Annotated in this window: 53 protein-coding genes, 1 tRNA gene and 1 riboswitch (3 of these 55 only partly in view); of the genes, 23 read left to right on the top strand and 31 right to left on the bottom strand. The window is 72.1% G+C overall.

Annotation, left to right across the window (positions count from 1 at the left end):
* The 3 genes from groL to PD653B2_RS04250 all read right to left on the bottom strand — a co-directional run.
* A protein-coding gene (gene groL / locus PD653B2_RS04260; protein ID WP_085871089.1) for a chaperonin GroEL crosses the window boundary here: on the bottom strand, window positions 1-981 show its 5' portion. It extends 648 nt beyond the left edge of the window; only the first 981 of its 1,629 coding nucleotides appear in the window; it begins with the start codon at window positions 979-981; the stop codon falls past the left edge of the window.
* Window positions 982-1,276: 295 nt separating this feature from the next.
* Entirely contained in the window at window positions 1,277-2,152 is an 876-nt protein-coding gene (locus tag PD653B2_RS04255) for an ATP-grasp domain-containing protein (RefSeq protein ID WP_123061217.1), read from the bottom strand.
* Between the two features lie 51 nt (window positions 2,153-2,203).
* Complete coding sequence (locus PD653B2_RS04250) at window positions 2,204-3,226, bottom strand: LacI family DNA-binding transcriptional regulator (RefSeq protein ID WP_085871087.1); 1,023 nt, start codon at window positions 3,224-3,226, stop codon at window positions 2,204-2,206.
* Between the two features lie 315 nt (window positions 3,227-3,541).
* Between PD653B2_RS04250 and PD653B2_RS04245 the strand changes: the two genes are divergently transcribed.
* From PD653B2_RS04245 to PD653B2_RS04230, 4 genes are read left to right on the top strand one after another with little or no spacing between them, the layout of a single operon-like run.
* Window positions 3,542-3,907, top strand: a complete 366-nt coding sequence (locus tag PD653B2_RS04245) for a YciI family protein (protein ID WP_085871086.1) — start codon at window positions 3,542-3,544, stop codon at window positions 3,905-3,907.
* Window positions 3,904-4,269: a YciI family protein gene (locus tag PD653B2_RS04240; protein ID WP_085871085.1), complete on the top strand. Its 366-nt coding sequence runs from the start codon at window positions 3,904-3,906 to the stop codon at window positions 4,267-4,269. The genes PD653B2_RS04245 and PD653B2_RS04240 overlap by 4 nt, the downstream gene beginning before the upstream one ends.
* The gene (locus PD653B2_RS04235; protein ID WP_242665130.1) at window positions 4,266-4,610 is read left to right on the top strand and encodes a YciI family protein; all 345 of its coding nucleotides are present in this window, start codon (window positions 4,266-4,268) and stop codon (window positions 4,608-4,610) included. The genes PD653B2_RS04240 and PD653B2_RS04235 overlap by 4 nt, the downstream gene beginning before the upstream one ends.
* 7 nt (window positions 4,611-4,617) lie before the next feature.
* A complete protein-coding gene (locus PD653B2_RS04230; RefSeq protein WP_085871084.1) occupies window positions 4,618-5,835 on the top strand; it encodes an RNA polymerase sigma factor in 1,218 nt (405 codons plus the stop codon).
* A 73-nt stretch (window positions 5,836-5,908) separates the two neighbouring features.
* Here PD653B2_RS04230 and PD653B2_RS04225 read toward each other — a convergent pair whose 3' ends face one another.
* From PD653B2_RS04225 to PD653B2_RS04200, 6 genes are all read right to left on the bottom strand, one after another.
* Entirely contained in the window at window positions 5,909-6,187 is a 279-nt protein-coding gene (locus PD653B2_RS04225; RefSeq protein ID WP_085871083.1) for a MoaD/ThiS family protein, read from the bottom strand.
* Between the two features lie 19 nt (window positions 6,188-6,206).
* Window positions 6,207-7,475 (bottom strand): threonine synthase, encoded by a 1,269-nt coding sequence (gene thrC, locus PD653B2_RS04220; protein ID WP_085871082.1) that lies wholly within the window; start codon window positions 7,473-7,475, stop codon window positions 6,207-6,209.
* Window positions 7,476-7,485: 10 nt separating this feature from the next.
* Window positions 7,486-7,631, bottom strand: a riboswitch (SAM riboswitch).
* A gap of 149 nt (window positions 7,632-7,780) precedes the next feature.
* Complete coding sequence (gene lon, locus PD653B2_RS04215) at window positions 7,781-10,099, bottom strand: endopeptidase La (RefSeq protein ID WP_207559234.1); 2,319 nt, start codon at window positions 10,097-10,099, stop codon at window positions 7,781-7,783.
* Window positions 10,100-10,207: 108 nt separating this feature from the next.
* Complete coding sequence (gene otsB, locus PD653B2_RS04210) at window positions 10,208-11,053, bottom strand: trehalose-phosphatase (protein WP_085871080.1); 846 nt, start codon at window positions 11,051-11,053, stop codon at window positions 10,208-10,210.
* Window positions 11,054-11,141: 88 nt separating this feature from the next.
* Window positions 11,142-11,645 carry a LytR C-terminal domain-containing protein gene (locus PD653B2_RS04205; protein WP_085871079.1) on the bottom strand — a complete coding sequence of 168 codons (504 nt, stop codon included), beginning with the start codon at window positions 11,643-11,645 and terminating at the stop codon, window positions 11,142-11,144.
* Window positions 11,646-11,650: 5 nt separating this feature from the next.
* Entirely contained in the window at window positions 11,651-11,944 is a 294-nt protein-coding gene (locus PD653B2_RS04200) for a DUF3263 domain-containing protein (RefSeq protein WP_085871078.1), read from the bottom strand.
* 109 nt (window positions 11,945-12,053) lie between these two features.
* Between PD653B2_RS04200 and PD653B2_RS04195 the strand changes: the two genes are divergently transcribed.
* Entirely contained in the window at window positions 12,054-13,061 is a 1,008-nt protein-coding gene (locus PD653B2_RS04195) for a Gfo/Idh/MocA family protein (RefSeq protein ID WP_085871077.1), read from the top strand.
* 106 nt (window positions 13,062-13,167) lie between these two features.
* Window positions 13,168-14,607 (top strand): alpha,alpha-trehalose-phosphate synthase (UDP-forming), encoded by a 1,440-nt coding sequence (locus tag PD653B2_RS04190; RefSeq protein ID WP_085871076.1) that lies wholly within the window; start codon window positions 13,168-13,170, stop codon window positions 14,605-14,607.
* A gap of 3 nt (window positions 14,608-14,610) precedes the next feature.
* On the opposite strand, the gene PD653B2_RS04185 is transcribed toward PD653B2_RS04190, so the two are convergent.
* The gene (locus tag PD653B2_RS04185; RefSeq protein WP_165763320.1) at window positions 14,611-15,330 is read right to left on the bottom strand and encodes a class I SAM-dependent methyltransferase; all 720 of its coding nucleotides are present in this window, start codon (window positions 15,328-15,330) and stop codon (window positions 14,611-14,613) included.
* Window positions 15,331-15,370: 40 nt separating this feature from the next.
* Here PD653B2_RS04185 and PD653B2_RS04180 point away from each other — a divergent pair, with 40 nt between their 5' ends.
* Genes PD653B2_RS04180 through PD653B2_RS04170 form a run of 3 tightly spaced genes read left to right on the top strand, consistent with a single transcriptional unit; the run spans window position 15,371 to window position 19,548 of the window.
* Window positions 15,371-16,696, top strand: a complete 1,326-nt coding sequence (locus PD653B2_RS04180; RefSeq protein ID WP_085871074.1) for an alpha/beta fold hydrolase — start codon at window positions 15,371-15,373, stop codon at window positions 16,694-16,696.
* Window positions 16,697-16,730: 34 nt separating this feature from the next.
* Window positions 16,731-18,062 (top strand): MFS transporter, encoded by a 1,332-nt coding sequence (locus tag PD653B2_RS04175; protein WP_085871073.1) that lies wholly within the window; start codon window positions 16,731-16,733, stop codon window positions 18,060-18,062.
* Between the two features lie 49 nt (window positions 18,063-18,111).
* Window positions 18,112-19,548: a pyridoxal phosphate-dependent decarboxylase family protein gene (locus tag PD653B2_RS04170; protein ID WP_085871072.1), complete on the top strand. Its 1,437-nt coding sequence runs from the start codon at window positions 18,112-18,114 to the stop codon at window positions 19,546-19,548.
* Here PD653B2_RS04170 and PD653B2_RS04165 read toward each other — a convergent pair.
* From PD653B2_RS04165 to PD653B2_RS04155, 3 genes are read right to left on the bottom strand one after another with little or no spacing between them, the layout of a single operon-like run.
* On the bottom strand, window positions 19,545-20,456 hold the full coding sequence (locus tag PD653B2_RS04165) for a carbohydrate kinase family protein (protein WP_085871071.1): 912 nt from the start codon (window positions 20,454-20,456) through the stop codon (window positions 19,545-19,547). The genes PD653B2_RS04170 and PD653B2_RS04165 overlap by 4 nt on opposite strands.
* The gene (locus PD653B2_RS04160) at window positions 20,453-21,127 is read right to left on the bottom strand and encodes a class II aldolase/adducin family protein (protein ID WP_085871070.1); all 675 of its coding nucleotides are present in this window, start codon (window positions 21,125-21,127) and stop codon (window positions 20,453-20,455) included. Before PD653B2_RS04160 ends, PD653B2_RS04165 begins: the two co-directional genes overlap by 4 nt.
* The gene (locus PD653B2_RS04155; RefSeq protein WP_133058873.1) at window positions 21,124-21,384 is read right to left on the bottom strand and encodes a hypothetical protein; all 261 of its coding nucleotides are present in this window, start codon (window positions 21,382-21,384) and stop codon (window positions 21,124-21,126) included. The genes PD653B2_RS04160 and PD653B2_RS04155 overlap by 4 nt, the downstream gene beginning before the upstream one ends.
* Window positions 21,385-21,554: 170 nt before the next feature.
* Between PD653B2_RS04155 and PD653B2_RS04150 the strand changes: the two genes are divergently transcribed.
* The 5 genes from PD653B2_RS04150 to PD653B2_RS04130 all read left to right on the top strand — a co-directional run bounded on the left by PD653B2_RS04150 (window position 21,555) and on the right by PD653B2_RS04130 (window position 26,668).
* Window positions 21,555-23,054, top strand: coding sequence for a flavin monoamine oxidase family protein (locus PD653B2_RS04150; protein ID WP_085871068.1), 1,500 nt, complete (start codon window positions 21,555-21,557; stop codon window positions 23,052-23,054).
* On the top strand, window positions 23,051-24,082 hold the full coding sequence (locus PD653B2_RS04145) for a hypothetical protein (RefSeq protein ID WP_085871067.1): 1,032 nt from the start codon (window positions 23,051-23,053) through the stop codon (window positions 24,080-24,082). Before PD653B2_RS04150 ends, PD653B2_RS04145 begins: the two co-directional genes overlap by 4 nt.
* Window positions 24,083-24,098: 16 nt before the next feature.
* Window positions 24,099-24,785 (top strand): uracil-DNA glycosylase, encoded by a 687-nt coding sequence (locus tag PD653B2_RS04140; protein WP_085871066.1) that lies wholly within the window; start codon window positions 24,099-24,101, stop codon window positions 24,783-24,785.
* A 50-nt stretch (window positions 24,786-24,835) separates the two neighbouring features.
* Window positions 24,836-25,828, top strand: coding sequence for a potassium channel family protein (locus PD653B2_RS04135; protein WP_085871065.1), 993 nt, complete (start codon window positions 24,836-24,838; stop codon window positions 25,826-25,828).
* 63 nt (window positions 25,829-25,891) lie between these two features.
* Window positions 25,892-26,668 carry a dioxygenase gene (locus PD653B2_RS04130; RefSeq protein WP_207559233.1) on the top strand — a complete coding sequence of 259 codons (777 nt, stop codon included), beginning with the start codon at window positions 25,892-25,894 and terminating at the stop codon, window positions 26,666-26,668.
* Between the two features lie 112 nt (window positions 26,669-26,780).
* Here PD653B2_RS04130 and PD653B2_RS04125 read toward each other — a convergent pair whose 3' ends face one another.
* Together PD653B2_RS04125 and PD653B2_RS04120 are read right to left on the bottom strand one after the other, a co-directional pair.
* Complete coding sequence (locus tag PD653B2_RS04125) at window positions 26,781-28,355, bottom strand: succinic semialdehyde dehydrogenase (protein WP_085871063.1); 1,575 nt, start codon at window positions 28,353-28,355, stop codon at window positions 26,781-26,783.
* On the bottom strand, window positions 28,352-29,977 hold the full coding sequence (locus PD653B2_RS04120) for a GMC family oxidoreductase (protein ID WP_085871062.1): 1,626 nt from the start codon (window positions 29,975-29,977) through the stop codon (window positions 28,352-28,354). Before PD653B2_RS04120 ends, PD653B2_RS04125 begins: the two co-directional genes overlap by 4 nt.
* A 113-nt stretch (window positions 29,978-30,090) precedes the next feature.
* Between PD653B2_RS04120 and pdxY the strand changes: the two genes are divergently transcribed.
* From pdxY to PD653B2_RS04105, 3 genes are all read left to right on the top strand, one after another.
* Window positions 30,091-30,942: a pyridoxal kinase PdxY gene (gene pdxY, locus PD653B2_RS04115; RefSeq protein WP_085871061.1), complete on the top strand. Its 852-nt coding sequence runs from the start codon at window positions 30,091-30,093 to the stop codon at window positions 30,940-30,942.
* A gap of 48 nt (window positions 30,943-30,990) precedes the next feature.
* Window positions 30,991-31,380 (top strand): DUF6153 family protein, encoded by a 390-nt coding sequence (locus PD653B2_RS04110; RefSeq protein WP_085871060.1) that lies wholly within the window; start codon window positions 30,991-30,993, stop codon window positions 31,378-31,380.
* A gap of 68 nt (window positions 31,381-31,448) precedes the next feature.
* A complete protein-coding gene (locus PD653B2_RS04105) occupies window positions 31,449-32,033 on the top strand; it encodes a DUF305 domain-containing protein (protein WP_085871059.1) in 585 nt (194 codons plus the stop codon).
* A gap of 73 nt (window positions 32,034-32,106) precedes the next feature.
* Here the strand turns inward: PD653B2_RS04105 and PD653B2_RS04100 are convergent.
* Both PD653B2_RS04100 and PD653B2_RS04095 read right to left on the bottom strand, forming a co-directional pair.
* Window positions 32,107-32,179 (bottom strand) — tRNA-Thr (locus PD653B2_RS04100).
* Window positions 32,180-32,230: 51 nt separating this feature from the next.
* Complete coding sequence (locus PD653B2_RS04095) at window positions 32,231-32,947, bottom strand: SDR family NAD(P)-dependent oxidoreductase (RefSeq protein ID WP_165763319.1); 717 nt, start codon at window positions 32,945-32,947, stop codon at window positions 32,231-32,233.
* A gap of 106 nt (window positions 32,948-33,053) precedes the next feature.
* Here PD653B2_RS04095 and soxR point away from each other — a divergent pair, with 106 nt between their 5' ends.
* The 3 genes from soxR (at window position 33,054) to PD653B2_RS04080 (ending at window position 36,623) form a co-directional block, all read left to right on the top strand.
* Window positions 33,054-33,503 (top strand): redox-sensitive transcriptional activator SoxR, encoded by a 450-nt coding sequence (gene soxR, locus PD653B2_RS04090; protein WP_085871057.1) that lies wholly within the window; start codon window positions 33,054-33,056, stop codon window positions 33,501-33,503.
* Entirely contained in the window at window positions 33,500-35,332 is a 1,833-nt protein-coding gene (locus PD653B2_RS04085) for a glycoside hydrolase family 13 protein (RefSeq protein WP_085871056.1), read from the top strand. Before soxR ends, PD653B2_RS04085 begins: the two co-directional genes overlap by 4 nt.
* Before the next feature lie 70 nt (window positions 35,333-35,402).
* On the top strand, window positions 35,403-36,623 hold the full coding sequence (locus tag PD653B2_RS04080) for a DUF4032 domain-containing protein (RefSeq protein WP_085871055.1): 1,221 nt from the start codon (window positions 35,403-35,405) through the stop codon (window positions 36,621-36,623).
* A 40-nt stretch (window positions 36,624-36,663) separates the two neighbouring features.
* On the opposite strand, the gene PD653B2_RS04075 is transcribed toward PD653B2_RS04080, so the two are convergent.
* The 10 genes from PD653B2_RS04075 to cysS all read right to left on the bottom strand — a co-directional run bounded on the left by PD653B2_RS04075 (window position 36,664) and on the right by cysS (window position 50,565).
* Window positions 36,664-38,853 carry an ATP-binding protein gene (locus PD653B2_RS04075; RefSeq protein ID WP_085871054.1) on the bottom strand — a complete coding sequence of 730 codons (2,190 nt, stop codon included), beginning with the start codon at window positions 38,851-38,853 and terminating at the stop codon, window positions 36,664-36,666.
* Between the two features lie 120 nt (window positions 38,854-38,973).
* Window positions 38,974-39,561: a hypothetical protein gene (locus PD653B2_RS04070; protein WP_133058872.1), complete on the bottom strand. Its 588-nt coding sequence runs from the start codon at window positions 39,559-39,561 to the stop codon at window positions 38,974-38,976.
* A gap of 4 nt (window positions 39,562-39,565) precedes the next feature.
* A complete protein-coding gene (locus PD653B2_RS04065) occupies window positions 39,566-41,293 on the bottom strand; it encodes a choice-of-anchor P family protein (RefSeq protein ID WP_085871052.1) in 1,728 nt (575 codons plus the stop codon).
* On the bottom strand, window positions 41,290-41,997 hold the full coding sequence (locus PD653B2_RS04060; RefSeq protein ID WP_085871051.1) for an ABC transporter ATP-binding protein: 708 nt from the start codon (window positions 41,995-41,997) through the stop codon (window positions 41,290-41,292). Before PD653B2_RS04060 ends, PD653B2_RS04065 begins: the two co-directional genes overlap by 4 nt.
* A 76-nt stretch (window positions 41,998-42,073) precedes the next feature.
* The gene (locus PD653B2_RS04055) at window positions 42,074-42,880 is read right to left on the bottom strand and encodes an ABC transporter ATP-binding protein (protein ID WP_085871050.1); all 807 of its coding nucleotides are present in this window, start codon (window positions 42,878-42,880) and stop codon (window positions 42,074-42,076) included.
* Complete coding sequence (locus tag PD653B2_RS04050) at window positions 42,867-44,843, bottom strand: ABC transporter permease subunit (RefSeq protein WP_085871049.1); 1,977 nt, start codon at window positions 44,841-44,843, stop codon at window positions 42,867-42,869. Before PD653B2_RS04050 ends, PD653B2_RS04055 begins: the two co-directional genes overlap by 14 nt.
* A gap of 159 nt (window positions 44,844-45,002) precedes the next feature.
* Window positions 45,003-46,454 (bottom strand): ABC transporter substrate-binding protein, encoded by a 1,452-nt coding sequence (locus tag PD653B2_RS04045; protein WP_085871048.1) that lies wholly within the window; start codon window positions 46,452-46,454, stop codon window positions 45,003-45,005.
* 249 nt (window positions 46,455-46,703) lie between these two features.
* The gene (locus PD653B2_RS04040) at window positions 46,704-48,143 is read right to left on the bottom strand and encodes a metallophosphoesterase (RefSeq protein ID WP_242665129.1); all 1,440 of its coding nucleotides are present in this window, start codon (window positions 48,141-48,143) and stop codon (window positions 46,704-46,706) included.
* A gap of 62 nt (window positions 48,144-48,205) precedes the next feature.
* Window positions 48,206-49,156, bottom strand: coding sequence for a 23S rRNA (guanosine(2251)-2'-O)-methyltransferase RlmB (rlmB, locus tag PD653B2_RS04035; RefSeq protein ID WP_085871047.1), 951 nt, complete (start codon window positions 49,154-49,156; stop codon window positions 48,206-48,208).
* Window positions 49,156-50,565 (bottom strand): cysteine--tRNA ligase, encoded by a 1,410-nt coding sequence (cysS, locus tag PD653B2_RS04030; RefSeq protein ID WP_085871046.1) that lies wholly within the window; start codon window positions 50,563-50,565, stop codon window positions 49,156-49,158. Before cysS ends, rlmB begins: the two co-directional genes overlap by 1 nt.
* Before the next feature lie 22 nt (window positions 50,566-50,587).
* Here cysS and PD653B2_RS04025 point away from each other — a divergent pair, with 22 nt between their 5' ends.
* The gene (locus tag PD653B2_RS04025) at window positions 50,588-51,799 is read left to right on the top strand and encodes a C39 family peptidase (protein WP_085871045.1); all 1,212 of its coding nucleotides are present in this window, start codon (window positions 50,588-50,590) and stop codon (window positions 51,797-51,799) included.
* A gap of 10 nt (window positions 51,800-51,809) precedes the next feature.
* Here PD653B2_RS04025 and PD653B2_RS04020 read toward each other — a convergent pair whose 3' ends face one another.
* On the bottom strand, window positions 51,810-52,589 hold the full coding sequence (locus PD653B2_RS04020; protein WP_085871044.1) for an SDR family NAD(P)-dependent oxidoreductase: 780 nt from the start codon (window positions 52,587-52,589) through the stop codon (window positions 51,810-51,812).
* Complete coding sequence (locus tag PD653B2_RS04015; RefSeq protein ID WP_085871043.1) at window positions 52,582-54,156, bottom strand: molybdopterin-dependent oxidoreductase; 1,575 nt, start codon at window positions 54,154-54,156, stop codon at window positions 52,582-52,584. Before PD653B2_RS04015 ends, PD653B2_RS04020 begins: the two co-directional genes overlap by 8 nt.
* A gap of 31 nt (window positions 54,157-54,187) precedes the next feature.
* On the opposite strand from PD653B2_RS04015, the gene ispF reads away from it, so the two are divergent.
* Window positions 54,188-54,670: a 2-C-methyl-D-erythritol 2,4-cyclodiphosphate synthase gene (ispF, locus tag PD653B2_RS04010; RefSeq protein ID WP_089503881.1), complete on the top strand. Its 483-nt coding sequence runs from the start codon at window positions 54,188-54,190 to the stop codon at window positions 54,668-54,670.
* Here ispF and nirD read toward each other — a convergent pair.
* Complete coding sequence (gene nirD / locus PD653B2_RS04005; protein WP_085871042.1) at window positions 54,667-55,047, bottom strand: nitrite reductase small subunit NirD; 381 nt, start codon at window positions 55,045-55,047, stop codon at window positions 54,667-54,669. The two genes, ispF and nirD, sit on opposite strands and share 4 nt — an antisense overlap.
* A gap of 187 nt (window positions 55,048-55,234) precedes the next feature.
* On the opposite strand from nirD, the gene PD653B2_RS04000 reads away from it, so the two are divergent.
* Window positions 55,235-55,895: the 5' portion of an IspD/TarI family cytidylyltransferase gene (locus PD653B2_RS04000; protein ID WP_085871041.1), read on the top strand. It continues 11 nt past the right edge of the window; only the first 661 of its 672 coding nucleotides appear in the window; it begins with the start codon at window positions 55,235-55,237; its stop codon lies off the right edge, out of view.
* Window positions 55,863-55,895 carry the 3' portion of a 2-C-methyl-D-erythritol 4-phosphate cytidylyltransferase gene (locus tag PD653B2_RS03995; protein ID WP_242665128.1) on the bottom strand. It continues 561 nt past the right edge of the window, so the window shows 33 of its 594 coding nt (coding positions 562-594); its start codon lies off the right edge, out of view; the stop codon is at window positions 55,863-55,865. The genes PD653B2_RS04000 and PD653B2_RS03995 overlap by 44 nt on opposite strands.

Below are 55,895 nucleotides of genomic sequence, written 5' to 3'. Positions count from 1 at the left end.
CTCGTCCTTGGTGATGACGACCTTGCGGGCCTGGCCGAGGAGCTCGATGCCGGTCGACTCGAGCTTGAGGCCGACCTCCTCGGAGATGACCTGGCCACCGGTCAGGATCGCGATGTCCTGCAGCATGGCCTTGCGGCGGTCACCGAAGCCCGGAGCCTTGACGGCGACGGACTTGAAGGTGCCCCGGATCTTGTTCACGACCAGGGTGGACAGCGCCTCGCCGTCGACGTCCTCGGCCAGGATCAGCAGCGGCTTGCCGGACTGCATGACCTTCTCGAGCAGCGGCAGCAGGTCCTTGACCGACGAGATCTTCTGGTTGGCGATCAGGATGTACGGGTCCTCGAGGACCGTCTCCATGCGCTCGGGGTCGGTGACGAAGTACGCCGAGATGTAGCCCTTGTCGAAGCGCATCCCCTCGGTGAGCTCGAGGTCGAGCCCGAAGGTGTTCGACTCCTCGACGGTGATGACGCCTTCCTTGCCGACCTTGTCCATCGCCTCGGCGATGATCTCGCCGACCGTGGTGTCAGCGGCGGAGATCGACGCGGTCGCGGCGATCTGCTCCTTGGTCTCGATGTCGATCGCCATGGCGGAGAGCTGCTCCGACACGGCCTCGACAGCGGCCTCGATGCCGCGCTTGAGGCCCATCGGGTTCGCACCCGCGGCCACGTTGCGCAGACCCTCGCGGACCATCGCCTGGGCGAGGACCGTGGCCGTCGTGGTGCCGTCGCCGGCGACGTCGTCGGTCTTCTTGGCGACCTCCTTGACGAGCTCGGCGCCAATCTTCTCGTAGGGGTCCTCGAGCTCGATCTCCTTGGCGATGCTCACGCCATCGTTGGTGATCGTGGGCGCGCCCCACTTCTTCTCGAGGACGACGTTGCGGCCCTTGGGGCCGAGGGTGACCTTGACGGCGTCGGCGAGCGTGTTCATGCCACGCTCGAGACCGCGCCGGGCCTCCTCATTGAAAGCAATAAGCTTCGCCATAACTCCTGCGATTCCTTCACGCTAGAGAGTTGGGTCCGGTTCGCTGCCCGCGACGGACGACCTGGCCGTACCGGCGGACCCTTCCCGCCGACGCTGCAGACCTCAACTGGCCGGTCCCAATGTCTTGTCACTCTCATGACGAGAGTGCCAGCCTCATGTTTAGCACTCGCCCCCCGAGAGTGCAAGAAATCCTCCGGGCCCGAGCACGTCGGCGAGTCTCGCCCCGACGAGGTCGATCAGCGCCGCGTGGTCGCGGCGACACCCGGGTGGAGTCGTGGCGGGGCAGGTCGCCCCGTCACCACGACCGGGGCGTGGCGCGCGCGGCGATCGCGTCCGCGAACGGCAGCGCGTTGAGCGGGAGCACGTCGAGGTCGAGAGCGGGCTCGGTCAGCTCGACCTCGCTCACCACGAGCTGCCCCTCGTAGCGCATCATGTCCACCCGGCCGTAGACGATCTCGTCGCCGAGGATGTCGACGACCGCCGCGATGGCCTCCGCCGCGAGCAGGGCCGCCTCGGTCGAGAGCGCGACCGGTCGCGACGTACCGCCGAACTCCTCCTGCACCCGGATGTCGGCGGAGCTGGGCAGCCGCTGCACCTGGCTGACCGGGTGGCCGCCGATGACGAAGACCGAGGTCTCGCCCTCGGTGTGGATGGTCTGGACCAGCGGCTGCACGATCCAGGGGCCCTCGTGCCCGTCGGTCGGGAGCCAGATGCGGCCGTCGGTGACGACCTCGAGGCCCTGACCCCGGGCGCCGACCCGCGGCTTCACGACGGCGAGGCCGTAGCGGTCGGCCGCCGCGCGCACCTCGAAGATCGTGTCGGCTGTGATCGTCGGGACCACCGGCAGACCGTAGGTCTGCAGGTCGAGGAGGTACTGCTTGTCGGTGTTCCAGCGGAAGATGTTCACGCCGTTGAGCAGCGTCGGCCCTACGCCGGCTGCCCATCCGAGGAACTCACCCAGCCGCGGACCGTAGTCCCAGGTCGACCGGACCGCCACCACCTCGGCGTGCGCCCAGTCGACCCCGAGGTCGTCCCAGACGACCCAGCGGCTGGCCAGCCCCTGCGACGTGAGGGCAGCATCGAGCGCGCCGTGACCCGGCTCGCCCTCCGCCCATTCCTGGCTGGTGACGAGCAGGACCAGCGGCACCTCGGACTCGCCGCGCTGCTCCACACAAGAAATCTACCCACGCCGGGGCGACTTCGCCCCACGAATGGACCAGCGTCAGCTGCTCGCCCGTACGACGAGGCGCGTGGGGAGCATCCGGCCCGGCCGGTCCTGCTCGGGTGCGGCCATGGTCTCGAGGAGCAGCGCGACCATCTCGCGGCCCATCTGCTCGGGGCTCTGGTGGACGGTCGTGAGGGGCGGGTGCGACGACATCGCGATCGGTGCGTCCTCGAACCCGACGACCGAGACGTCCTCCGGCACCCGGCGTCCGGCCGCGCGCAGCGCACCGAGCGCACCGACGGCCATCAGGTCGTTGGCGCAGAAGACGCCGTCGAGGGAGGGCTCGCGCTCGAGCAGCGTGCGCATCGCGGCAGCCCCGCTCTCCTGGCTGAAGTCCCCGAGCTCGACGAGCCGCTCGTCGAGCTCGCGCCCGGCGGCGGCGAGCGCCGCGACGTAGCCCTCGAAGCGGGAGCTGCCGGCGACCATGTCGGCGGGGCCGCCGATGGTGGCGATCCGCTGCCGGCCGCGCTCGACCAGGTGGGCGACCGCGAGCCCGGCACCCTGCACGTTGTCGACGTCGACGTAGTCGGTCCGGATGCCCTCGTGGGCGCGGCCACCCACGACGACGGGCAGCCCGTGGGCGCGGATCAGGTCGGGCAGCTCGTCGTCGGCGTGCAGGGAGAGCAGCAGGACGCCGTCGACGTGCTGGCGCGTGAGGTAGTGGTCCAGCCCGCCGCGCCGCTGCGAGGCCTGGGCGAGGAGCAGCACCAGCTGGCGGTCCGCCTCGCCGAGGGCCGACCCGATGCCGCGGATGATCCCGGCGAAGAACGGCTCCCCGAAGACCCGCTCCTCCGACTCGGCGATGACGAGGGCGACGGCGTCGGTGCGCTGGGTGACCAGGGCCCGCGCGGCGGCGTTCGGCACGTAGCCGAGCTCCGCGATCGCCTTCTCGACCGCCCCTCGCGCGCGCTCGGAGACCTTCTCGCCGCCGTTGATGACCCGCGACGCGGTGCCTCGGCCGACACCGGCGAGGGCGGCCACCTCTTCGAGGGTCGGCCGGGTGCGGGGCGGGCGGCTCATGGCGTCAGTATGCCGCCGGGGTCGGCCGCGGCGTCGGGCCGCGGGCGACGGGCCCGGGACGTCGAGGCGACCCCGGGTCCGCCGCACGGCTGGGCCCGCCGGGGAACCGCCGTTCCCGGCGCGCACCCCACGTCCGACCGAGGGCCATCGCGCGGTCAACCCCTCGATCCGGACGCCGATGGGAGCGTTCCCACCACGCACTGTGCTGCGCGCACCGCACCGTGTCAAGAGATCTCCTAGCCGGGCTGTCGATTTCACCCGGGCCCGCCCGTCACCCCGGTGACAGACTCATCCACCACGTCGAGAGGAACCACCATGACCCAGTACGTCGTCCTCCTCCCCGGTGACGAGAGCACCTGGGAGTCCGCCTCCGAGGAGCAGCGCGCCGCGATGTACGCCACCCACGGCGAGTTCGCCCGCCTGCTCGCCGAGCGCGGCCACACGGTCACCGGCGGCAACGAGCTGACCCACTCGCGCGACGCCGTGGTCGTGCGCCAGAACGGCTCCGGCATCGCCGTCACCGACGGCCCCTACGCCGAGACCGTCGAGCAGCTGACCGGCTTCTACGTCGTCGAGAGCGACGACCTCGACGACCTGCTCGGGGTGTGCGGCGTGCTCGCCGGCGCCGGGGGCGCGGTCGAGGTGCGCGCAGCCGTCGACCACAGCGGTGACCCGGCATGACGACCTACGTGGTGCTGATCTCGGGCGAGGAGACCTCCTGGGAGGCCCGCAGCGAGGCCGACCGGCAGACGACCATGGCAGCCCACCAGACCTTCGCCCGCAGCCTCGCCGAGCGCGGCCACACGATCACCGCAGGCGAGGAGCTGACCAGGTCCCGCGAGGGCAGGGTCGTCCGGCACGACGGCGCGGGTGTCACGGTCACCGACGGGCCGTACGCCGAGACGGTCGAGCAGCTGGGCGGCTTCTACGTCGTCGAGAGCGACGACCTCGACGACCTGATGCAGGTCGTCGGGGAGCTCGCCCTGACCGAGGGCGCCATCGAGGTGCGCGGGGTCGTCGACCACACGGGAGACCTGGGGTGAAGTTCCTCGTCCTGATGGCCGAGGCGGACCACGTCGACCGGTGGGCCGCCTCGTCCGACGCCGAGCAGCAGGCGGTCTTCGACTGCTTCACGGCGTTCAGCGAGGCGGTGCGCGAGCGCGGCTCGCTGCTCCAGGGCGAGGCGCTCGCCGACCCGGCCGGGTCACGGACCCTGACGGCGGGCGACGTGCACGCCGTCCGGGACGGGCCCTACGCCGAGACCGTCGAGCAGGTGGGCGGGTTCTACCTCGTCGACCTGCCCGACCTGGAGACGGCGGTCGACGTCGCGCGGCTGCTGCCGCCGGCGTACACGGTCGAGGTCCGACCGGTCGTCTCGACGTGACCCGGACGTGACAGCGCTCGAGTCGGCCCTGCGCGACGAGTGGGGCAGGTTGCTGGCCCTGCTCGTCGCGCAGTTCCGTCGGCTCGACCTCGCCGAGGACGGGCTGGCCGACGCGTTCGAGGCCGCAGCCCGGGCCTGGCCCTCGTCGGGCGCGCCGGACAACCCGCCCGCGTGGCTGCTGACCGCGGCCCGGCGCCGGATCCTCGACCGGCTGCGCGCGGAGGCGGTCGCCACGCGGAAGCTGCCGCTCCTCGCGGTGGAGGCGTCGTTGCAGGAGGAGGCCCAGCAGGTGATGGCCGACACCGGCGTGCCGGTGCGCGACGAGCGGCTGCGGCTGGTGCTGCTCTGCGCGCACCCGTCGCTGTCGCCGGGGTCGGCGGCCGCCCTCACGCTGCGGCTGGTGCTCGGTGTGCCGACCGAGGACGTGGCGCGGCTCTTTCTCGTGCCGACCCCGACGATGGCCGCGCGGCTGACCCGCTCGCGCAAGAAGCTGGCGGGAGCATCGTTCTCCGTGCCGGCCGGCCCGGAGCTGGTGTCGCGCGTGGCGGTCGTCGCCGACGTCGCCTACCTGGCCTTCACCACGGGCTACGCACCCGGATCCGGCAACGACGTGCTGCGCGCGGACGTGGCGGGCGAGGCGATCCGGCTCGTGCGGGTGCTGCGGTCGCTGCTGCCGGCGTCCTTCTCCGGCGCCGTCGAGCTCGACGCCCTGCTGGCGCTGATGCTGGTGCAGCACTCCCGGCGCGACGCCCGGGTGACCCCCGACGGGACGCTCGTGCTGCTGCCCGACCAGGACCGCTCGCAGTGGCACGCCGACGAGGTGGCCGAGGCGCTCGCACTGCTGGCGCCGCTGGTGGACGCGCCGGCCTCGCCGTACCTGCTCCAGGCGCTGATCGCCGCCGAGCACGCGATCGCGCCGACCGCCGCCGACACGGACTGGTCGCGGATCGCCGCCCGCTACGCCGAGCTGGAGGAGCTCACGGGATCACCGGTGGTGCGGCTCAACCGCGCGGTCGCGGTGGCGGAGGATGCCGGCCCGGAGGCCGGTCTCGCGCTGCTCGACGGGTTGGTGCTTCCCGGTCACCGGCTGCCGGCCGCCCGGGCCGAGCTCCTCGCCAGGGCCGGTCGCCTCGACGACGCCCGCACGGCGTACGACGAGGCCGTCGGCCGCTGCGCGAACCTCGCCGAGCGGGCGCACCTCATCGAGCGCCGCGCCCAGCTGTAACGCGGCGTTAGACCCACTACGAACCCGTTAGAACGGGGTCACCAGAGGTCCTAACCCCGCGTTACAAGCGAAATCAGCAGCCGCCGGCGACGGCCGGGATGACCGAGATCTGGGTGCCGTCGGGGGTGGGCGTGGCCAGGTTGTCGAGGAAGCGCACGTCGTCGTTGCCGACGTAGACGTTCACGAAGCGGCGCAGGTCGCCGGCGTCGTCGAGGACGCGGCCCTTGATCCCGCTGTAGTTCGCGTCGAGGTCGTCGAGCACCTCGGCGAGCGTGGCGCCGGCCGCGCTCACCTCGGACTCGCCGCCGGTGTAGGTGCGCAGGATGGTCGGGATCCGGACGGAGACGGTCACAGTCCTCTTCTTTCGGTGGTCAGGCGATGCCGGTGGCGGCGAACGCGGCGTACGACGGTTCGATGGTCGCGGCCGGTCCGACGGAGCCGGAGACCGCGTCGAGGGTCTTGAGCCCGTGGCCGGTGTTGATGACGACGGTCTCGAGCGTGGGGTCGAGCTGGCCGGTCTCGACGAGCTTCTTCAGGACGCCGACCGTGGTGCCGCCGGCGGTCTCGGTGAAGATGCCCTCGGTGCGGGCCAGCAGCACGATCGCCTCGCGGACCTGGTCGTCGGTGATGTCCTCGACCGCACCGCCGGTCTCGCGGCAGATGTCGAGCACGTAGATCCCGTCGGCCGGGTTGCCGATGGCGAGGCTCTTGGCGATGGTGTCCGGCTTGACCGGACGGATCGCGTCGACGCCGGCCTTGTAGGCGACCGAGACCGGGGAGCAGCCCTCGGCCTGCGCGCCGTACACCTTGTAGGGCTTGTCCTCGACGAGCCCGAGCTTGACCAGCTCCTGGAAGGCCTTGTGCACCTTGGTGAGCTGCGAGCCGCTCGCGACCGGGATCACGATCTGGTCGGGCAGCCGCCAGCCGAGCTGCTCGGCGATCTCGTAGCCCAGGGTCTTGGAGCCCTCGGCGTAGTAGGGGCGGACGTTGACGTTCACGAACGCCCAGCCGTCCTCCTCGCCCGCGATCTCGGAGGCGAGCCGGTTGACGTCGTCGTAGTTGCCGTCCACGGCGACCAGCGCGTCGGTGTAGACGGCCGAGTTGATCTGCTTGGGCTGCTCGAGGTTGCTCGGGATGAAGACGACCGTCTTGATGCCGGCGCGGGCACCGGCGGCGGCGACCGCGTTGGCGAGGTTGCCGGTCGACGGGCAGGCGAAGACCTTCGAGCCGAACTCGGTGGCGGCGCTCAGCGCGCACGCGACGACCCGGTCCTTGAAGGAGTTGGTGGGGTTGGTGGAGTCGTCCTTCACCCACAGGTTGTCGATGCCCAGGGTGCGGCCGAGGTTGTCGGCCCTGAGCAGCCGGGTGAAACCGGGCTCCATGTTGGGGCTCTGCTCGATGTCGCTCGGCACCGGCAGCAGCGCCTTGTAGCGCCAGATGTTCGCGGGACCGGCCTCGATCTCCTCGCGGGTGATCTGCGGGAAGTCGTAGGCGATCTCCAGCGGGCCGAAGCACTCCGGACACGCGTAGTGGGGGCCCAGCTCGACCAGATGGCCACACTCGCGACACGACAACGAGGTCGCGTTGCCGAACGCGCCCGCGCGCAGGGTCGTGGTCTTTTCGGCGGTGACAGCGCTCATGAAGTCCTCCTCCTCATCTTCTCCGGCTGCGACTCTCGCGCCGGACGGAATTGGCACCGTTTCCGCGAACCGCATCCCACTCTGCTGGGCGGCGGAGGCTCGCGGCGGTTGCCGGGACTTCACAGGGCCGTATCCCTCTGTCCCTCTTGATGAGCTGGGAGAAACACTAACCGGCCGTCTCAGCATGTGCACATCGCGTCCAGATGCTGGATGGCCGCCACATCGGGGGGTAGTCCCTGACGAAATCGGGGTCGAGGAGCCACTCGAACCCCTCGATCGTCAGGGACTACCCCCCCCCCGATCGGTCAGGCGGCGACGGTCGCCGCGGGCGCGTCGGCAGGAGAGAGCGCGCCGCGGACCACGTCCATGACGTCGCCGACCACGTGCACCGTCAGCGTCTCCAGTACGTCGGCGGGCACGTCGTCGAGGTCCGGCTCGTTACGCAGCGGCACGAACACCTCGGTGAGGCCGTTGCGCTGGGCGGCGAGCAGCTTCTGCTTGAGCCCACCGATCGGCAGCACCCGGCCGTTGAGGGTGACCTCGCCGGTCATGCCGACCTCGGAGCGCACCGGGCGACCGGTGGCCAGCGACGTCAGCGCCGTGACCATCGTGATGCCCGCGGACGGGCCGTCCTTGGGCGTCGCGCCGGCCGGCACGTGCACGTGGATCGACTTGTCGAAGAACGCCGGCTCGACGCCGAGCTCGGCAGCGTGGGCGCGGACGAAGGACAGCGCGATCTGCGCCGACTCCTTCATCACGTCGCCGAGCTGACCGGTCAGGGTGAGACCGGCCTTGCCGTCGGACGCCGACGCCTCGATGAAGAGCACGTCACCGCCCAGCCCGGTCACGGCCAGCCCGGTCGCGACGCCCGGCACCGAGGTGCGCTCGTGCGCCTCCGGGGTGAACCGCGGCCGCCCGACCAGGTCCTTGAGGTCGGGCTCGTCGATGTCGACGCGGGTCTCCCCCGTCGCCAGCCTCGTCGCGACCTTGCGCAGCGCCTTGGCGAGCAGCCGCTCCATCTGGCGTACGCCGGCCTCGCGGGTGTAGTTCGCCGCGATCTCGCGCAGCGCCGCGTCGGAGACCGTGACCTCGTCGGCGGTCAGCGCCGCCCGCTCCAGCTGCCGGGGCAGCAGGAAGTCGCGGGCGATGGCGACCTTGTCGTCCTCGGTGTAGCCGTCGAGGGTGACCAGCTCCATCCGGTCCAGCAGCGCCGACGGGATCTGCTCGACCACGTTGGCGGTGGCGATGAACAGCACGTCGGAGAGGTCCAGGTCGAGCTCGAGGTAGTGGTCGCGGAACGTGTGGTTCTGCGCCGGGTCGAGCACCTCGAGCAGCGCCGCGGCCGGGTCGCCGCGGTAGTCGGCGCCGACCTTGTCGACCTCGTCGAGCAGCACGACCGGGTTCATCGAGCCGGACTCCTTGATGGCCCGCACGATGCGGCCCGGGAGCGCACCGACGTACGTGCGCCGGTGGCCGCGGATCTCGGCCTCGTCGCGGACGCCGCCGAGGGCGACGCGGACGAACTTCCGGCCCATGGTGCGCGCGACCGACTCCCCCAGGGAGGTCTTGCCGACTCCGGGCGGGCCGGCGAGCAGGATGACGGCACCCGAGCCACGGCCGCCGACGACCTGGAGCCCGCGCGACGCCCGGCGGTTGCGGACGGCGAGGTACTCGACGATCCGCTCCTTGACCTCGTCGAGGCCGTGGTGGTCGGCGTCGAGCACGGCACGGGCGGCGACGACGTCGGTCGAGTCCTCGGTCGTGACGCCCCACGGCAGCTCGAGCACGGTGTCGAGCCAGGTGCGGATCCAGCCGGACTCGGGGCTCTGGTCGCTGGCGCGCTCGAGCTTGTCGACCTCCTTGAGCGCGGCCTCGCGGACCGCCTCGGGCAGGTCGGCGGCCTCGACCCGGGAGCGGTAGTCGTCCGCACCCTCGGGCTCGCCCTCGCCGAGCTCCTTGCGGATCGCGGCGAGCTGCTGGCGCAGCAGGAACTCGCGCTGGCTCTTCTCCATGCCCTCGCGGACGTCCTCGCCGATCTTGTCGGTGAGCTCGGACTCGGCGAGGTGGTCGCGGGTCCACCCGATCAGGGTCTCGAGCCGCGACTCGACGTCGGGGTTCTCGAGCAGCTCGCGCTTGCGCTCGGTGGAGAGGTACGGCGCGTAGCCGGCGGCGTCGGCGATGGCGCTCGGGTCGCTCATCTGGTGGACCTGGTCGATGATCTGCCAGGCCTCACGGCGCTGGAGCACCGCGATGACGAGCCGCTTGTACTCCTCGGCCAGCTCGCGGGCGTGGTCGGAGACGTGCTCGTCCACGGGCTCGGCCTCGACCCAGAGGGCCGCGCCGGGGCCGGTGACGCCGCTGCCGATGCGGGCGCGCTGCTCGGCCTTGAGCACCGCGGCGGGGCTGCCGCCGCTGAAGCGGCCGACCCGCTCGACGGTCGCGACCACGCCGTACGACGCGTAGCGGTCCTCGAGCCGGGGCGCGACGAGCAGGCGACCGTCGCTGCTGGCCCGGGCGGCGTCGATCGCCGCCTGGGAGGACTCGTCGAGCTCGAGCGGGACGACCATGCCCGGCAGCACGACCAGGTCGGACACGAACAGAACGGGAAGACGGGTGACGGACACGATGTCCTCGCTTTCGGAAAACTTGAGTTGTGTGGACTCAACTTCCGCGGGGGCGAGGGTGTTCCGGAGAACCCCTCCTGTTCGTCGACAGCGAACAGGGGAACGACGTCAGGCCCGGCTGTCCCGGGCGTCGGCGGTGAGCTGGCGCAGCAGGTCGAGCACGCCCTCGGGCCCCTTGACGACCACGTCGGAGAGCGGCACCAGCGCGCTCTGCTCCGACGAGGCGGAGCAGACCAGCAGCGTCGGCAGGCCGCGCTCGCGCAGCGCAGCCACCGCCTCGAACGCCTCGATGTCGCCCAGGTCGTCACCGGCGAAGAAGAACGCGCGGGCGTCCAGCTCGGAGACCAGGGTGTCGACGGCGAGCCCCTTGTGCATGCCGGGCGAGCGCACCTCGAGGACGTGGCGGCCGGGCTCCACGACCAGGCCGTGCCGCTCGGCGAGGTCGCCCAGCGGCCCGAGCAGCCGCTCCAGGGCGCCGTCGGGGTCGGGGAGCCGGCGGGTGTGGACGGCGACCGCGAGCCCCTTCTCCTCCACCCAGGCGTCAGCGGCACCAGCCGCCCGGAGCACCCGGGGCAGGTCCCGCTCGAACGTCGCGATCCCGTGCGGCGGCCGGGGCGAGATCACCCGCCGGTTGGTCGACGACCAGCGCTCGTTGCCGTACTGGCCGAAGACGTAGAGCTCCTTGCCCGCGTCGGCGATCGCGACGCCGACCTCCTCGAGCCCGCCGAGGTCGAGCGCCTGGCGCGCCGGTCGGCCGGTGATCACCGCGACGGCGGCCACCTGGGTGGCGAGGTCGACCAGCACCGCGGACGCGTCCGGGTGGATGTGAGCCGCCTCGGGGTCGTCGACGATCGGCGACAGGGTGCCGTCGAAGTCCAGCCCCACGACGCAGCCTGCCGCCGCGCGCACGAGCTCGGCGTACCGACGCTCGCCGTCGAGGGAGGTGAACTCCATGGCTCAACCCAACCATGACCGGGTCGTACGGCGTGCGGTCACCGCCGCGAGTGGGACCGACACCACACCGTCGGGGACCGCCGGCGGGTCAGGACAGCGGCGCGGTCAGGATCAGCGTGAGCCGGTCGAGCTTCATCGCGCCGACCGCCGGGGCCGTGCGCTGCACACCGAGGTCGAGGGCGAGCACCTTGGCGGCGGCCTTGAGCCGCTGGGGGTAGTAGACCGTGGTGGTCGGGATGGTGCCGTACCAGTTGTCCGAGCCGACGACCTGCCAGCCGACGGTGGTCGCCCGGTCCGCGACGCGGCCAGCGAGGCCGGTGATCCCGGAGTTGTTGTAGACCTCGACGTAGACCTTGCCGCGCTTGACGACCGGCTTGGCCGGCTTGTCCTTCGTGGGCGTCGCCGTCGGCGTCGGCGACGGCGTCTCGCTCGGCCGGGGGTTGGACACCGTGGTGACCTCGCGCTCGGTCGGCTCGCCGCCGCGGGTCGCGACGAACGCGACCGCGGCCATGGCGACCGCGATGACGCTCAGCATCACGACCGGTGACGGGAAGACGACCCCGCGCTGGTTGCGCACGCGCTTGCTCGCCATCGCGCTCAGACCTCGAAGCCGAGACGGCGCGCGGACCGCTGACGCTGCCTGGCGGACCGCAGGCGCCGCAGGCGCCGGACCAGCAGCGGGTCGGCCTCGAGGGCCTCCGGCCGGTCGATCAGCGCGTTGAGGACCTGGTAGTAGCGGGTGGACGACATGTCGAACTTCTCCCGGACCGCGGTCTCCTTGGCGCCGGCGTACTTCCACCACTGGCGCTCGAAGTCGAGGATCTCGGCGTCGCGCTCGGTCAGGCTCGGCGCGACGACGGCGTCGTCACCGAGGGCGTTCGCGGCGTCCATCAGGTCCTCCCCCGCTCGGTCCGGCAGTGCTGGTCAGGATCACTGTAGGTGACGAACCACAACGATGTCATTCGCCCGCCCCGCGAGTCGCTCCCGATAGCGTGCGGTCATGGAATCCATCGGCTGGGGCATCCTCGCCACCGGCAAGATCGCGCATGAGTTCGCCCGCGACCTGGCCCTCGTGCCCGGCGCCCGGCTCGCCGCGGTCGGCTCTCGCCGGCCCGAGAGCGCCCGGGCCTTCGCCGACCAGCACGGCGCGGCCGCGGCGTACGGCTCCTACGCCGAGCTGGTCGCCGACCCGACCGTGGACGTGGTCTACATCGCCACCCCGCACGCCCTCCACCTCGACAACGCCCGGCTCTGCTTCGAGGCCGGCAAGCACGTGCTCTGCGAGAAGCCGCTCGCCCTCGACACCGCGGCCGCCGCGGAGATGGGCCGGCTGGCCGGCGAGCACGACCGCTTCCTCATGGAGGCGATGTGGATGGCCTGCCACCCGGTGATCCGCGAGCTGCGCGAGCGGCTGGGCAGCGGCGAGCTCGGCGCGCCCCGCCAGCTGCACGCCGAGCTCGGGTCGCGCGTCGACGCGGGACCCGACGACCGGATGTTCGACCCGGCGCTCGGCGCCTCGGCACTCCTCGACATCGGGATCTACCCGCTCACCTTCGCCCAGCTGATGCTCGGACCGGTCGAGCGGCTGACCGCGACCGCCGACCTCTCCGACCGCGGCATCGACCTCGACATCGCGATCGCCGGGCGCTACCCAGGCGGCGCCCTCGCGACGATGACGGCCTCGATCACGTCGTACTCCTCACGCAGGGCCGAGATCGGCACCAGCACCGGGCGGATCGACCTCGACGACTTCCACCACCCGGCGAAGGCCGTGTTCACGCCGTACGCCGAGGGTGAGGGCAGCTGGGTCGTCGAGCCGGGCGAGCCGGTCGAGATCCTCGGCGCCGAGCCGATCATCGGGCAGGGCTACGGCAACGAGATCGCCGAGGTCGGCCGGTGCCTGCGCGAGGGACTGCGCGAGAGCCCGCTGGTCCCGCACGAGCAGACGCTGGCGCTGATGCGCCAGATGGACGAGCTGCGCGCGCAGGTGGGCGTCAGCTTCTCGTGAGTCCGACACGCCGAGCGCATCGACGCCGGTGACGACGACAGCGGCCCCCCGACCGGCGACCCGAGCCACCACCTCGCGCCCTGAGGCCCTCGCCTAAGGTGAAGGCGTGGCTTCCTCTGGCTCGGCTGACCTGGTCATCGTCGCGAACCGCCTGCCCGTCGACCGGGTGACGCTCGCCGACGGGACGCCCGGCTGGCGTCGGTCACCGGGCGGCCTGGTCAGCGCCATCGAACCGGTGATGCGCGCCAACGACGGCACCTGGATCGGCTGGCCCGGCGGCACCGAGAGCGACCTCGAGCCCTTCGAGGACGAAGGCCTCCACCTCGTCCCGATGACGATGAGCCAGGACGAGATCGAGAACTTCTACGAGGGCTTCTCCAACGCCACCCTGTGGCCGCTCTACCACGACCTCGTCGCCAAGCCGGAGTTCCACCGAGAGTGGTGGGACGCCTACGTGTCGGTCAACCAGCGCTTCGCCGAGAAGGCCGCCGAGGTCGCCGCCGCGGACGCGACGGTCTGGGTCCACGACTACCAGCTCCAGCTGGTCCCGCAGATGCTCCGCGAGCTGCGTCCCGACCTGCGGATCGGCTTCTACCTGCACATCCCGTTCCCTCCGGCCGAGCTCTTCCAGCAGCTGCCGTGGCGGCGCCAGATCCTCGAGGGCCTGCTCGGAGCCGACCTGGTCGGCTTCCAGCTCGCCGGTGCGTCCCAGAACTTCGTCCGCCTGGTGCGGCAGCGGGTCGGCCACAAGACCCACCGTGACCTCGTCTACCTGCCCGACGGCCGCACCGTGCGGGCCGCGGCGTTCCCCATCTCCATCGACGCCGCGGGCTTCGAGGAGCTCGCCCGCTCCGAGGGGGTCGTGGACCGCGCCGCCGAGATCCGCGAGCAGCTCGGCAACCCGCGCAAGATCTTCCTGGGCATCGACCGCCTCGACTACACGAAGGGCATCTACGCCCGGCTCCGTGCCTTCAGCGAGCTGATCGCCGAGGGTGAGCTCGACGTCGAGGACGCCGTGTTCGTCCAGGTCGCGACACCGTCACGCGAGCAGGTCGAGCAGTACCGGATCCTCCGCGACGAGATCGACCGGCTGGTCGGCCGGATCAACGGCGACCTCGGCCGCATCGGCCGCCCCGCGATCAGCTACATGCACTCCTCGTTCCCCCGAGAGGAGATGGCCGCGCTCTACCGGGCCGCCGACGTGATGGTCGTGACGCCGTACCGCGACGGGATGAACCTGGTCGCCAAGGAGTACGTCGCCTGCCGCTACGACAACGACGGCGCGCTGGTGCTCTCCGAGTTCGCCGGCGCCGCCGAGGAGCTGCGCCAGGCCTGGCTGATCAACCCCTACGACATCAACGGGATGAAGTCGGCGCTGCTCGAGGCCTTCCGGGCCGACGAGCGCGAGGTGACCCGCCGGATGAAGGCGATGCGCAAGACCGTGAGCCAGAACGACGTCGCCGCCTGGGCCGACAGCTTCCTCGCCGAGCTCACCGCCGTCCGCCCCTCGCACGGCAAGACGGTCCGGCCGGCCCGTCGTTCCTAGCGCCTACTCCGCCGCGAGCGGGCGCAGCGCGCAGGTGTCGCGGACCTTCCACTCGGGAGGCTCGCGGTAGTAGGACGCCAGGCCGTTGCGCCGATCCGGGGGGACGGTGCCCCAGTCGGCCCACTCGACGCCGTAGCCCAGCGTCGCGGCCATCACCTCGAGGGCGCTCCGGCTGGGGAACCCCATCGGCGCCCGCTTCTGCCCGGGGATGTGCTCGATCGAGTTGAGCCGGTTGTCGGTCTTCTCCCGGGCGATCCGCACGGTGGGGTCCGGGCTGATGTAGAACTCGCTGTCGATGATGATCAGCTTGGGCTTCACCGCGTAGATCAGCTTGAGCAGGTTGTAGTGGTCCATCACGTGGTAGAAGAGCCCGAACAGCGCGACCACGTCGAACTGCCGGCCCTCGGCGACCAGGCGCGGCAACTCCTCGTAGACGTCTCCGTGCACGAAGCTCACGCGGTCCTTGACCGGGCCCTCGGGGTAGGCCGCCCACTGCTCGATCGACTCCGCGCGACCCTCGATCCCGAGCACCTCGCGCGCGCCCGCCGCACTCAGCGCGTAGGACCAGCGGCCGTCGTGGGACGCGAGGTCGAGGACCGAGGCACCCTTGATGTCATCGACGTAGGGGTCGATGAGGAACCGATGGCGCTTGTTCAGACGCGCGATACTGGCCGGGGTGTCGGCGTAGCGCGGGCTGTCCCGCAGGAAGTCGAAGAAGCCCATGGCCGCAACGTATCCCACCGGGTCGGGTAGTTTCGCGAGCATGGACCTCGTGCCGAAGCCCGACCAGGTCGTCTCGGCTGCCGGCAACGTGGCCCACCTGCTGCTCTACGGCGGGCTCGCGGACCTGCGCCCGATGCCCCGCACGCTGATCGACGACGGCATGCTGCGGGAGGTCTATCACTACCGGCCCGCCGCCAACGTCCGCTCCCAGGGCGACCCGGTCCTCCTGGTCACGCCGCTGGCCGCGCCGGCGATCTGCTTCGACCTGCGCCGGGGCTGCTCGCTGGTCGAGCACTTCGTGGCCGGGGGGCGCCCGACGTACCTGGTCGAGTACGGCGAGGTCTCCTTCCGCGACCGCAACCTCGGGCTCGAGCACTGGGTCGAGGAGGTCGTGCCCACCGCCGTCCGCGAGGTCTCGGCGCACGCCGGTGGCCGGCCCGTGCACGTCGTCGGCTGGAGCCTCGGCGGGATCTTCGCGATGCTCGCCGCCGCCGGCTCCCCCGACCTCCCGATCGCGTCGCTGTCGGTCATCGGCTCGCCGGTCGACGTGGCGAAGGTGCCACTGGTCGCGCCGCTGCGGCCGCTCCTCAACCTGACCGAGGGTCGCGGGCTCGTGACCCGCGCCTACCGGGCCGCCGGCGGCGCGCCGACGCCCCTGGTGCGGTGGGCCTTCCAGCTCTCGTCGTTCCAGAAGCTGGTGACCAAGCCACTGGCGATCGCGTCGCACCTCGACGACACCGACTTCCTGGCCCAGCTCGAGGCGGTCGACCGGTTCACGTCGAGGATGACCGCCTACCCCGGCCGCAGCTTCGGACAGCTCTACCACCGCTTCGCCAAGGGCAACGCGCTCGCGAGCGGCACCGTCGAGATCGGCGACCAGCAGGTGTCGCTGTCCGCGGTCAGTGCGCCGGTGCTGGTCTTCGCGGGCTCGACCGACGGCATCGCCCCGGTCGGGTCGGTCAAGCCGGTCGTCGACCTGCTCTCCGGTTCCCGCGACGTGCGCTTCGAGATCGTGCCCGGCGGTCACCTCGGCATGCTCACCGGCCGCGCGGCCCGCCGGACGACCTGGGCGGTGCTGGACGAGTGGATCGCCCAGTGGTCGGGCGCGGACGCCACGAAGGTGGCGGCGCGCAAGCCCGGGAAGAAGGTCGCTGCGACGAAGAAGGCAGCGGGCGCGAAGAAGGCCGCTCCCGCGAAGAAGGCAGCTGGCGCGAAGAAGGCAGCTCCCGCCAAGAAGGCCGCACCCGCGAAGAAGGCAGCTCCCGCCAAGAAGACCGTGGCGAAGAAGGTGGCCTCACCGGACGCGATCGGCTCCAACCCGAAGCGCCGGTACGGCTCCGGCGGCTCGCGCGCCCTCTCGCGCTAGGGCGGACAGGCAGAACGGACGCTAGCCTCCCCCCATGCCAGCGACCGACCGCCTGCCGAGGAGCGTCCGGCTGGGCTACGGCTCGGGCTCGGTCGCCACGGGCGCGTTCGGCACCGTGCCCGGGCTGATGCTCCTGCCCTACCTCACCGACAGCCTCGGGATCGCGGCCATCCTGGCCGGGTTCATCGTGTTCCTGCCGAAGGCCTGGGACGTGGTCCTCAACCCGATCGCCGGCCGGATCAGCGACCGCACCGTCGACGCCCGAGGCCCGCGCCGGCCGTGGCTGCTGCGCGCGGGGCTCGCGCTCGCCCTCGGCTTCGCGCTGCTCTTCGCCGCCCCCGAGATGGCGACCGGGCTCGAGGCCCTGTGGGTGCTCGTCCTCTTCGTCGGCTGCGCGACGGCGTACGCGTTCTTCCAGGTGCCCTACGTCGCGATGCCCGCCGAGATGACCGGCTCGTACGACGAGCGCACCCGCCTGATGACCTGGCGGGTGGCGATCCTGGCCTTCACGATCATGCTCGCCGGCGCGACCGCCCCGCTGATCCGCGACGCCGTCGGCGGCCGCGCGGGCTACCGCGTGATGGGCGTCGCGATGGCCGCGATCATCCTCGTCGGCGTCGTCAGCGCGTACGTCGGCACCCGCCACGCGCCGGTCGCCGCGCCGCAGCCCGGCGCCGGCAGCCTGCGCGACCAGCTGCGGATCGTGGCGACCGCCCGCGACTTCCGCTTCCTGCTCACCTGTTTCGTCGTCCAGGCCCTCGCCACCGGCTGCATGCTCGCCGGCGTCGACTACCTGGCCGAGGACGTGCTCGGCAAGAAGGGGGCGGCCACGATCCTGTTCGTCTGCTTCGTCGGGCCCGCCCTCCTGCTGACGCCGGTCTGGTCCGCGCTCGGCACCCGGATGGGCAAGAAGCAGGGCTACGTCGCCTCCTCGGTGATCCTCGCGGCCGGCGCCCTGCTCGCGACGACGGCCCAGGTCGCGCCGCCGGCGGTCGTCTACCTCGCGGTGGTCCTGGTCGGGGTCGGCTACGCCGGCTGCCAGGTCTTCCCGCTCGCGATGCTGCCCGATGCCGCCGCCGTCGACGCGCGGCGTACCGGCTCCAACCGGGCCGGCGTCTACACCGGGGTCTGGACCGCCGGCGAGACCCTCGGCCTGGCGCTCGGTCCCGGCGCCTTCGCGGTCGTGCTCGCGATCGGCGGCTACCGCTCGTCGACCGACGGCGACATCGCCCAGCCCGACTCGGCCCTCACCGCGATCACCCTCGGCTTCTCCATCCTCCCGGCCGCGCTCGTGCTGGGCAGCCTGTGGTGGCTGCGGCGCTACACGCTCACCGCCGACGAGGTGAATGAGACCGTGGCGGCATGATCACCCCAGCACCATGCTCGCTGCGCTCCGCTCTCGCCGGGGACCCCGCATGAGCGACGACCCCCTCTCCCGCCTGCGGACGATGCAGGCGGCCGACCTGCCCGTGCACGGCGGCCGCACCCTGGCCTACGTCTACGACTCCGGCCTGCCCGACGTCGACCGGATCGGCCGCGAGGCGGTCGCGGCGTACGCCGGCTCCAACGGGCTCGACCCGACCGCGTTCCCGAGCCTGCTCCGGATGGAGAACGAGCTGGTCGGGTTCACGGCCGACCTCCTCGACGCGCCGCCCGAGGCGGTCGGGACGGTCACGTCGGGCGGCACCGAGTCGTGCCTGCTGGCGGTCCAGGGCGCGCGCGACAGCCGCCCCGACGTCGACCGCCCGCGGATGGTCGTGCCCTCGACCGTGCACGCGGCGTTCCTCAAGGCCGCGCACTACTTCGGCGTCGAGGCCGTCGTGGTCCCGGTCGGGCCCGACTTCCGCGCCGACGCCGCCGCGATGGTCGAGGCCGTCGACGCGGCGCCCGAGCGCACCGTGCTGGTCGTCGTCTCGGCCCCGTCGTACGCCCACGGCGTCGTCGACCCCGTGCCGCCGGTCGCCGCGGCCGCGGCCGAGCGCGGGATCCGCTGCCACGTCGACGCGTGCATCGGCGGCTGGGTGCTGCCGTACGCGGCCCGGATCGGTCGCGCCGTGCCCCCGTGGACCTTCGCGGTCGACGGCGTCACCTCGATCTCGGTCGACACCCACAAGTACGCCTACGCCCCCAAGGGCACCTCGGTGCTGCTGCACCGCTCGCCGGCGCACCGGCGCCCGCAGTACTTCGCGCACGCCGACTGGCCCGGCTACACGATGCTCAACTCGACCATCCAGTCGACCAAGTCGGGTGGGCCGCTCGCCGGGGCCTGGGCGGTCGTGCAGGCCCTGGGTGACGCGGGCTACGAGAAGCTCACCCGCGACGTCTTCGACGCCGTCGACCGGATCGTCGCCGGGGTCGCGGACATCCCGGAGCTGCACCTGGTCGCGGCGCCCGACTCCACGTTGGTCGCGCTGGCCACCGACGAGACCTGCGACGCCTTCACGATCTGCGACGAGATGGCCGCGCGCGACTGGTACGTCCAGCCCCAGATGTCGTACGGCGGCCAACCGCCCAACATCCACCTCTCCGTCAGCGCCGCCACGCTGGCGCACGTCGACGAGTTCCTCTCCGCGCTCACCGAGTCGGTCGCCGCCGCCGTGGCGGCCGGACCGGTGGGCGTCGACCCCGGGGTCGCGGCGTTCATCGAGACGCTCGACCCGGCGGCGCTCTCGGACGACGACTTCGACGGCCTGCTCGTGGCCGCCGGACTGGTCGGCGGCAGTGACGACGGCGGTCTCGCGCTCCCCGGCCGGATGGCCGAGGTCAACGCGATGCTCGACCTCGCCTCGCCCGCGATGCGCGAGGCGCTGCTGGTGGCCTTCCTCGACCGGCTGGCGCGGCCGAGCCGCTAGCCCATGAAGGCGAGCACGGACTCCAGGTCGTAGGAACCCGCGTCGGTGCCGAGCCCCTGCGCCACCTGGGCCGCGGTGGCGCAGCCGAGCTCGGCGGCGCCGCGCAGGTCGCGGCCGAGCGAGAGCCCACGCAGGAAGCCTGCCGAGAAGGCGTCACCGCAGCCGGTCGTGTCGACCACGTCGACGACGTACGCCGGCACCTCGACCGTCTCGTCGGCGGTGACGACGAGCGCGCCCCTCGAACCCTGGGTGACGGCCACGCAGCCGGCGCCCGCGTCGACCAGCGCCCGCGCGCCGTCGGCGAGCGACGAGGCACCCGTGAAGCCGAGCACCTGCTCGTCGTTCGGCAGCAGGTAGTCGGTGTGCGGCAGCGCGTCGGCGATCCAGGCGAGCAGGTCGGGGTCGCCCGGCGCCAGGACGTCGAGCGACGTGGTGGCCCCGATCGACCGGGCGTGGGCGAGCAGCCGGCCGGCCGCCTCGCCGCCCAGGAACTCCGGGCCACCGAGGTGCAGGTGGGTGATGCCGTCGAGCGCCTCGCGGTCGAGGTCGTCGAGGGTGAAGGCGCCGTTGGCGCCGATGCAGTGCCACGCGGGCCGGTCGCCGTTCGGCCGCACCGGGATCACCGACGCCGAGGTCTGGTGACCGGGCTTGCGCACCAGCCCGGTGACGTCGACACCCTCCCGGGTGAGCAGCGCGAGCAGGCTGGTGGCGATCGGGTCCTCGCCGACGGCGCCGAAGCCGAGCACCTCCGCGCCGAGGCGGCTGAGCACGACCGCCGTACCCCCGGCGGTGCCGGCCGGTGACATCCGGATCGTCTCGACGAGCTGGCCGTCGGAGCCGTCGGGGATCGACTCGATGCCGATGACGTGCGTGTCGAGGACGTGCACGCCCACGGTCGCGACCTTCATGGCTTGTCCCCCAGGGGTCCGTAGTTGCGCACGATCGCGGCCATCACGACCGCGGCCTGTTCGTCGTGGGTGAGCTGTCGCGGGGTCCCGAGGGCGGTCGCGCGGTGGTGGAGCTGGGCCAGCCACTCAAGCAGGTAGGCGCCCTCCACCGCGACGTCGAGGGTCTTCCCGATCGCGACCGAGCCGTGGTTGGCCATCAGCGCGGCGGTGCGGTCGGTCAGCGCGGCGCGCACGTGGCCGGCCAGCTCCTCGGTGCCGAAAGTGGCGTACGGCGCTACCCGGATATCGCCGCCCAGCAGCAGCTGCTGGTAATGGATGACGGGCAGCACGTCGAGCACGCAGGCCACGGCGGTGGAGTACGGCGCGTGCGTGTGGACGACGCCGAGGACCTTGTCGGGACCGTGGTCGCGGTAGATCCCGAGGTGCAGCTCGAGCTCGGAGGTGGGCCCCCGGTCGCCGAGGACCACGTGGCCGTCGAGGTCGACCACGGTGACGTCCTCCGGGCGGCACCTCGCGAGCACGATCCCGGTGCCGGTCACCGCGACCAGGTCGCCGGCGCGGGCACTGACGTTGCCGGCCGCACCGACGAGCAGGCCGACGTCCGCGAGCCGGAGCGCCGCGTCGGCGACCGCGGCACGCAGGGCGGCGGTGTCGACGGCCTCGGCGCTCATCGAGCGATCCCGGTGAGACCCGCGGGCGTCGCGTGTCGCTCGAGGTGGGCGGTGACCAGAGCGCGGCCCTTCTCGACGGCCAGGCGCGCCATGGTCGGGGTCAGCTCGGTGGTGGCGAGGCCAGCTTCCACGGCGTACTCCTGCAGCATCTGGGCGACCCGGGCGCTGTGCTCGCGCCCGAAGCGATGGACAGCGGCATTGTTGCGCCCCCGCAGGTAGATCTCCACGAAGGCGGGCCGACGGTGGTGGACACGCACGAACGCGAGCATGGTGGTCCGGACCAGCCCCGCGACCGGGAGCGACGCGACCGGCGCACCGGCACCTTCGGCGATGTCCCTCGTTGTCAGGGCGTCGACACCGCGACCGGAGTGCAGGGCACGACCACGAATCTGACACGCACCTCCAGATCCAGCCAGGAGCCGCCACGATGACCCAGCCCCTGCTCACCCGCCGCCTGCTGCTCGGCAGTACCTCGCTCGGCGGCCTCGCCCTCGGCACCGGCGCCCTGCACGACGCGGTCGCCGCCGGCTCCCGCCAGGGCTCGCTGCCGCGTCAGGTCGACGTCGTGGTCGTGGGCGGTGGCATCTCCGGCCTGGTCGCCGCCCGCAAGCTCGCCCACCGCGGCCACGACGTGCTGCTCGTCGAGGCACGGGGCCGCGTCGGCGGCCGGGTGCTCAACCACCACCTGAAGGGGCCCGGCACCCACGGCGCCACCATCGAGTCCGGCGGCGCCTTCATCGGCCCGACCCAGGACCACATCGCCCGGCTGGCGCGCGAGATGAAGGTGCCGACGTTCCCCGAGTACAACACCGGCAACAGCGTCTACGTCTCGTCGACGACGGGCCGCACGGAGTACTCCGGCACCGTCCCCCCGGACCCGACGATCCTCCCGGACGCCGCCGTCCTGCTGCAGCGCATTGACATGATGGCCGCCGAGATCCCCGTCGACGCACCGTGGACCCACCCGAGCGCCGCCGACTGGGACGCGATGACCCTCGGCGAGTGGATCCGCGCCAACGCCGTCAACGGCGCAGGCGTGGAGAACCTGATCGAGTGCTGGACCCAGCCCGGCTTCGGCGCCGACCCCAACGAGCTCTCCCTGCTCTACGTGCTCTGGTACGTCGCCTGCTCCGGCAACGAGAAGAACGTCGGCACCTTCGCCCGCAACTCCGACACGGCGGGCGGCGCCCAGGAGAGGCGCTTCGTCGGCGGCTCGCAGCTGGTGCCGCTGCGGGTGGCCGAGCAGCTGGGCGACGTGGTCGCGCTGCACGCGCCGGTGCACAGGATCGTGCAGAAGGACGGCCGCGCCGTCGTGCACAACGCGCGCGGCGCGGTGCGCGCCCAGCGGGTCATCGTCGCCGCTCCCCCGCCGCTGGTGCTCGACATCGACTGGTTCCCGCAGCTGCCCACCAAGCGGCTCCAGCTGCTGCGCCACCTCGACATGGGCCAGCTGATGAAGTGCGACGCCGTCTACGAGAAGCCCTTCTGGCGCGAGGCCGGGCTCAACGGCTTCGGCATCAACGACGCCGGCGCCTGCCGCGCCGTCTTCGACAACTCACCCGCGGGCGGCGAGCCCGGCGTGCTGCTCGCCTTCGTCGGCGGCGCCACCTGGCGCCAGTACGGCGTGCTGACCAGGGCCGACCGCAAGGCGGCCGTGCTCGAGGGCTTCGCGGCGATGTTCGGCGAGGAGGCGCTCCACCCGATCGACTACGTCGAGCACGACTGGACCGAGGAGCGCTGGACGACCGGCGGGCCGGTCGCCAACTACGCCCCGGGCACCATGATCCAGTTCGGCTCGGCGATCCGGAAGCCGTTCGGACGGGTGCACTGGGCCGGCACCGAGACCTCGACGTACTGGACCGGCTACATGGACGGCGCCGTGCGCGCCGGCGAGCGTGCCGCGGTCGAGGTGGGAGACCGGCTGTGAGGCGTCTCCTCACCCTGGTCGTGTCGGCGGCGCTGGCGCTCACGGTCTGGTCGCCGGTCTCGGCGGCACCTCGTGAGGTGGGTGACACGCGGGTCTTCTCGCTGGTGCCCTCGCCGGGCTTCCCGGCGTACGTCCACGTGCACACCAACGGCCGTGTCTACGCCGGCACCTACGTCGACTCGGGCAGCACGATGCGGTCGAAGGTCTTCGAGTGGGGCGCCGACGGCACGCTCCTGCGCTCGTGGACCGTGCCCGGGCAGGACCTCGACGCGGACCACGGGGTCCAGGTGGCGAACCAGACGCGCAGCGGCCGACTGGTCCTCCTCGAGACCTCGACGGCCTCGGTCCTGACGCTCGACCCGGACACCGGGACGTTCCGGCGGGTGGCGCGCTTCCCCGACGGCGCGGTGCCCAACTACGCGACGTGGGGGCCGCGCGGCGCGCTCTTCGTCACCGACTACGCCGAGGGCGTGATCTGGAAGGTCCCGCACGGCGAGTCGAAGCCGCGGCGCTGGTTCAGCTCCCCCGCCCTCACCGGGGCCGTCGAGTTCGGCACCACCGGGATCCGGTACCGGCCCGGACGCGGCGACCTGCTGATCAGCCAGCAGACGGTCAGCGACGGGAGCGACGCTCCGACGAACGGCGCGCTCTACCGCCTGCCGGTGCGCGCGAGCGGCAGGCCCGGCCCGCTCGCGACGCTGTGGACCTCCCAGCCCGGTGACCTCCCCGACGGCTTCGGCATCGGGAGGTCCGGCCACGTGTACGTCGCACTCGCCGGCCTCTCCAACCAGCTCGTCGAGCTGACCGCGTCGGGCGAGGAGGTGCGGCGCTTCGGCACCGCGCTCACCGGCGACAACGGCTCGCCGGTCCCGTTCGACACCCCGTGCAGCGCGACCTTCCTGGGCAAGCGGGTCCTGGTCGCCAACCAGTCCGCGGTCGCCGGTGACGCCACCCACCAGGCGATCCTCGACGTCTACGTCGGCGAGACCGGGCGCGCGCCGTACCTGCCGAAGGATGCGGGTTTCTGACGGCTACCGTGACCGCATGAGCGCGCTCACCGGACTCGTCGACCAGGGACTGGTGGCACCGGACTGGGCCCAGGCGCTGGCGCCGGTCGACGAGCAGATCGCCGCCATGGGCGCCTTCCTGCGCGCGGAGATCGCCGCCGGTCGGCCGTACCTGCCGACCGGGCCGAACATCTTCCGGGCCTTCCAGCGGCCGCTGGCCGAGGTGCGGGTGCTGGTCGTCGGACAGGACCCCTACCCGACCCCGGGCCACCCGATCGGGCTGTCGTTCGCCGTCGACGCGGACGTGCGGCCGATCCCGCGCAGCCTGGCGAACATCTACCAGGAGCTGCGCGTCGACCTCGGCATCGAGACCCCGGAGCACGGCGACCTCACCGCCTGGGCCGAGCAGGGCGTGATGCTGCTCAACCGGTGCCTCACCGTGCGGCCGGGCGCGTCGGCCTCCCACCGGGGCAAGGGCTGGGAGCAGATCACCGAGTGCGCCATCCACGCGCTCGCGGACCGTGGCGGCCCGTGCGTGGCGATCCTCTGGGGCCGGGACGCCCAGGGGCTCAAGCCGATGCTCGGGACGATCCCGTGGGTCGAGTCGGTGCACCCGTCGCCGCTCTCGGCGAGCCGTGGCTTCTTCGGGTCCCGGCCCTTCAGCAGGGTCAACGCACTGCTCGTCGAGCAGGGCGGCGCGCCGGTCCGATGGGACCTGGCCTGACGGGACCTTCGGCCCGGGCGCGCACCCTCCGCCGTCCGTAGCGTCGGAGTGTGAACTCCGTACGCCGGATCGGGCTCGCCCTGACCGCGCTCGCCGTGGTGACCGTGTTCGGCACCATCGGCTACCTCTGCCTGGGGTTCACCTTCCTGGAAGAGCTCTACCAGACGGTCACCACGGTCGCGACCGTCGGCTTCCGCGAGGTCCGACCGCTCGGCCCGGCAGGTCAGGTCTTCACGATGGTGCTGATCGTGGTGGGCGTCGGGACCGTGCTCTACAACCTCGGCGTGATCCTCGAAGCCGTCACCGAAGGCCACCTGCGCCTGCAACTGGAGAGGCGTCGCATGGACGCTCACATCGCCGCCCTGCGCGGGCACGTCATCATCTGCGGCTACGGGCGCGTCGGCCGCGCCGCGGCCGACTTCCTCCTCCTCAGCGGGGAGCAGGTCGTGCTCGTCGACAACGACCCCACCCGGTTCGACGAGCTCGACCCCGCGACGCCGCGTCTGGTCGGCGACGTCAACGACGACCGCACCCTGGTGGCGGCCGGCATCGAGCACGCCCGCGCCGTCATCGTCTCCCTGGAGTCGGACGCCGACACGGTCTACACCACGCTGTCGGCCCGGGCCCTGCGTCCGGACGTCGTGATCATGGCCCGCGCCCGCACCACCGGCTCGAAGTCCAAGCTCGAGCTGGCGGGCGCCACCCGCGCGGTCAACCCCCAGCGCAGCGGCGGGCGGCGGCTCGCGGCCTTCGCCCTGCAGCCCGACGTCGCGGAGTTCCTCGACGTCGTGATGCACGAGGAGAACCTGGACTGGCGGGTGCAGCAGGTGCTCGCCGCCGCGGGCTCCGAGCTCGACGGGCGTCGGCTCGGGGACCTCGACCTGCGCACGCGCACCGGCGCGCTGGTCCTCGCCGTACGACGGTCACCGGAGGCGCCGTTCGAGCCCAACCCGCCCGACGACCTGGTCGTCCCCGCGGGCGCTCTCCTGATCGCCCTCGGGACCCAGGCCGAGCTGTCGCTGCTCTCGGCGCTGGCCGGTTGACCCGCACGGTGGACGTGGCGCTTCCGATGGAATAAAGTTGAATCTGAAACTATTGGAGGGGACATGAACGACTCTCGAATGCCCGCGCTCTACATCGGCCACGGTGCCCCACCGCTGCTCGACGACCCGATCTGGTCGGGCCAGCTGGCCTCGTGGGCGGCCGACCTCCCACGCCCGAAGGCGATCCTGATCGTCAGCGCACACTGGGAGTCGGCACCGGTCAGCCTGACCGCGAGCCAGGCGCCGCTGGTCTACGACTTCGGCGGCTTCGACGCGAAGTACTACCGGATGACCTACGAGACGCCCGACGCCACCGCGCTCGCACAGCGGATCGCGGCGATGATGCCGGCGACCGAGCCCGTCCACCAGCACACCAGCCGCGGTCTCGACCACGGCGCGTGGGTGCCGCTGCGGATCATGTACCCGGAGGCCGACATCCCGGTCCTCCAGATGTCGCTGCCCACCCACGACCCGGTCCGGCTGATGAAGCTCGGCGAACGGCTCCGCCCGCTGCGCGACGAGGGCGTGCTCATCATCGGCTCGGGCTTCCTCACCCACGGGCTGCCGTTCCTCACGGAGTTCCGCATCGACGCCGCCGCCCCCGGCTGGTCCGCGGAGTTCGACGCCTGGGCCGGCGAGGCGCTCGCCCGCGGCGACGTCGACGAGCTCGCCAACTACCGCACCCGCGGTCCGGGCATGCCCTACGCGCACCCGACCGTCGAGCACTACACGCCGCTCTTCGTCACCCTCGGCGCCGCGACCACGCCCGACGAGCCCGGGACCCAGGTCATCGACGGCTTCTGGATGGGGTTGTCCAAGCGGTCGCTCCAGGTCGCCTAGCTCGTCGCGTCGGGACTTCCGTCCGTCGAGTCGTGAGTTGTGACCGCCGAATCTGGCGAATCAACGGTCAGGACTCCCGACTCGACCGGCGAGCGGACACTCCTCGACATCGTCAGCGGATGCCGGTCTTGCGCATCATCCGCAGGCCGCTGAGCATCCCCTTCACGTACTTGTCGTAGTCCTGGCCGGGCCTGGCGCCCATGACCTGCTTCTTGAGCACGGCGAGGTTCTGCACGTCGGTGTACTTGAGCAGGCCCTGGTCTCCGTGCCGTGCACCGACGCCCGACTGCTTGACGCCGCCGGACGGCGTGCCCTTCGACGCGAACGCCGTGGCCAGGATGTCGTTGACGTTGACGTTGCCGGACTCGATCCGGGCCGCCACCTCGCTCGCCGCCTGGAGGTCACCGCCCCACACCGAGGCGTTGAGTCCGTACTCCGTGTCGTTGGCGAGCTCGACGGCCTCGTCGACCGTTGTGTAGCGATGCAGCGCGACCACCGGACCGAAGGTCTCCGTGGTGCCGGCGAGCATGTCCTGGGTGACGCCCTCGAGGATCGTCGGCTCGAAGAACGCCGGACCGAGGTCGGGGCGCGCCCTGCCGCCGGTGACGACCGTCGCGCCCTTGGCGACGGCATCGTCGACGTGCGACTGCACCCGGTCCTTGTGGTCGACCGAGACCAGGGAGCCCATCTCGGGGCCGAAGTCGTACGCCGCCCTGACGTCGAGCCCCTCGGCGGCCGCGACGAACCGGGTCTTGAAGTCGTCGTAGCGCGACTCCGGAAGGTAGATCCGCTCGATGTGCATGCAGATCTGGCCGGTGTTGCCGAACACCCCGAAGACCGCACCGTTGACGGTCTCCTCCATGTCGGCGTCCTCGAGCACGATCATCGGGTTCTTGCCGCCGAGCTCCAGGCAGCAGCCGATCAGGTTGCGACCGGCCCGCTCGCCGATCACCCGGCCGGTGTTGGTCGAGCCGGTGAACATCACGTAGTTGGCGTTGTCGATCAAGGTCGGGCCGACGTCCGGGCCCTCGCCGCAGACGACCTGGAAGAGTCCCTTCGGCAGGCCGGCCTCCTCGAGCATCGCGATGCCGTAGAGCGGCGACAGCGCGGTCTTGTTGTCGGGCTTCAGCACCACGCCGTTGCCGGCGATCAGGGCCGGGATGGCGTCGGAGATGCCCGTCGCGAACGGGAAGTTCCACGGCGCGATGATGCCGACGACGCCCTTGGGCTGGCGGATCTCGGTCGACGTGGACAGGAACGGCACCGGGCCGCCGCGCTTGGTCGGCGCAAGGAGCTTGGGAGCTCGCTTGATGTAGTGGCTCATCACCATCGGCGGGTCACAGGTCTCCTCGATCGCCATCCGCCGGTTCTTGCCGCTCTCGACCTGGATCAGGTCGGTCGTGGTCTCGACGCGGTCGATGAAGAGCGCGTGCGCCTTCTTGAAGACCGCGAGCCGCCTGGCCAGCGGCCACGCCGCCCACTCGCGCTGGGCCTCGCGGGCCGCGGCGTACGCCTGCTCGATGTCCTCCGGCGTCGACTGCGGCAGCTCGACGAGCACCTCACCGGTGTAGACCTCGGTGAGCCGCCACGTGGCGCCGCTGCTCGACGGCACCCGCGCGACGAGCTTCTGGAGGAACGCGTCGGTGATCGACGCCGGGCGGGCCGGCCCCTGCCGCAGGGCGGTCATCGGCCCAGCACCAGGTCGGCGCCGCGCTCGCCGATCATGATCGCCGGGGCGTTGGTGTTGCCCCCCGTGATCGACGGCATGATCGACGCGTCACAGACGCGCAGCCCCTCGATGCCGCGGACCGTGAGGTCCGGACCGACGACGGCGAGCTCGTCCACGCCCATCCGGCAGGTGCCGACACCGTGGTAGACCGAGGTCGCCCGGTTGAGGATCGCGTCGCGCAGCTCCTGCCCCTTCAGACCGGCACCCGGATGGATCTCCTCCTTGACCGCGCCGTTGAAGCCGGCGGCGGCCATGATCTCGCGCACCATCTCCGAGCCCTCGGCGAGCACCTCGAGGTCGGCGCCGTCGGCGAGGTACTGGAAGTCGATGAGCGGTGCGGCCGTGGGATCGGCCGAGGCCAGGCGCAGCGTGCCCCGGCTCCGCGGGTAGATCAGCGTCGAGAGCAGCGTCAGCGACGTCCGCGGGTCGACCTTGTGCTGGATCGGCTCGTCCTGGTTGGGCGAGACGTACGACCACGGCAGCAGGTGCAGCTGGAGGTCCGGTACGTCGGTCGCCTGCGACGTCCGCAGGAAGGCCACGGCCTCGAACACCGAGTTCGCCATGAAGGTCCGGCCGGGCCGCAGGGCCTCCTTGATGACGCCCTTGCCGAAGAAGAACGCGTTGCCACGCATCCTCGACGTGGTCGCGTGGAAGGTCAGCGCGTGGAAGAGGTGGTCGTGCAGGTTGTCGCCGACGGGCAGGTCGGCGAGGACCGGGATGCCGTGGTCGGTGAGGTGCTGCGCGTGGCCGATGCCGGAGAGCATCAACAGCTGGGCCGATCCCACGAAACCGGCGGAGAGGATGACCTCCTTGCCGGCGCGCACGGTGCGCTTCGACCCGTCCTTGTCGGTGACCTCGACCCCGGTCGCCCGGCCGTTCTCGATGGTGACCTTGGTGACGAGCACCTCGGACTGCAGCTGCAGCGTGGGCACGTCGAGGTGGTGGAGGTAGCCGCGCGAGGCGCTGTAGCGCAGGCCTCCGGACGCGTTCTGCTGCATCCGGCTGACCCCCTCCTGCGACTCGCCGTTGTAGTCGTCGAGGACCTTGACGCCCAGCGTGTCGGCGGTGGCCTGGATGAACTGGAGCGACCCCTCCTGCGGGGACTTGTTGCGGGTGACCTTGATCGGACCACCGGCGCCGCGGTACTCGTTCGCGCCGTCCTCGAAGTCCTCCATCCGCCGATAGGCGGCGTTGACGTCGTCGGCCGACCAGCCGGTGTTGCCCTCGGCGGCCCAGGAGTCGTAGTTGGCGCGGTTGCCCCGCACGTAGACCATGCCGTTGATCGAGCTCGAACCGCCGACGACCTTGCCCCGCGGCACCGGCATCTTCCGGTCGAGGAGGTGCTTCTGGGGGGTGGAGTAGAGGCCCCAGTCGACCTTCGCCTTGATCTGCGGCACCGAGTGCATCGGGCCGATCATGCCGGGCTTCTTGACGAGGTACTGCTCGTCGCTCTTGCCCGCCTCGAGCACGATCACGCTCGCGCCGGACTGCGCCAGCCGGCCGGCGATCGCGGCGCCGGAGCTGCCGGAGCCGACCACCACGTAGTCGGCCTCGTTCGTGTGGGGCGGGTGCTTCGCCATGGATCAACCTCGCTGTGCCAGAGGCCGGACATACCGGCAGAATGTGTGCGCGACCAAGACTGTAACAAGTTCTAGTTTGCTCGTACAGGCGCACCGCGAGGAGGATCCGGCGGGTGAAGATCCTGTCGATCCAGTCGTCGGTGGCCTACGGCCACGTCGGCAACTCCGCCGCCGTCTTCCCGCTCCAGCGGCTGGGCCATGAGGTGTGGCCGGTGCTGACCGTGCACTTCTCCAACCACACCGGGTACGGCGCGTGGCGCGGTCCGCTGCTGGGCGCCGACGACGTCCGCGAGGTGATCGCCGGCATCGACGACCGGGGCGTGCTCGGCGAGGCCGACGCGGTGCTGTCCGGCTACCAGGGCGACCCGGCCGTGGGAGCGGTGATCCTCGACGCAGTCGCCCGGGTGAAGGAGCTCAACCCGGCCGCCGTCTACTGCTGTGACCCGGTGATGGGCGACGTCGGGCGGGGCATGTTCGTGCGCCCCGGCATCCCGGAGTTCATGCGCGACACCGTGGTCCCGCAGGCCGACGTCCTCACCCCCAACCACTTCGAGCTCGACTTCCTCGCCGGGCGGACGACCACGACGCTGGCCGAGATCCTCGACGCGGTCGACGACGTCCGCGAGCGTGGCCCGCGCGACATCCTCGTGACGAGCGTCCTGCACGGCGACGTGCCGGACGGGAAGCTCGACGTCCTCGCGGTCTCCGACGAGGGCGCCTGGGCGGTCGAGACGCCGCTGCTGCCGATCACGCCCAACGGGTGCGGCGACGTGACCGCCGCGCTCTACCTCGCCCACCTCCACACGACCGGCTCGGCCGAGACCGCGCTCTCGCGCACCACGGCGTCGGTCTTCGCCATCCTCGAGCAGACCCTCGCCGCCGGCACCCGCGAGATCCAGCTGGTCGCCGCCCAGGACGCGATCGCGGACCCGCCGGACACCTTCGCCGTACGTCGCTTGCGCTGAGGACTTTTGCCTCTCGGCCGGCACCATGGGTCTTGTTAGCGTCGGGACATGAGGGGGCGTGCCGCTCGGTGGGCGCCGGTCCTGCAGCTCCTGCTGCTGGCCGGTCTCTTCGCCATGCACGGCCTGGCCGACCACGGCAGCGAAGCCGGCTCCGACGGCCCGATGACGATGGCCGTCTCGAGCACCACGGTCGCCGTGGCCGAGGTCGCCGCGATCCCCGACGGGAGCACCGTCGCCCCGGCGCTCGACACCATGCCGATGGGCGCGATGTGCGTCGCGATCCTGGTGGGCGCGATCGCCGCCTGGCTCGCGCTCCGGGGAGCCCGCCCACTGACGGCCTGGCTCCCGACGGAACCCGCCTCGGCGCCACGACCGCGCCCGCGCAGCCGTGCGCCCGATCCACCGAGCCTGTCTCGCCTGTCCGTGTGTCGCTGCTGAGGAGCGGGCCGCCTGCGGCCGCTTCCGCCTGCCCGTCCACCCCCACGCGACCCGAATCGAGAAGACCCATGAAGATCCACCGTTCCCGCGTCCTGGCCGTCCTGGCCGCGACCGCGCTCGCCCTGGCGCTCGGCGCCTGTGGCAGCGACGACTCCAGCTCGACCAGCTCCCACAACACCTCCGACGTCACCTTCGCCGCGGAGATGGTCCCCCACCACCAGCAGGCGCTGCGCATGGTCGCGATGACCAGAGGTCGCCAGCTCTCGCCCGACTTCGTCGCCCTGACCACGGCGATCCGCGCCGCCCAGACGCCGGAGATCGACGAGATGACCGGATGGCTCGACGCGTGGGGCGAGGAGCCCGGCAGCGGCGGCGGCATGATGTCCGGCGGCTCGATGATGTCGGGCGGCGGGTCCGGGTCGCGCGGCATGATGGGCGACGACGACTTCCTGCGGCTGCGCCACCGCTCCTCGACCGGCTTCGAGGACATGTGGCTGCGGATGATGATCGTCCACCACCGGGGCGCGATCGCCATGGCGCGCACCGAGATCGAGCACGGCGAGTACGGCCCGGCGATCGACCTCGCCCACTCGATCGAGACCTCGCAGCTGGCCGAGATCGAGCAGATGAGGTCGATGCTCGGCGAGCCCTAGGCAGCCGTCCGGGTCGCGACCCTGCCGTCGCCGGCCACGGCATCAGGGCCCGGGCGCCTGGGTGGGTGCTGTGAGCCGGTGACAGGAATCGAACCCGCGACATCGTCTTTACAAGAGACGCGCTCTACCAACTGAGCTACACCGGCATGCCGAGACCGGTCGATCCGGGCGGCCACATGCTAGTTGACCGCGAGGAGTCAGCTCATGCCGCCGTCGACGGCGAGCACCGTGCCGGTCGCCATCCGGGCTCCGGCGAGGTAGACGATCGCCTCGCCGATCTCCTTCGGGGAGATCGCGCCACCGGGCAGCATCATCATCAGCCGGTCGGCGACCCGCTTGTCCAGGTCGTCGGTGAGCTTGTGGAAGACCTGGGCGACGATCGGGGTGTCGACGGTGCCGGGGCAGACGGCGTTGACGCGGATGCCCTCCGGCGACAGCTCGAGCGCGAGCGCCTTGGTGAGCTGGGTGAGCCCGCCCTTGGCTGCGGCGTACGCCGTGGCGTAGGGCTGCGCGACGTTGCCGGCGACCGAGGAGACGTTGACGACGTTGCCCCGGCAGGCACGCAGGTGCGGGAGCGCGGCCTGGATCAGGAAGAACGGGCCCTTGAGGTCGACCGCGTGGACGCGGTCCCACTCCTCCTCGGTCACGGTCTCGATCCGGCCGAACTGCACGATGCCGGCGACGTTGGCGAGCACGTCGATCCGGCCGTGCTGGGCGCAGACCTCGATGGCCGCGTCCACCGCGGCCTTGTCGCCGACGTTGCACTCGACGTACGTCACGCCCTCGGGCACGGTGTCGTTGATGTCGAGGCCGAAGACGATGTCACCGGCGTCGCGGAACAGCTCGGCGGTGGCGAAGCCGATGCCGGAGGCGGCGCCGGTGATGACGACGACGCGCGGGGAGTTCTCACTCATGGCGCGGACGCTACCAGTCTTTCTAGAACACGTTCTAGTAGAGACGTCACCCCGATGCAACACTTCGGAAGTTGAACTGTGCTTGAGGTCCCGCCAGGGTGGACCCATGACCCACCTGACCATCGGCCACCTGGCCGAGCGCGCGGGCGTCGCGACCTCGGCCATCCGGTTCTACGAGTCGCGCGGTCTGGTCTCCTCGGTGCGGACGACCGGCAACCAGCGCCGCTACGAGCAGTCGACGCTGCGGCGGATCGCGTTCATCCGCACGGCCCAGCGGGTGGGGCTGAGCCTCGACGAGATCGCCGAGGCACTCGACACCCTCCCCGACGGACGGGCGCTCACGAAGGCGGACTGGCGCCGGCTGAGCACGGCGTGGCGGCCGCGCCTCGACGAGCAGATCGAGCGGATCGAGCGGCTCCGCGACCGGCTCGACAGCTGCATCGGCTGCGGGTGCCTGAGCCTGCGGACCTGTGCGCTGAGCAACCCCGGCGACGAGGCGGCCGACCGGGGTCCCGGGGCCGCCTTCCTCGAGCCGCACGGACGGAGAGCCCGATGACCCTGCTCGACGAGCCGCACCACGACGGCTCCGCGATGTACGTCGGCGACGAGGCGCCCCCGCCCGGGTCGACGGTCGTCGTGCGCTGCCGGACCTCGGTGGCCGACGGGGTCGACCACGTCTGGGTGCGCACGACGTACGACGCGGAGCCGACCTACCACCCCTGCATCGAGACCTCCCGCGACGACCACGTGGTCTGGTGGGAGGGGTCGCTGCCGGTGCACAACCCGGTCACCCACTACCGATTCCTCCTCGCCGCCGGCGACAGCCAGCGCTGGCTGGGCGGGTCGGGGGTGGTCGACCACGACCCGCCGGACGCGTTCGACTTCCGGCTGAGCTCCCACCGCCCGCCACCCGACTGGGCGCGCGACGCGGTCGTCTACCAGGTCTTCCCCGACCGGTTCGCGCGGTCCGCCGCGGCCGCCGACCGGGAGGTCCCGGAGTGGGCGGTGCCGGCCGACTGGGACGACGAGGTCGTCTTCGAGGGCTTCGACCCGCGCACCCCGCTGCAGTTCTACGGCGGCGACCTCGACGGGATCACCGACCACCTCGACCATCTCGCCGAGATCGGCGTCAGCGTCGTCTACACGACCCCGGTCTTCCCCGGCGAGAGCAACCACCGCTACAACGCGTCGACCTTCGAGCGGGTCGACCCGCTGCTCGGCGGCGACGAGGCGTACGTCCGGCTCGCCACCGCTGTGCACGAGCGCGGCTGGCGGATCCTTGGCGACCTGACGACCAACCACACCGGCGACACCCACGAGTGGTTCGTCGCCGCTCGCGACGTGCCGGGCGCACCGGCCCGCTCGTTCTACTACCTCCTGCCCGACGGCTCCTACGAGTGCTGGATGGGCCACGGGACGCTGCCCAAGCTCAACCACGCGGACCCCGCGCTGCGCGAGGCGATGGTCGAGGGCCCCGAGTCCGTGGTGGCGCGGTGGCTGCGGCCGCCGTTCGACCTCGACGGCTGGCGCGTCGACGTCGCGAACATGACCGGGCGGCTCGGGACCCTCGACGTCAACCACGACGTGGCCCGCGCCGTACGCCGGACCGCTGAGGCCGAGCGCGCCGACGCCTTCGTCATCGGCGAGCACAACCACGACGCGTCGACCGACCTCGACGGAGACGGCTGGCACGGCACGATGAACTACGGCGGCTTCTCCTGGCCGGTCTGGTCGTGGCTGCGCGACCCGTCCTCGCCGGCCCGCCCCTTCGGCCGGCCCGTCCCGGTGCCCCGCCGACCCGGCGCGGCGATGCAGCGCAGCCTGCGCGAGTGGCAGGGCCGCTACGGCTGGCGAGCGACCACCGCGTCGTGGAACATCCTCGGCTCGCACGACAGCGCCCGGATCCGCACCCTGACCGGCTCCGGCGAGGTGCACCGGGTCGCGGCCGGTCTCCAGTTCACCCTGCCGGGCGTGCCGATGCTCTTCGCCGGCGACGAGATCGGGCTCGAGGGGGTGCTCGGCGAGGACTCCCGGCGCCCGTTCCCGTGGCAGCACCCGGAGGCCTGGGACCGGCTGACGCTCGCGACGTACGCCGGCCTCGCCCGACTGCGCCACGAGCACGAGGCGCTGCGCCGCGGCGGTCTCCGCTGGGCGCACGTCGACGACGACGCCGTGGTGTTCGTGCGTGAGCACCCGGCCGGTTCGGTGCTGGTGGCCGCCCGCCGCAGCGCGGGCCCGGCGATCGAGCTGCCCGCCGGGCCGCTCGGCTTCGCCGACGGGACCCTGCTGCTCACGACCGGCGTGGACGCCGACCTGGTCGAGGAGGCGGGCACCGTCACCCTGCCGGCCGTCGACGGGCCGACGGTCTCGCTCTGGAGCCTCTGAGCGGCACACCCGATCCCGTTGCGTCGCGCGTGGCGGGCGCGGATCGGTCGCCACGCCGTAACCTCGACGCATGGCGCTGCGCATCGTGGCGAACCGACCGGACCCGGCGCTGCTCGGGCTGCCCTGGTCGACGCCGCTGGAGGAGTGGACGGAGCACGTCGTGCCGCTCCCCCGCGGCCTGTCGCGCCACGTCGTCCGCATCATCCGCCTCGGCGACAACACCTACGCCGTGAAGGAGACCGTCGAGGAGATCGCCTTCCGGGAGTACCGGCTGCTCCGCGACCTCCAGCGGCTCGGGCTGCCCGCGGTGCGCGCGCAGGGCGTGGTGACCGGGCGGGTCGACGAGCAGGGCGAGGAGCTGCCCGCGGCGCTGCTCACCCAGCACCTGCAGTTCTCGCTGCCCTACCGCAGCCTGTTCTCCCACGGCCTGAGCGCCGACAACCTGCCGTCGCTCGTCGACGCGATGGTGGTGCTGCTGGTGCGGCTCCACCTGGCGGACTTCTTCTGGGGCGACGTCTCGCTCTCCAACGTGCTGTTCCGCCGCAGCGCCGGCGGGTTCGCGGCGTACCTCGTCGACGCGGAGACCGGCGAGCTGAAGACCAGCCTCTCCGACCACATGCGCGAGTACGACCTCACCATCGCCACCGAGAACGTCTTCGCCGAGCTCCTCGACCTCCAGGCCAGCGACTCCCTCGACCACGAGGTCCAGGCACACGAGATCGTGGACATGCTGGTCGCGCGCTACCGCGCGCTCTGGGACGAGCTGACGGCCGCCGAGGAGTTCTCGACCGGGGAGATGTGGCGGATCGAGCAGCGCGTCGAACGGCTCAACGACCTCGGCTTCGACGTCGACGAGCTCGACATCGTCACCGACTGGGACGGCCACCGGATCCGGATCCAGCCCAAGGTCGTCGAGCTCGGCCACCACCGGCGCGAGCTGCAGGCGCTGACCGGCCTGGACGTCGAGGACGCGCAGGCCCGGCGGCTGCTCAACGACATCGCGTCGTTCACCGCCCACCACGACCTCGGCCGCGAGGACCGGAGCCTGGTCGCGAACAAGTGGCTCACGCAGATCTACGAGCCGATCATGGCGATGATCCCCCCCGAGGCGCGCGGCAAGCTCGAGCCGGCCGAGATCTACCACGAGCTGCTCGCGCACCGGTGGTACCTCTCCGAGGCCGCCGGACACGAGGTCGACTTCTTCGACTCGGCGCGCGACTACATGGAGAACGTGCTCATGCACAAGCCTGACGAGGCCGTCACGGCCGACGAGGACCAGGGCGAGGAGTAGCTCTCCGGCCGCTCGGCCGCGACGGTGGCGCAGCTGTCGGTCAGCCTGCCGGACTATCGCACGATGCTCGCCCGCGGGGGTCAGCCTCGAGACGCCCCGCTGACGGTCGGAGTCCCCGCCGCGGAGGACCGACCGGGCCGACCCGCCGAGCGGACCCGTTCGGCTGGGGAAGCGCGTCGGCAGCGGGGGCGTGGCCATCGCGGCTGCGGGGCAGGCGCACCGCGAAGGTGGTGCCCGCACCCGCGGAGGACGCGACGTCCAGGCGACCGCCGTGCAGCTCGACCACGGCCCGGGAGATCGACAGCCCGAGCCCACTGCCCGGGATCTGCTGCTCCTTGGCCAGGGACGACCGGAAGAACCGTGTGAACAGGAGCTCCAGCTCGTCGGCGGGGATGCCGATCCCGGTGTCCGACACCTCGAGGACGGTCTCGGCCGCGGTCGCGGAGAGGCAGACCGCGACCCGGCCTCCCGACGGCGTGAACTTGATCGCGTTGTCGACCAGGTTGACCACGACCCGCTCGAGCATGTCCACGTCCCCCAGGAACGGGACCGGCACCGGCGGCAGCTCGAGGTGTACGTCGAGGCCGCGCGTGCGTGACTCGTCGGCCGCCACGTCGTAGCCCGTCCGCACGACCTCGCGGAGATCCACCGGCTCGTCGACGAGACTGAGGGTCTCGTCCTGGACCCGGGACAGCGTGAGCAGCTTGTCGATGAGGGTGAGCAACCGCTCGCTGTTGGCGGTGACCCGCCCCAGCGCGGCGAGCTGCCGGTCGTTCAGCTGACCGTAGGCGCCGTCCTCGAAGAGCTCCACGTAGCCCACGATGCTGGTGATCGGGGTGCGCAGCTCGTGGCTGACCGTCGAGAGCAGGTCGTCCTTGATCTGGTCGATCTGCCGGAGGCGGTCGACGGCTCGTCGTTCGGCGTCGAGCGCCTCGATCAGGGACTCCTGCGCTCGGACCCGGTCGGTGACGTCGTCCGAGGTGATGACGTAACCGCTGGTCCGACCGTGCCCGTCGGTCCGCCGCACGATGCTCGTCGCGTGCGTGCGCTGCTCGCCGTCCTTGCACAGGTACTTCAGGTCGCGGCCGGCACCGAACCGGGGAATGTCGACGAAGACCTGCATCACCGCGCCGAAGTCGTCCGCGACCCCCAGTGCCTCGGCCTGCGCGGTGATCTCGGCGGGGTCGTGGAACATCCGGGTGGACTTGCCGAGGACCTCCTCGAGGCCGTAGCCGAGCAGTCGCTGGGCGCCGGGACTGAAGAAGGTGATCCGGCCCTGGGCGTCGGTCCCGATGACGGCGACCGCCAGGGCACTCTCCATGATCTGGTTCAGGTTGTCGTCCTCGGCCACGGCGTCCCGCGCGCTGTCGACCTGTTGCCCGACGTTGAGCAGGAGGGGGGCCACGGCGAGCACGCAGGCGATGATGAACAGCTCCGCGAAGAGGTTGGGTGCATAGCCGCCCAGCCCGAGCTGGTCTCGTCCGGACGCGAAGGGGCCGTAGCCGAGCATGGTCATGGTGATCCCCACCGCCGACACGGCGCCCACCTGCCACAGCGCCTGCCGCGGTGCCACCCGCATCGCGCCCCAGACGAGCGTCGGGATGATCAGGAACACGAGAGCGGGCACCTCTCCCGAGGCGAAGAGCAACGGCGTGACCAGCACCGTCGTCCCCCACAGCGCGGCGGTCTCGACCGCGGAGGCCAGCGACGGACGGTCCTGCAGGCGCAGGAAGAACGGGACGACCACGAGCTGGCACGCGAGATGGGCCACACCGGTCGCCAGCGCGACGAGCGCCGGAGAGCCCCACCCGGTCACCGTCGACGTCGCTGCGGCCACGACCCCGGCCAGCAGGGCACCGCTGATCGACGCGAGGAGGAAGCGGAGGAAGTCGCGGTCGCTGACGAGCCTCGTCCACTGGCCCAACGGACCGCAGGTCAGGCGCCAGACGACCCAGGATCCGAGCGTCGCGCCGGCCGCGAGACCCCAGGCCACGTCGAGCGGCCGTCCGCCCCACCACATGGTGAGGACGGCGATCGCGAAGAGCACGACCAGCGCGCCGAGACGGGCCCGGGCCGAGACCAGGCACAGCACTCCGGTGGCCAGTCCGACCGGCCAGAGGTCGCCGGCGACCCCGTTGTCACCCCGCACCGCGAAGAGGCCGATCGCCGTGATCGCTCCGAACAGCACCAGCAGGTGCGCGGGGTGGGCGGAGGGGTGGTGCTGCGACATGGGAGATCTCTCGGGTAGGTCGTGCCTTCCATCGAGACATCTGGTCGAGCTGATCTCGGGGCGACGCCGGGGCGCCTCTCCCTCCTACCCCGGAGGGGACCCCAGGAAACGGTGGACTGGTCAGGGTCGACAGACCCGGCAGACCGTGAGGTGGCCGTTGTTCTCGCCGACCGGCTGCAGGTCCTGGCGGTGCGCGATCAGCGCACAGTCGCGCCGGTGCATGGTCGTCCCGTCGCCTGCGGTCACCGGCAGGGCGGACACGTCGACCCCGTCGTCACGGGTGGTCGCCGCGCGCGAGGTCACGTCGGCGAGCACGAGCAGGGTGTCGGCCAGCCGCTTCGAGGACTCCCGGCCGTCGGAAGCCATCCGGGCCAGCCACGCACCGAAGTAGAGGAAGCCGCCGGTGAACGTCAGGCCCAGCCCCAGCAGGCCTCCGGAGACGAGGTAGGACAGCTGGTCGTACTGGTACGGCGTGTTGGCGGCGCCGTACCAGCCGAGCACGATCACCACGAGGCCGAGCGGCAGCAGGATCGCGCCCGCCCAGAACAGCACGACCTGCAGCAGCTGGTAGTGGTTGTCCTTGAGCGGCGCCGCGCCCGAACGGGTGCGGCTGACCGCCTTCGGCAGGCCGACCGAGAGCCGGTCGGCCGGGGTCGCCGACGCCGTGCCGGCCGCCTGGCTGGGCATGGGGGTGGACATGGCAGTCATGGGGTCACGCCTTTCGCAGGTCAGGGAGGCCGCTGTCGAGGCCATGGGCACAGGAGCCGGCGCCGCCGAGGGTGAGGACGCCGATCTTGCGGAGCCAGGTGCCGCCGACGGCGGCGAGGGCGATGCCGCCGGCGAGGATCGCGCCGGGGATCGAGTAGAGCGGCGGCAGGCCGGAGCCGGCCAGGGCCGCGTCACCGAGGTCGCCGTCGGCGGACGGGACGTCGCCCGACGGCCCGCCGGGAGCGGTGGTCGACGGGGCGCCGCCGCCGGTCGTGGGAATGCCGCCGGTGCCGCCCCCGGTGCCGCCGGTGCCGCCGGTGTCGCCCGGGTCGTTGTCGGGGACGTCGGTCGGGATGTCGATGCCCTGCACGGTGTCGACCGTGGTGCTGGCGTTGCCGAGCGTGACCACGATCCGCGGCGAGAGTCCGACCGCGGCCTGGAGCGCGCTCTTGAGCTCGCCGGCGTCGTCCGGCACCTGGGCGACCAGGTCGGCGAGCGGGATCGCGTCGAGCTGCTTGCGCAGCCGGGAGGTGTCGATCTCGACCTGGAGGCCGGACATGTCGCTGGTGGCCTGGTCCGCCTTCCTCGCGGTGCCGGGCTCGGGCAGGGTCAGCTTCACGCCCAGCTGGTGGAGCGCCTTCGCCGGGTCGTCGGGCAGGCCGGGGATGTCGGTGTGCCGGCCTGCGGTGTCGAAGCCGTCGGGGCCGAACCTGAAGACCTGGCCCGCGACGGTCATGCCCCCGAGGGTGGCCTGGCCGGCCGGCTTGCCGCTGACGCCGTCGCTCGAGCTCGAGCTGGTGACCACGATCCCGTCGAGGGTGATGATCCCGCCCAGCAGCGAGACGTCGCCGAGTGCCGAGCGGGCGGTGGTGACGATCTTCGCGTCCGTCGCGACGTTCCGGCTGGAGGAGGTGTAGCCCTCGACGTCGACCAGGGCCGCGAGCTCCGGGGGTACGCCGGGGGCGCCCCCACCCGGAGTGGCCGGGTCGGCACCGGGCTCGCCCCCGGTCGTCGGGGCCGAGGAGCCGGTGATGGCCTGCCCGAACTCGGCGAGCAGGTCGGTGCCGGACGTGCCGGGTGCGCCGGGGGTCCCGGGCAGGCCCGGCACCCCCGGCAGCTCGGGGACGCCGGGCGTACCTTCGTCCCCGTCCTGGTTGTCCCCGTCGCCGGTGCCGTCCTGGACCTGGCCGTCGGGTGAGTAGCCGACCTGGGCGAGCGTCAACCTGTCGCCGGCGCCGGCCCGCATCACCGTGCCCGGGAAGGGCTCGTCGGCCTGCGTCGCCTCACCGGACGGCTGGTTCGCGTTGACCTGGACGGGGTAGCCCTGGGCCGCGAGCGGCCCGGACAGCTGCTCGGGCAGGCCGAGGTTCTCGATCACGGTCTTGGCGCCCTCGCCCACGGAGTCGCCGGGCCACAGCCAGCTGGCCCGGCCCATCGAGCTGCCGGAGTCGGCCTCGACCGTCGTGTAGGCCATCTCGAACTCGAGCTGCGGGGTCGCCGGGATCGGGATGGTCGGCTCGTAGATCTCGATCTTGACCGGGGCCGCCGAGGCCACGGCGCTGAAGCCGCTGAACGCCGGCCGGTCCGCACCGTCGGCCGGGGCGCTCGCCGACACCGGCAGAACGGCGCCGACGAGCGCTCCGGCGGCGACCGCGAGGATGGGGCGTCTGAGACCCCCGGCATCCCCGCGGAGAGGCGGGCGGCGCCAGGCCTTGCGTGGGCTGTTCTTCATGCGGCACCGCCAAGGACTAGGTCGGACATCGAGGACATGACTTCGGACGGCTCTCCGGTGGCGACGATCCGGCCACCGGTCATGACGGCTGCGTAGTCGGAGACCCGCAGCGCGGTGCGGGCGAACTGCTCGATGCAGAGGATCGAGACCCCGCTCCGGGCGATCTGGGCGACGGTGTCGTAGAGCTCGTCGACGATCAGGGGCGCCAACCCCATCGAGAGCTCGTCGAGCAGCAGGAGCGCCGGGTCGGAGGCCAGCGCCCGCGACATCGCCAGCATCTGCTGCTCGCCGCCCGACATCGTGCCGGCCATCTGGTGACGGCGCTGGTGCAGCCGTGGGAAGTAGGAGTACGCCGTGTCGAGCACCGCGTCGGCGGGCACCCCGGCGTACGACATCAGGGTGAGGTTCTCCTCGACCGTGAGGTTCGGGAAGACCGACCGGCCCTCGGGGACGGTGCACAGCCCGAGCTTGGCGAGGTCCTCGGGCTCGGCGCCCTGCACGTGCACGCCGCCGAGGTGGATGTCGCCCGACGTGGGCTGCTTCTGCCCGCTGACGACCTTGACCAGCGTGCTCTTGCCACCGCCGTTGGGACCGAGCAGCGCGACCACCGCACCCTGGGGCACGCGCAGGTCGACGCCGCGGAGTACCTCGATCCGACCGTAGGCAGCGTGGAGGTCGACGACCTCGAGGATAGGAACGCTCATGCGCGTACTCGCTTCGCTCCGTGCGCGCATGAGGCACAGGTCGCGCTGCTCTGGATGACTCGCTCGCTGCGCTCGCTCATGACGTCCACGCCCCCTCGAGCCGGATCTCCTGGGTGAGCTCGACCGCCGGGATGTCGAGGCGGGTCTGGTCATCGGGCTCGTCCGAGTAGCCGAGGTAGGCCTGCTGGACCTGAGGGTTCGAGCGGATCTCGGCGGGCGGGCCGGACGCGATCACGGCACCGAAGTCGAGGACGTGGATGTCGTCGCAGACCGACATCACCAGGTCCATGTCGTGCTCGACCATGAGGATGGCGCGACCCTCGGCCGCGAGCCGGGCGAGCAGCTCGCCGAACTCGTCGGTCTCGGACTCGTCGAGCCCGGACGACGGCTCGTCGAGCAGCAGCAACCGGGGGTCGCCGGCCAGGCAGCGGGCCAGCTCGAGCAGGCGCGCCACGCCCGTGGGGATCGAGTCGGCGCGCTCGGCGGCGTACGCCGCGATGCCGACCCGCTCGAGCAGGCCGTCGACGTCCGCCGACGCCGGCCGGACCAGCCCGACCATGCCGCGGTGGATGTCGCGGGCGACCCGGACGTTGTCGCGGACGCTCAGCGAGCCGAACGCCTCGAGGCGCTGGAACGTGCGGGCGATGCCGCGCCGCGAGCGGCGGTGCACCGGCAGGCGGGTGATAGCCCGGCCCTCGAAGCGGACCTTGCCCTGGTTGGGCTTCTGCAGTCCGCTGATCACGTTGAAGCAGGTGGTCTTGCCGGCGCCGTTCGGGCCGATCAGGCCGGTGATCCGGCCGGCCTCGGCGACGAACGACGCGTGGTCGACGGCGGTGACCCCGCCGAACTGCACGACGACGTCGTCGACCTCAAGAAGCGACATGAGCGGCCTCCTCACGGGGCTGCGGATCTGTCAGCAGGGGGACTTCCGGATCGAGGACGACGTCGTCCTCGGCCCGCGGCCGGGGCAGCGGCAGCACCGGCACCGCGCGACGGACCCGGTCACCGAACCGCTTGTCGAGACGGCGTCCGATGCCGAAGGCCAGGTTGGCCAGTCCGTTCGGATCGCGGCCCAGTGCGACGGCCCCGAAGCCGAGGACCGCGAAGACCAGGCCGGCGAGCTCGGGGCGCGAGCTCTGCAGCACCGGCAACAGCATCAGGCCGATGCCGCCCAGGGCCGCGCCGCTCACCGAGGTGACTCCGCAGACGACCGCGAGCAGGAGCAGCGGCAGGCTGTTGAAGAGCTGGAAGTCGGCGGCCCCGATGGTGCCGCGCAGGCCCGCGAACAGGCCGCCGGCGAGCCCGGCCATGCCCGCGGACAGGCCGAACAGGCCGACCCGGAACCAGCGCATGTCGAGCCCGAGGGTGCCGCACGCGGCCGGGCTGTCCCGCATGGCGATGAGGAGCCGGCCGAGGACGCCGCGGCGGAGCAGCAGCAGCGCCAGCGCCATCAGCACGAAGAACACCGCCATCACGACCACGTAGCCGCTGGTCGACGTGATGGAGTGACCGAGGATCGAGAGCCGCTCGGCCTGGAGGGTGCCGTTGAACCCGAAGGCGAAGTCGGCCTGGAAGACCATCTTGTCCATGAGCACGCCGAAGGCCAGCGTGGAGAGCGCGAGGTAGAGACCGGTCAGCCGCAGCACCGGCAGCGCGACCAGGGCGCCCACGGCTGCGGCGATCACGGCGGAGAGGAACAGCCCGTAGAGGTTGGGCTCGTCGAGCTTGGCGTAGGCGAGAGCGCCGACGCCGGCGAAGGTGAACTGCGCCAGCGAGACGTGCCCGCCGTACCCGGTGAGCAGCACCAGCGAGAGCATCACCATCGCGTACGTCGCGGCCGTGCCGACCAGCAGCAGGTTGGCGTCGGACATCACCCCGGCGATCAGCGCGACCGCCACCAGCAGCACGGCGCCCCAGCTGAGCGACTTGGTGAAGGACGGCAGCGGCGCGGAGACGATGCCCTTGACCTGGCCGATCCGCAGTTGGGCCTGCGGCATCGCGATGATCACGACGAAGAGGAAGAGCGCCGGCACGACCGCGCGCAGCCCGGACAGCGCGCCCTCGGTCGGGAGGTAGGCGACCGCGAAGGACTGGAGGATGCCCAGGCCCATCGCGCCGACGAAGGTCAGCGGCAGGCTCTTGAGACGGCCGAGCATCGCGGCGGCGTACGCGTTGATGACCAGCAGGGTCAGGTCGTAGTAGGACAGGCCGATCACCGGGGTCAGCAGGATGCCGGCCAGCGCGGCCAGGGAGATCCCGATCGCCCAGGACAGGGAGGCGACCCGGTCAGGGTTGCCCCCGAAGAGGCGGAGCAGGACCGGGTTGTCGACGGAGGCGCGCATCGCCGTGCCGATCCGGGTGCGGTTGAGCAGCAGGTAGAGCAGCCCCGCGACCACCATGGAGAGCGCGATCGTGATGATCTGGTGGGCGGTGACGTAGGTGTTGCCTATCTCGAGACCGCTCTCGGGCAGGAACGGCGGGACGGTGCGCGGTGCCGGCGGCCAGATGTACTGCGCGACCCCGATCAGGCCGACGAAGAGGCCGACGGTGACGACCAACGAGACGCTGACCGGGCCCTCACCGAGCCCGCGGGTGACGAACCGCTGCACGAGGTAGCCGGTGCCGGGGGCGACCACGCCCAGCACGAGGAAGAGCGCCAGCCACGTGGGCATGCCCTGGCGCTGGCTGAAGTCCCAGAACGTGAAGGCCATGACCATGCCGAACGCCCCGTGCGCGATGTTGAAGACCCGGGTCGTCGTGTAGGTGAGGACCAGGCCGCTGGCCGCGATGGCGTACGCCGCGCCCGTGAACAGGCCGAGGATCGTGAACGAGAGGATCGAGCTCATGAGTCTCCTTCGCCGGCGAGCGCCGCGCAGAGCGCGGCGGCGGCGACCAACGGCAACGGCCTACGCATCGCATCCCTCCCGGAACCAGAACACGTTCCACCCGACAACGAGACACGGTCGGGAAGGTGACGTGGGACACAGGGAGTTACGGACATCTCCTCAGCCGACCGTCGTGACGCCGCTGCACTGGTACTTCGTGCCGCCGACCGGGGTCCACCTGCCGTTCTCGAGACGGATGAACCGCCAGCACGGCGCGGCGTGCTTGGAGCCGACCGGCTGCGGTGCGTGCATGCCGTTCGCGGTCCAGTCGTCGACGCCCTCGAGGTCGTCGACCAGCGCGCTGCGGCTCAGCTTCCCGCCGAGCGCGGTCGCCCGCTCGACGAAGAGCCGGGCCGCCGACCAGGCGAAGAGCCCGAAGAAGCTCGGCGTCGCGCCGGGCTTCACCTGCTGGAGCCAGCTCAGGTAGAGCTGCAGCTCCTTGTTGCTCCCGGCCTCCTCGAACGGCGTGAAGTTGATGAAGACCGTGGTGCCCTCAGCGGCGTCGCCGCCGCTCTCGACGTACTCCGGGGAGTAGGCGGTGGGGTCGATCATGAAGATCTTCGGCTTGAAGCTCTGCTGCTGCATGGCCTGGGCCAGGCGGACGAACTGGGCGCTCGACGCGATCATCTGGACGTACTCGATGCCCTTGTCCTTCATCTGCTGGACGTACGGCGCGTAGTTGAACTCCGCGATGTCGATGCCCTGGACGTAGTCGAAGTGCATCCCCCGCTTCTCCATGGCGGCCGCCTGGGTCTTCCCGTTCTCCGCGGCGGCGCCGGCGTTGATGTAGAGCATCGCCGCGTGGTCGCCCGCGTCGCCGTAGTTCTTCAGCACGAAGTCCGGCACGGCGTTCTGGAACTCGTGCGAGTTGGCCGCCTCGGCTGCGAAGCAGGTCGTGCAGGCCAGGCGTTCGGCGGTCGTCGCCGCCGTGCGGATGTCGGGGAGCCCGCAGCCCTGGGCGGTCGAGGCACCGCCGGAGTCGAAGGCCGACATCGAGCCGACCATCGCGAACGTCTCGTCGCAGCCCTTGGTGTACGCCTGCTGGTCGGCAGCCGCGTCGGTGCGGCTGTCGTAGGTCTTGAGCTCGAGCTTGCGGCCGCAGATGTCGCTGGTGGAGTTGAAGTAGGCGACGTACGCCCGGGCGCCCTCCTGCGACGACTCGAAGAGTCCGGGCACCGGCCCGCTGATGTCGGAGGCGTTGCCGAGCACGATCGCCTTGTCGGTGATGCCGGGCTGGTTCTCGAACCCGTCGCAGCTGGCTGCCTTGGTGCTGCCGGTGGCGGAGTTGTCGCCCGTCCCCTGCGGGGCGTCGCCGCCGCCCGTGCCGCCGGTCGACGTCGACCCGCCGCCCGTGGTGGTGCCGGAGCCGGTGCCGGTGTCGCCGGCGGTCCCGGGCACGCTGCCGTCCGGTCCGGCGACCCCACCGCCGGCGACGGCCTCGCCGTTCGGCCCCACTCCGGACCCGTTGACCTGGGCGACCGTGTCGGGATCGAGCTGGGAACCGCAGGCCGCGAGCGTCAGCGCCAGTGCGGCGCCGACCGATGCCACCACGGCGCGGGGAAGCTGGAGCACGAGACCCTCCACCGATAACTAGAACGTGTACCAGTTCTGGTCAACGAGGCAGGTCCGGGAAGGTGACGCACGCCACGGGCGGTTCAGCCGGTGGTCTTGCCCAGCCCGAGGACGGGCCGCTGCCTGGGCGCGCGGCTGCGGGTTTCACCGGTCAGCCGCCGATCCCCGCACGACACGCCGGTCAGCGACGGCGTGTCGTGCGGGTTCTGGCGGTCAACCGGTGAAACCCGGAGGCGTCCCACCAACCGGTCAGGACCGGTCGGGGTAGCTCAGCGGCACGTAGTCGCCGACGACGAAGACGCCGTTGGTCCGCAGGGTGACCCACTGGATGCCCGCGGGCCGGCCGTCGCGGTAGGTCACCAGGCTGACGTCGGCGTCGCGCCGCGGCTTGCTGCCGATCGCGATGGCGTACGCCGCGCCGCCCGTCGTCCCGGTCGTGTAGCGGTAGCCGGCCTGCCCGTCCTCGCCGACGACCCGGACGGGCCCGACCCGGACGTGCAGGTGGCCGCCGAGGACCAGGTCCACGCAACCGCGATCGAGGGCCTGCTGGCCGAGGTTCGCGTCGTGGACGAGCATCGTGGTGACCCGTTCGTCGGCCGCGCAGGCCACGTCGGCGAGCCGGGCGCCGACCTCGTCGAAGCTGAGACCCGTCTCGTCACGCCAGCTCCCGAGACCGCTCGAGCGGGGGTCGTCGACACCGAGGAGCGTCGTCCCGCCCGGACCGTCGACGACCTCGCCGTCGAGCATCGTCCAGCCGTGGTCGCCGAGGTAGGAGTGCACGAAGTCGCCGTGGTCGTGGTTGCCGGCGACGGCCCACCGGTCCAGGTCCTCGAAGGCGTTGGTCACCGAGTCGAGGGAGAAGGCCTCCCAGTTCTTGCCGGCCGAGGTGTCGTCGCCCCCGTCGAAGACGGCCGTCGCGCCCGCCGCGTCGGCGATGCTCCGGGCGACGGAGTCCATGCCGATGTTGTCGTGCCGGTCGGACACGAACGCGACGACGGTGTCGCCCTCCTCCGGCTCGCGCAGGTCGAGGGAGGCGGCCAGGTCGGCGGAGTCGGCATAGAAGGTCTTGCTCTTGTCATAGGTGTCGATCGCGCTCTCGATCAGCCGCCGGGTCTGCGCGGTCGTGACGTCGCCGCGGACCTCGATCCCGTCGAGCTCGTCGGGCAGCGGCACCTCGGGGCCGAGGAAGTCCGCGAGCGGCATCCAGTCGCGCTCCGCCTCGACCGCGTCGTCGCCCGAGCTCCACGGCTGCCAGAGCCCGACCCCGAGCAGGACCACCACGAGCGCGGCAGCGATCCCCCGGGGCAGGTCGACGCGGCGGGCCACCTCGCGGCGCCGGGCCGGGCCGACGAGGAGCCAGATCAGCACCGGGAGGAGCCCGACGATCGCGCCGCGGAGCGCGGCGTCGAGCGCCATCGCGCGCACCGCGTCGGTGACCTTCGCGATCTGGCTCTCGGGCTCACCGGCGATGAACGCGTAGCGCTTCACCAGCTCGTCGGTCGACGCGGCGTCGGTCTTGCCGAGCCGGATGTCGACGCCGATGGCACCGGGGGCGCCGACGCGGATGTCGGGCAGCACCGGGCCGGTGTGGAGGACGGCCTGCCCGGTGAAGTTCGGCCGGACCACGGCGTCGTGGCTCGCCAGCACGATCGAGCGGCTGCTGGTCAGGAAGAGGAACAGCCCGACCACGAGGGCGCAGCCCAGCCAGACCCCGACGTACGCCAGGATCCGGATGCCTCGCCGTCGGTCGATCAGCGGCGCGCCTCGGAGATCGCGTAGAGCGTCACGGACGCGGCCACTCCGGCGTTGAGCGACTCGAGCTGGTTGGCCATCGGGATCGAGAGCAGCTGGTCACAGGTCTCGGCGACCAGGCGCGACAGGCCGTTGCCCTCGGAGCCGACCACCAGGACGAGCGGTCCGTCGGCGAGCTCGAAGTCGGGTAGCGACACGTCGCCGTCGGCGGCGAGGCCGACGACCATGCAGCCGGCGTCCTGGTAGGCCTTGAGCTGGCGCACCAGGTTGACCGTCTGCGCGACCGGGATCCGGGCCGCGGCACCGGCGCTGGTCTTCCAGGCGGACGCGGTCATGCCGGCCGCGCGACGCTCGGGGATGACCACGCCGTGCGCGCCGAAGCCGGCGGCACTGCGGACGATGGCGCCGAGGTTGCGCGGGTCGGTCACCTGGTCGAGGACCACGATCAGCGGCTTCTCGTTGTTGGCGGCCGCGATGTCGATCAGGTCGTCGGCGTGCGCGTACTCGTACGACGGGATCCGCGCGGCCAGGCCCTGGTGCACGGCACCGGACGTCATCCGGTCGAGCTCGTTGCGGGTCACCTCGAGCAGGCTGATCCCGCGGTCGGCAGCGAGGGCGAACGCCTCACGCAGCCGCCCGTCGCGCTCGGCGCCCTCGGCGACGTACACGCCGTTGATCGGCACGCCCTCGCGGAGCGCCTCGACGACGGAGTTGCGCCCGGCGATCCACTCGGCGTCGGTGCTGCCCGTGCGCCGCTTCTTCGGGCGCGCGGCGGCGGACTTGTCGACGCGGTGCGCCGCCTTGTGCGCCTTGTGGTACTCGCGCTCGGTCGCCTTCGGCGTCGGGCCGCGGCCCTCGAGCCCGCGCTTGACGCGGCCACCGGAGCCGGCGGTGGGGTTGCCCTTGCCGGACTTCTTGATGGCGCCCTTGCGCTTCGAATTGCCTGGCATTACTTCTTGCCTGCTTCCAGGGACCACGCGGGTCCATCGGGGGTGTCGGTGATCGCGATGCCGGCGGCCTTGATCTGGTCGCGGATCGCGTCGGCGGCGGCGAAGTCCTTGTTCGCGCGCGCCTGGGCACGCTGCTCGAGCAGGCCGCGGACGAGCACGTCCACGGCGTCGGTCAGCTGCTGGTCGTTGCTGGAGGCCGGACCCCACGCGGGGTCGGCGGGGTTGAGGCCGAGCACGTCGAGCATCGCGACCACGGCGCTCGCCTGCTCGCGGGCGCCGGCCTCGTCACGCTTGTTGCCCTCGCGGACCGCGTCGTACAGGACGGCGACGGCGGCGGGGGTGCCGAGGTCGTCGTTCATCGCGTCGGTGAAGGTCTGCGGGACGTCGCCCGCCTCGACGGCGCCGACCCGCTCGAGGAAGCTCTCGATGCGGCGGAAGCCGACGGCCGACTCCTCCAGCGCCTCGAAGCTGAACTCGACGTGGCTGCGGTAGTGGGCGGCCACCAGGTAGAAGCGCAGCTCGATGCCGCGGAAGTCCTTGAGCACGTTGGGGATCGTGAGCGAGTTGCCGAGCGACTTGCTCATCTTCTCGCCGGAGGTCGTGATCCACGCGTTGTGCATCCAGTACGACGCGAACGGGTGGCCGGCCGCGCGGGACTGCGCCTGCTCGTTCTCGTGGTGGGGGAAGCGCAGGTCGACGCCGCCGCCGTGGATGTCGAACGCCGGGCCCAGGTACTTGCTCGCCATCGCGGAGCACTCGATGTGCCAGCCGGGCCTGCCGGGACCCCAGGGGCTGGGCCACGCAGCCGTCTCCGGCTCGGAATCCTTCTTCCAGCCCTTCCACAGCGCGAAGTCGCGGGGGTCGCGCTTCCTGGCCGCTGAATGGGGATCGGCGGCCACTTCGGCCGCCTCCATGTCGTCGATCTTCTGGTGGGTCAGCTCGCCGTACTGCGGCCAGGAGCGCACGTCGAAGTAGACGTCGCCCGAGCCGTCCTCTGCGGCGTACGCGTGACCGCGCGCGATGAGCGCGGTGATCAGCTCGACCATCTCCGGGATGTGGCCGGTGGCCCCGGGCTCGTAGGTCGGCGGCGCGACGTTGAGCGCGGCGTAGGCCCGGTCGAGCTCGCGGTGCATCGCGTAGGCGAGGTTGTACCAGGGCCGGCCCTGCTCGGCGGCCTTGGCCAGGATCTTGTCGTCGATGTCGGTGACGTTGCGGATGAAGGTCACGTCGTAGCCGCGGTGGCGCAGCCAGCGCTGGAGCACGTCGAAGTTGACGCCCGAGCGGACGTGGCCGACGTGCGGCTCCGACTGGACCGTCAGGCCGCACACGTAGATGCCCGCCTTCCCCTCCTCGAGGGGAACGAAGTCACGGACTTCGCGGGTCGCAGTGTCGTACAGCCTGAAGGTCACCCACCAAGTCTAGGGTTTGTGGGTGCGCCGACTGACATCCACGATCGTCACCCCGATCATGCTCTGCGCCGCCCTCGCGCCCGCTGTCCACGCCGCGCCCGCCGAGGCCGCGCCGGCCCGCCGGATCAGCTACGTGCAGTGGGACTCCGCCGGCGAGCTGCGCGGCGGCACGCTCGACGGCGCGCGGGTCGCCTCCGGCCGACTGGTGCTGGCCTCCGGGTCCGACACGGGGCGGTGGGTCTCACCCTGGACCGCGCCGGGGTTCGCGCTCACCCGGCTGGTCGCGTCGTGGTCGGCGCGGACCCCCGGCGCGAGCTGGGTGCGGGTCGAGGTGCGCGGCCGCTCCGGGTCCGCGACGTCGAGCTGGGACACGCTCGCGCGCTGGGCCGCGGGCGACCGCCACCTCCGCCGTACGACGAGCTCGGGGCAGGCCGACGACCTCGCCTCGGTCAACGTCGACACGTGGGTCGTGCCGGACGGCGTGACGTCGTACCAGCTGCGGGTCTCGCTCGTGCGGCCCGCCGGCGCCACCTCCGCATCGCCGTCCGTCGACACCGTCGGCGCGATGGCCTCCCTGCTGCCCGACGTCGACGACGTGGCGACCTCGAAGCCGGGCGTGGCCCGCGGCGTCGTGCTGGACGTGCCGCGCTACTCGCAGATGGTGCACAACGGCGACTACGCGCAGTACGGCGGTGGCGGCGAGGCGTGGTGCTCGCCGACCTCCACCTCGATGGTGCTCGGCTACTACGACGCGCTGCCGCCCGCCTCGGCGTACGCCTGGGTGACGCCCGGCCACGTCGACCCGTGGGTCGACCACGCCGCGCGGATGACCTACGACGCCGACTACGAGGGCACCGGCAACTGGCCGTTCAACACGGCGTACGCCGCGCCGCTCGCGGGGCACGCGTTCGTCACCCGGCTCCGGTCGCTGCGGGAGGCCGAGCGGTTCATCGCCGCCGGCATCCCGCTGGTCGCCTCGATCGCGTTCGGCCCCGGAGAGCTCTCCGGCGCCCCGATCTCGTCGACCCACGGCCACCTGCTGGTGATCGTCGGCTTCACCGCCTCCGGCGACGTGGTGGTCAACGACCCGGCGGCGGCCCGCCGCGCCGGCGTGCGGCGCACCTACGACCGCGGCGAGTTCGAGGACGCCTGGATCCCCGCCTCCGGCGGCACGGTCTACGTCATCACCGACGACGCCCACCCCCTCCCGGGCGGCACCCACGCGAACTGGTAGCGGAGACGCGCTAGACCGAGTAGCCGCCGTCGACGTCCAGCTTCTGGCCGGAGATGAAGCCGGCCCGGTCGGAGGCGAGGAAGCAGACGGCCTCGGCGATGTCGTGGGCGTTGCCGAACCGGCGCAGCGCGATGTTGGCGCGGGTGATCGCGAGCGCCTCGTCGGACAGCTCGCCCGACGAGATCAGCCGGGCCGCCATGCCGTCGGTGAGCATGCCCGGGCCGACCGCGTTGACCCGCACGCCGAAGCGCCCCTCCTCGGCGGCGAGCGCGCGCACGATCGCCTCGACCGCGGACTTCGGCACCGAGGACAGGCCGTCGCGGGTCGGGAACCGGGCGGTGGCGGCGGTCGTGATCGCGACCACCGACCCCTGCGCCTGGCGCAGGGCGGGCAGCGCCGGGTGCACGGCCGCGAAGAAGCCGACCGCGTCGACCGCGAGCTGGGCCGCCATGGTCGCGGGCGCGACGTTCGAGAGGTGCAACATCGCGACGTGCGGCCCCGCCGCGTAGACAAGCGTGTGCAGGCCGCCGTACGTCTCGACGACCCGGGCCACGACCGCCGCGGCGGCGTCGGCCGCGGACTCCGAGCCCAGGTCGAGGGCGTACGACGACGCGTGCCGGCCCCACTCGCGGGCGGCCTCGACCGCGGCCGCACCGGCCTCGGGGCGGGAGCGGTAGGTCAGCGCCACGTCGGACCCTCGGCGGGCCAGCATCCGGGTGACTGCGAGCCCGAGGCCGCCGCTGCCGCCCACGACGAGCGCGGCGCCCTGCTTGTCGGTGAAGTCACCCATCGGTGTCCTGCTCCTTCGCGGTGAAGCCGATGGTGTGCCAGCCCGTGGCACCGTCGGGGACGACCTCACGGATGACGCCGGTCTGCACGAGCCCGGACCGGTCGGTGGCGCGCACCTTGACGGTGTGATCGCCGGGCCCGACGTCGAGGGCCGCGGCCCACTGCACCCAGGTGTCCTCGTTCGGCACCGCGGCGATGCGCGCCGGGCGCCACGCCTCGCCGTCCAGGGCGATCTCGACGCCCTCGATGCCGGTGTGCTGCGCCCAGGCGACGCCGGCGACGGTCACGATCCCGGCCGGCACCTCGGTCCCGTCGCGAGGCACGTCGACCCGCGACGACAACTTGACCGGGCCCCTCTCGGACCAGCCCTCGCCGGTCCAGTACGCCTCGATGTCGGCGAACCGGGTCACCTTCATCTCCACGACCCACTTGCACGCGGAGACGTAGCCGAAGAGCCCGGGGACGACGGTGCGCACCGGGAAGCCGTGGTCGATCGGCAGTGGTTGGCCGTTCATGGCCACGGCGAGCAGCGCGTCGCGCTCGGTGTCGGCGAGGGCGCTCAGCGGCGTCCCGCAGGTCCACCCGTCGGAGGAGGTCTGGAGCACGGCGTCCGCGCCGGGCTGGACCCCGGCCAGCTCGAGCAGGCTCGCGATCCGCACGCCGCTCCACCAGGCGTTGCCGATCAGGTCGCCGCCCACCTCGTTGGAGACGCAGTTCAAGGTGACCCAGGCCTCGGTCATCTCGCGGGCGATCAGCTGCTGGTAGGTCACCACGACCTCGCGGTCGACCATGCCGTGGATGCGCAGCGCCCAGTCGGCCGGCTCGATCGTCGGCACCACGATCGCGGTGTCGATCCGGTAGAAGTCGTCGTTCGGGGTCATCCACGGCGAGACCCCCTTGACGCCGACCCGCACGCCGACCGGCACCTCGGGCGGCGTCACCCCGGGCAGCCGCAGCAGCCGCCGGGTCTCCTCCACGTGTCGGCGCCCCCGCCCGACCGCGCGGCCGACGACGCCGAGCACGGCACCGGCGACGACCATCGCGCCGGCGCGCAGGAGGAAGCTGCGCCGGGTGTGGTCCGGATGGTCCGCATGGGACGGGTCCAGGTCGTCGGGGGCGGCCTCGAGGGCCAGCTCGTGACGGCGCAGCGGCTCGGTGAGCAGGGACAGGCAGACCAGCCAGGTCGCGAACCCGACCGCGACCGGCAGCAGGTCGAGCGTCGTGGCGCCGTGCTGGAACCACACGGCCACACCCCCGACCACGGCGAGCACCGCGAAGACGACGGTGGGCGCCCACCAGGTCCGGCGGGCGAGCCGGCCGGCCCAGGCGAAGAGCACCCCGCAGAGCATGAAGATCACGAGCTGCAGGACCGTCTTGTCGTGGTGCCCCAGGATCCGGATCGCCCGCTCGGCGATGCCGCCGGGGGTCAGGCGGATCACCCGCTCGGCGACGGCGACCAGCGGCGCGTCGCGGATGGTCATCGCCATCGCGACGAAGTAGCTCGCGGCCAGGCCCGCGAATCCGGCGACGAGGCCGGCCAGCGACCACGCACCGCGGGAGGTTCTCACCGAGTGATTGTGGCTCAGGCATGATCCTCGTGTGCAGCAGCCACCCCGCATCGGCATCGGAACCGACGTCCACCGTCTGGTCGACGGTGCTCCCCTGCACCTGGCGGGCCTGTCCTGGCCCGACGAGCCGCAGGGTCTCGAGGGTCACTCCGACGCCGACGTGGCGGCGCACGCCGCGTGCGACGCGCTGCTGTCGGCGGCGGGCCTGGGCGACCTCGGCTCGAACTTCGGTACGTCGGACCCGGCCTGGGCCGGTGCGTCCGGTGCGGCGCTGCTGGCGGAGACCGCCACCCGCGTCCGCGCCGCCGGCTTCGAGATCGGCAACGTCGCCGTCCAGGTGATCGGCAACCGGCCGCGCCTCGGGCCGCGCCGCGCCGAGGCCGAGGCCGCGCTCTCCGCCGCCGTGGGTGCGCCGGTGTCGGTGTCCGCGACGACCACCGACGGCCTGGGCCTCACCGGCCGCGGTGAGGGTGTCGCCGCGATCGCCACCGCGCTCGTCCACCTCGCCGTCTAGACCCACCCGGTCTCGACACGCCGGTGCCCGACGAGCACCACGCCCTCGACGATCCGGACGTCGTAGACCGGGATCGACACGTGGTCGTCGTCCAGGCACCTGCCGCTGCGCAGGTCGAACGCGTGCTTGTGCATCGGTGACGCGACGAAGGGGACGCCGCCCCGGGTCCCGACGATCCCGCGGGCGATGACCGACGTCTTCGAGAACGGGTCGTGGTTGCCCAGCGCGTAGACCCGGTCGTCGGGAGTGCGGAAGATCGCGAGCGCCTGCCCGTGCACCAGGGCGGTCGCCCCGCGCTCGACCTCGAGCTCGGCGACCCGACAGACGGGCTGCCACTCCTCGGTGCTGCTGCCCCGCGCGCCCGCCGGCGGCGTCATGGGCGTGGCTCCGCCGGCGCCACAGGTGCCATCGAGGCCCCCTTCCTGGTCCGACGAACGTAGAGTCGTGGTGTTGAGGCCCTGTTTCGTCGTGTAACAAGCGTGAAAACACCTGCCCGCCCCTCGTGACGACCCGATCCGGTGCGCGGACGCCGACGTCGGGCGGTCGACTTCGTAGACTCCGGGCGTGCCCGCCGCCGTCGTCATCCTCGCCGCGGGCTCCGGCACGCGCGTCGGGGCCGGCACCAACAAGGTCCTGCTCCCGCTCGGCGACGCCCCGGTGCTCGTCTGGTCGGTGCGCGACGCGCTCGCGCTCCCCGACGTACGGCGGGTCCTGGTCGTGGTCCGCCCCGGCGAGCAGGACCTGGTCGCGGCGGCCCTGGTGCCCCACCTCGGCGACCGGGAGGTGGGCGTCGTCGACGGCGGCGCCACCCGGCACGGCTCGGAGTGGAACGCGCTGCGCGCCCTGGCTCCGGAGATCAGGTCCGGCGAGATCGACGTGGTCGCGATCCACGACGGCGCGCGACCGCTCGCCGGCCGGGAGCTGTTCGCGCGCACCATCGAGACGGCCCGGGCGCACGGCGGCGCCATCCCGGTGGTCCACCTCCCCGGCCTGATCGCGCTCGACGGGCGGCGGTTGCCGCCCGAGCTCGACGGCGTGCAGACCCCGCAGGCCTTCCGCGCGCCCGAGCTGCTCGCGGCCTACACCCGGGCCGACGCCGACGGCTTCGACGGCACGGACACCGCCGCCTGCCTGGCCCGCTACACGGACCTGGCGGTCGCGGCGGTGCCGAGCACGCCGCAGAACCTCAAGATCACGTTCGCCGAGGACCTGGAGCTGGTCGACC

The organism is Nocardioides sp. PD653-B2 (assembly GCF_002117935.1).
In the GTDB taxonomy this organism is placed as follows: domain Bacteria; phylum Actinomycetota; class Actinomycetes; order Propionibacteriales; family Nocardioidaceae; genus Nocardioides.
This window is presented reverse-complemented; position numbering and strand designations above follow the sequence as displayed.

Bases quoted from the DNA above. Each gene is read 5' to 3' on its own strand.
- PD653B2_RS04250 (WP_085871087.1), bottom strand. From the start codon at position 3,226: ATGAGCCGCCCGCCCCGCACCCGGCCGACCCTCGAAGAGGTGGCCGCC.
- PD653B2_RS04245 (WP_085871086.1), top strand. From the start codon at position 3,542: ATGACCCAGTACGTCGTCCTCCTCCCCGGTGACGAGAGCACCTGGGAG.
- PD653B2_RS04240 (WP_085871085.1), top strand. From the start codon at position 3,904: ATGACGACCTACGTGGTGCTGATCTCGGGCGAGGAGACCTCCTGGGAG.
- thrC (WP_085871082.1), bottom strand. From the start codon at position 7,475: ATGAGCGCTGTCACCGCCGAAAAGACCACGACCCTGCGCGCGGGCGCG.
- otsB (WP_085871080.1), bottom strand. From the start codon at position 11,053: ATGGAGTTCACCTCCCTCGACGGCGAGCGTCGGTACGCCGAGCTCGTG.
- PD653B2_RS04205 (WP_085871079.1), bottom strand. From the start codon at position 11,645: ATGGCGAGCAAGCGCGTGCGCAACCAGCGCGGGGTCGTCTTCCCGTCA.
- PD653B2_RS04200 (WP_085871078.1), bottom strand. From the start codon at position 11,944: ATGGACGCCGCGAACGCCCTCGGTGACGACGCCGTCGTCGCGCCGAGC.
- PD653B2_RS04195 (WP_085871077.1), top strand. From the start codon at position 12,054: ATGGAATCCATCGGCTGGGGCATCCTCGCCACCGGCAAGATCGCGCAT.
- PD653B2_RS04185 (WP_165763320.1), bottom strand. From the start codon at position 15,330: ATGGGCTTCTTCGACTTCCTGCGGGACAGCCCGCGCTACGCCGACACC.
- PD653B2_RS04180 (WP_085871074.1), top strand. From the start codon at position 15,371: ATGGACCTCGTGCCGAAGCCCGACCAGGTCGTCTCGGCTGCCGGCAAC.
- PD653B2_RS04175 (WP_085871073.1), top strand. From the start codon at position 16,731: ATGCCAGCGACCGACCGCCTGCCGAGGAGCGTCCGGCTGGGCTACGGC.
- PD653B2_RS04170 (WP_085871072.1), top strand. From the start codon at position 18,112: ATGAGCGACGACCCCCTCTCCCGCCTGCGGACGATGCAGGCGGCCGAC.
- PD653B2_RS04165 (WP_085871071.1), bottom strand. From the start codon at position 20,456: ATGAAGGTCGCGACCGTGGGCGTGCACGTCCTCGACACGCACGTCATC.
- PD653B2_RS04160 (WP_085871070.1), bottom strand. From the start codon at position 21,127: ATGAGCGCCGAGGCCGTCGACACCGCCGCCCTGCGTGCCGCGGTCGCC.
- PD653B2_RS04150 (WP_085871068.1), top strand. From the start codon at position 21,555: ATGACCCAGCCCCTGCTCACCCGCCGCCTGCTGCTCGGCAGTACCTCG.
- PD653B2_RS04140 (WP_085871066.1), top strand. From the start codon at position 24,099: ATGAGCGCGCTCACCGGACTCGTCGACCAGGGACTGGTGGCACCGGAC.
- PD653B2_RS04130 (WP_207559233.1), top strand. From the start codon at position 25,892: ATGAACGACTCTCGAATGCCCGCGCTCTACATCGGCCACGGTGCCCCA.
- PD653B2_RS04125 (WP_085871063.1), bottom strand. From the start codon at position 28,355: ATGACCGCCCTGCGGCAGGGGCCGGCCCGCCCGGCGTCGATCACCGAC.
- PD653B2_RS04120 (WP_085871062.1), bottom strand. From the start codon at position 29,977: ATGGCGAAGCACCCGCCCCACACGAACGAGGCCGACTACGTGGTGGTC.
- PD653B2_RS04110 (WP_085871060.1), top strand. From the start codon at position 30,991: ATGAGGGGGCGTGCCGCTCGGTGGGCGCCGGTCCTGCAGCTCCTGCTG.
- PD653B2_RS04105 (WP_085871059.1), top strand. From the start codon at position 31,449: ATGAAGATCCACCGTTCCCGCGTCCTGGCCGTCCTGGCCGCGACCGCG.
- PD653B2_RS04095 (WP_165763319.1), bottom strand. From the start codon at position 32,947: ATGAGTGAGAACTCCCCGCGCGTCGTCGTCATCACCGGCGCCGCCTCC.
- soxR (WP_085871057.1), top strand. From the start codon at position 33,054: ATGACCCACCTGACCATCGGCCACCTGGCCGAGCGCGCGGGCGTCGCG.
- PD653B2_RS04085 (WP_085871056.1), top strand. From the start codon at position 33,500: ATGACCCTGCTCGACGAGCCGCACCACGACGGCTCCGCGATGTACGTC.
- PD653B2_RS04080 (WP_085871055.1), top strand. From the start codon at position 35,403: ATGGCGCTGCGCATCGTGGCGAACCGACCGGACCCGGCGCTGCTCGGG.
- PD653B2_RS04075 (WP_085871054.1), bottom strand. From the start codon at position 38,853: ATGTCGCAGCACCACCCCTCCGCCCACCCCGCGCACCTGCTGGTGCTG.
- PD653B2_RS04070 (WP_133058872.1), bottom strand. From the start codon at position 39,561: ATGACTGCCATGTCCACCCCCATGCCCAGCCAGGCGGCCGGCACGGCG.
- PD653B2_RS04065 (WP_085871052.1), bottom strand. From the start codon at position 41,293: ATGAAGAACAGCCCACGCAAGGCCTGGCGCCGCCCGCCTCTCCGCGGG.
- PD653B2_RS04060 (WP_085871051.1), bottom strand. From the start codon at position 41,997: ATGAGCGTTCCTATCCTCGAGGTCGTCGACCTCCACGCTGCCTACGGT.
- PD653B2_RS04055 (WP_085871050.1), bottom strand. From the start codon at position 42,880: ATGTCGCTTCTTGAGGTCGACGACGTCGTCGTGCAGTTCGGCGGGGTC.
- PD653B2_RS04050 (WP_085871049.1), bottom strand. From the start codon at position 44,843: ATGAGCTCGATCCTCTCGTTCACGATCCTCGGCCTGTTCACGGGCGCG.
- rlmB (WP_085871047.1), bottom strand. From the start codon at position 49,156: ATGCCAGGCAATTCGAAGCGCAAGGGCGCCATCAAGAAGTCCGGCAAG.
- PD653B2_RS04020 (WP_085871044.1), bottom strand. From the start codon at position 52,589: ATGGGTGACTTCACCGACAAGCAGGGCGCCGCGCTCGTCGTGGGCGGC.
- nirD (WP_085871042.1), bottom strand. From the start codon at position 55,047: ATGACGCCGCCGGCGGGCGCGCGGGGCAGCAGCACCGAGGAGTGGCAG.